Genomic DNA, 57,090 nt, shown 5'->3' on the forward strand with positions numbered 1-57,090 from the left:
CCAGACCGACTGCGACGACATCGCCCTCAGACTGAACACCAGGCCACGCAAGACCCTCGACTGGCAGACTCCGGCCAGGGTCCTCAACCAGAGGCTCGTTGCAGCAGCCGTTTGAGCCCGCCGAGGTGGCCATAGGCCATGGTACCACGGATTCGAACGCATGTTCGAGTCGATCTCGACCACGAACCCACCCGAATCCTTCCCTTGGCCGCGCTTGGGCGGGCGGCGCGCCGGAGCTTGCGGGGGCGCCACCGCACGCGTGCTACCGCGCGCGGCCAACCCAGCCACACACCTGAAACGACGAGACGGTCAGGAGTTCTGCGGGAACCCCAGGTCGACACCACCATGGGTCGCCGGGTCGAGCCAGCGCGCGGTGACCGCCTTCTCGCGGGTGAAGAAGTCGACCCCCGACGGTCCGTAGGCCTTGGCGTCGCCGAAGAGTGACGACTTCCAGCCGCCGAAGGAGTGGTAGGCGACGGGCACCGGGATCGGCACGTTGATGCCGACCATGCCCACCTCGACGTCGGCCTGGAAGCGCCGGGCGGCGCCGCCGTCGTTGGTGAAGATCGCGGTGCCGTTGCCGTACTGGCCGCCGTTGATCAGCTCGAGACCCTCGGCGTAGGAGGCGACGCGGACGATCGAGAGCACCGGCCCGAAGATCTCGTCGGTGTAGACGGTGGAGGTGGTGCCGACGTGGTCGACGAGCGAGGGGCCGAGCCAGAAGCCGTCGGGCGCTCCTCCGGAGGGCGTCACGCCGCGCCCGTCGACGACGACCGTGGCGCCGTCGTCGGCCGCGACGTCGAGGTAGCCGGCCACCTTGTCGCGGTGCTCACGGGTGATGAGCGGGCCCATGTCGGCGTCGCCGCGGCCGTCGCCGGTGACCAGCTTGCCCATGCGGTCGCGCACCTTCTCGACGAGCGCGTCGCCGACCGGGTCGACGGCGAGCACGACCGAGATGGCCATGCAGCGCTCGCCGGCGGAACCGAAGCCGGCGTTGACGGCGGCGTCGGCAACGAGGTCGAGGTCGGCGTCGGGCAGCACGAGCATGTGGTTCTTCGCCCCGCCCAGGGCCTGCACGCGCTTGCCGGCGGCGGTGCCCTTCTCGTAGACGTAGCGGGCGATCGGCGTCGAGCCCACGAACGAGATCGAGGCGACGTCGGGGTGCTCGAGCAGCGCGTCGACGGCCTCCTTGTCGCCGTGCACGACGTTGAAGACGCCGTCGGGCAGGCCGGCCTCGGCGAGCAGGGCCGCCAGCCAGTTGGCGACCGACGGATCCTTCTCCGACGGCTTGAGGACGACGGTGTTGCCGGTCGCGATCGCGATGGGGAAGAACCACATCGGCACCATCGCCGGGAAGTTGAACGGGCTGATGATGCCGACGACGCCCAGCGGCTCCTTGACCGAGTAGACGTCGACGTCGGTGGAGACGTTGAGCGAGTGCGAGCCCTTGGTCAGCTGGGGCATGGCGCAGGCGAACTCGACGACCTCGAGACCGCGGGCGACCTCGCCGGCGGCGTCGGAGAGCACCTTGCCGTGCTCGGAGGTGAGGATGGCCGCGAGCTCGCCCTTGCGGGCGTTGAGCAGCTCACGGAAGGCGAACATCACCGTCTGGCGCTTGGCGATCGACGAGCGGCCCCACTCGGCGTAGGCCGCGCGGGCCGCGGCGACCGCGGTGTCGACGTCGGACGCCGACCCGAGCCGCACGTGCTTGGTGACCTCGCCGAGGGCCGGGTCGTAGACCGGGCTGGTGCGCGAGGAGTCGCCCGCGGCGGGCGAGCCGGCGATCCAGTGGTCGAGGGTGGGGGTCTGGGCGTCCAGCGTCATCAGGCGATCTCCTTGTCGAGCAGGGTGAGCACGTCGTCGTAGATCGCGAGTGCCTCGGCGACCTCGTCGTCGGTGACGACGCACGGGGGGACGACGTGGATGCGGTTGTCGGCGGCCAGGGGCACGAGCCCGCGCGCGACGAGCTCCTTCTTGGCCAGGCCGATGAGGGCCGGGGCGACCGGGGTGCGGGCGTCGTGGTCGCTGACCAGGTCGAGGGCCCAGAAGACGCCGAGTCCGCGCACGTCGCCGACGACGGGGTGCGAATCGGCCAGCGCGCGCAGCCCCGGTCCGATCACGTCGGCGCCGACGCGCCTGGCGTTGGCGACGATGCCCTCGGACTCCATCGCGTCGAGCGCGGCCACGATCGAGGCGGCGGCGAGCGGGTGACCGGAGTAGGTGAGCCCGCCGGGGAAGACGGCCTCGTCGAAGTCGGCGGCGATCTGGTCGCTGATGACGACGCCGCCGATCGGCACGTAGCCGGAGTTGACGCCCTTGGCGAACGTGATGAGGTCGGGACCGCGCCCGACGTCGAAGGCGTCGAGGGCGAACCACTCCCCCGCGCGGCCGAAGCCGGCCATGACCTCGTCGAGGACGAGCACGATGCCGTGGGTGTCGCACAGCTCACGGACGCCGGCGAGGTAGCCCGGCGGCGGGACCAGCACGCCGGCGGTGCCGGGGATGGTCTCGAGCAGCACCGCGGCGATCGACGCCGGGCCCTCGAGCTCGATGACGCGGCGCAGGTGCTGCAGGGCGCGCTCGCTCTCCTGCTCGGGCGAGGTCGACCAGAACTCGGAGCGGTAGGCGAACGGGCCGAAGAAGTGCACGTGGCCGCGGGCGTACTCGTTGGGCACGCGGCGCCAGTCGCCCGTGGCCACGACGGCGGCGCCGGTGTTGCCGTGGTAGCTGCGGTAGGTCGAGAGGACCTTGTCGCGCCCCGTGTGCAGCCGCGCCATGCGGATCGCGTTCTCGTTGGCGTCGGCCCCGCCGTTGGTGAAGAACACCTTGTCCATGCCGTCGGGGGCGCGGTCGGTGATGCGGCGGGCGGCCTCGCCGCGGTGCAGGTTGGCGGTGGACGGCGCGATGGTCGCCAGCCGCGCGGCCTGCTCCTGGATCGCCGCGACGACCGCGGGGTGCTGGTGGCCGATGTTGACGTTGACCAGCTGGCTGGAGAAGTCGAGGTAGGAGGTGCCGGCGTGGTCCCACACCCGGCAGCCCTGGCCGCCGGCCACGACGAGGGGGTCGAGCGCTGCCTGCGCCGACCACGAGTGGAACACGTGGGCCTTGTCGAGACGCTTGGTCTCCGCGTCGAGATCGGTCGTCATCGTCCGTCTCTCTCCTCATCGTCGGTGGTCGTGGCGGTGGTCGTGGTGCGGGGTGTGGTCGTGCGGGGTGACGGGGTCCCGACGAGCCCGTCGGGCTGGTCGGGACCCCGCCGGGGGATCAGCTCCCGCCGGGGTTGAGCGTGACCTCGATGGGCTCGAAGTCCGCGCCCTCGACGTCGACACCCTCGTCGCGCAGCTCGGTGAGCGCCTGCTCGACGTACTCGTTGGTGTAGGCGGTCTCGGGCGGCGGCTGGCTGATGATGGTCGCGCCGGTCTCGTTCTCGGTGCCTTCGGCGATCGCGACGGTCTGGTCCCAGGCCTCCTCGTCGATCATGCCGACGCCGCCGGACGTCGACGGCCAGATCAGCTTGTTGGTCTCGTTGGCCATCCACAGCTGGTGGCTCTGACCGAGCTCGGAGCCGGCCTCGGTGACGATGGTGGCGGCGTCCTCGGGGTTGTCGCGCACGTAGGCCCAGCCCTTGATCGAGGCCTTGATGAACTTCACCGTCTGGTCGGCGTAGGCGTCGTCCTCGAGCTGCTCGGTCTGCGCCCAGATCGCGTCCTGCAGCATCGCGGTGCCGACGTCGTTGTAGTCGATGACGTTGAGCTCGTCGGGCTGGTAGAGCTCGCCCGTCTCGGGGTTCTCGGTCTCGAGCAGCTGGGCGTACTCGTTGTAGGTCATCGCCTGGGCGACGTCGACGTCGCCCTGGAGCAGCGCGTTCATGTCGAACGACTGCTGCACGAGGTTGATGTCGTCGAGCGTGACGCCCTCCTCCTGCATGCCGGCGAAGAGCTCCCACTCGTTGCCGAAGCCCCAGCTGCCGACGTTCTTGCCCTTGAAGTCGGCCGGTGAGGCGATGCCGGCGTCCTTGAACGACACGCCGAGCGTGCCGCTGCGCTCGAAGATCTGGGCGACGTTGGTGATGGCCGCGCCCTGCTCGATCGAGCCGAGCACCTTGGGCACCCAGGAGATCGCGTAGTCGACGTCGCCGGCGGCCAGCACCTCCTGCGGCACGATGTCGACGCCGCCCGCGACGATCTCGACGTCGAGTCCTTCGTCTTCGTAGTACCCCTGGTCGACGGCGGCGTAGTAGCCGGCGAACTGGGCCTGCGGCACCCACTGCAGCTGCAGCTTGACCGGGGTCAGGTCGCCACTGGCGTCGCCGCCGGAGCCGCCGCCTCCGTCGTCGTCGTCCTTCTGGGCGCAGCCGGACATCGCGGTCAGCCCGAGCACGAGGGCGACGACGCCGGCGCCCAGCTTTCTCGTAGTTGCTCTCATGGGTTCTCCTCGGGTGGTGGTGTGGTGCGGTGGTTCCGAGCCGGTGGGCTACGTCGAGGGGTGGTGCCGGGTAACCCACAGCTCGAGCAGCAGGGTGACGACGTAGAAGACGATGCCGAGCGCGATGGCGCCGAGCACGTAGGCGTAGGCGAGCGGGTAGTTGCTGCTCGAGGCCGAGGTCGTGATCGACTTGCCCAGCCCGCCGACTGGGCCGCCGAAGTACTCCGCGACGAGGGCCGAGATCACGGCCAGCGACGAGGCGATGCGCAGCCCGGTGAACACGTAGGGCAGCGCCGTGGGCAACGTGACGGTGCGCGCGACCTGGGTGGGGGTGGCGGCGTAGGCCGTCATCAGGTCGCGGTGCACGGCCTTGACCTGGGCGAGGCCGCGCAGGGTGTTGAGGTAGACCGGCACGCTCACCGACAGCGCCGCCACCAGCACCCGGCCGGTCTCGTTGCCGGCGCCGAACATCGTGTAGAGCACGGGCGCCAGCGCCACGATCGGCACGACGGACGCCGCGGCCACCACCGGCACGGCCATCTGGTCGATGAAGCGGACGGCGTGCGAGACCAGCGCTCCGACGATCGCGACGACGGCGCCGCCGACCAACCCGAGCAGTGCGTTGCGGCCCGTGACCGTGGCGCCGTCGACGATCGAGCCGCGGTTGTCGGTGACCTGGGCCCACACGGCGTCGGGCGCCGGGATGATCAGCGGGGAGACGTCGTAGTGGTCGACGAGCACCTGCCACAGGGCGACGACGGCGACACCGAGCAGCACCGGTGCGAGCACGGTCGAGACCCGGAGCCGGCTGATCGGCAGCCGCGCCCGGGTGTCCTTCGCCGTGGCCTCGGCGACGACGCTCATGCGAGGTCCTCGGCAGGCTCGTGACCGCCGTGCAGCGCGGCGCGCACCGCGGCCACGGTGTGCAGGAAGTCGGCGTGGTCGCGGGTGGCGTCGGTGCGCGCCCGTAGCGTCTCGGGCACCGTCACGACGTCGGTGATGCGGCCCGGCCTCGGCGTCATCACGACCACCCGGTCGGAGAGGAAGACCGCCTCGGGGATCGAGTGCGTGACGAACAGGACGGCGGCGCCGGTCTCGCGGCAGATGCGCACCAGCTCGGCCTGCAGCCGCTCGCGGGTGATCTCGTCGAGCGCGCCGAACGGCTCGTCCATGAGGAGCAGGCGGGGCTGCTCGGCCAGGGCGCGGGCGATCGCGACGCGCTGCTGCATGCCGCCGGAGAGCTGGTCGGGCCGGCTCTTGGCGAAGTCGGTGAGCCCGACGAGGTCGAGCAGCTCGGCCACTCGCGCCTTGCGCTCGGCGGAGCCGGCGCCGTGCAGCTTCAACGGCAGCTCGACGTTGGCCGCGACGGTGCGCCACGGCAGCAGGCCGGCCTGCTGGAAGGCGATGCCGTAGTCCTGGTCGAGCCGCGCCTGCTCGGCCGACTTGTCGAACACCGCGATCGTGCCGCCGCTGGGCTGGTCGAGGTCGGCGACGAGCCGCAGCAGGGTGCTCTTGCCGCACCCGCTGGGACCGATCAGGGAGACGAATTCGCCGGCCGCGACGGTGAGGTCGACCGCCGACAGCGCGACCACCTCGCGCTTGCGCTTGCCGAAGACCCGGTCGACCCCGGTCACGGTGATCGCGGCCGGGGTGCCGAACGGCGCCGGCCCGGCCTGATCGGTGGCCTGCTCCGCGGTCTTCTGGGCGGTCTTCTCGGGGGTCTTGGACAGGTCGGTCACCGGGTGGCCTCCGCGGTTCGGTAGGGGCGCAGCAGCAGGCCGATGAGGCCGACGACGCCGGCGGCGACGAGACCCACGGCGACGGCGCCGAGGATGGGCGCCCAGGGCTTGGCGGGGTCGGAGCTGGCCGACTGGGCGTACTCGATGATCATCCGGCCGATGCCGCCGCGCAGGCCGATGGAGACCTCGGCGACGACGGTGCCGATGACGGCGCTCGCGGCGCCGAGCCGCAGCGCCGGCAGCAGGAACGGCACGCTCGACGGCAGGCGCAGCGTGAACAGCGTGCGCCACCACCCGAGCCCGTAGGCGCGCATGAGGTCGAGGTGGGTGGCCTCGGCGGACTTCAGCCCGCGCAGGGCCCCGACGGCGACCGGGAAGAACGCCAGGTAGGCCGCGATCACGGCGACCGACTGCTCGTTGGTCCAGATGTAGCCGAGGCGGTCGAACTCGCTGCCCCAGCGCTTGACCAGCGGGGCCAGGGCGATGAGCGGCACCGTCTGGCTGAGCACGATCCACGGCAGCAGCGCCGACTCGACGATGCGCACCCGGCTCATCAGCAGCGCCAGCACGAGGCCGACGACGACGCCGATGACGAAGCCCCGCGTGGCGATCGCGAGCGTGAACAGGCTGGCGTCGACGACGGCACCGAGCGTGCTCCCGGCGCCGGGCAGCGACGTGACGGGTTCGCCGAGCCGTTGCACGACCTCCCACGTGTGCGGCATCGCGAGGTCGCTGGCACGGGGCAGCACCAGCAGCCGGTCGCCGACGCGGACGCCGTCGTCGGGGCCGAAGGCCTTGTAGAGGTCCCACACCGCGGCCAGCACCGCCAGGCCGAGCAGGCCGAGCAGCACCGAGCGGGCGCGTTGGAGGGCAGCGAGCACGGACGACTCAGCTCGTGGCCGTCACGTGGTCGCGCAGGCGCGGGATGATCGACTCGCCGTACTGGCGCAGCGTCTCCTCCTTGTGGTCGTGCTGGAGGTAGACCGCGAACTGGTCGACGCCGATGGCCTTGAGCTGCTCGAGCTTGGCGACGTGCTCGTCGGGGGTGCCGAGGATGCAGAACCGCTCGACGATCTCGTCGGGCACGAAGTCGACGTGGTCGTTGTCGGCCTTGCCGTGGGTGTTGTAGTCGTAGTCGGTGCGGCCCTTGATGTAGTCGGTGAGCACCTGCGGCAGGCCGGCGTCCTCGCCGTACTTGGCGACGATGTCGGCGATGTGGTTGCCCACCATGCCGCCGAACCAGCGGGTCTGCTCGAGCATGTGGGCGCGATCGGTGCCGACGTAGGCCGGGGCCGCCACGCAGAACGTGATGGCGTCGGGGTCGCGACCGGCGTCGGACGCCGCCGTGCGGACCTGCTCGATCATCCAGGCCGCGATGTCGACGTCAGCGAGCTGGAGGATGTAGCCGTCGCCGTGCTCGCCGGTGGTCTTGAGGGCCAGCGGGCCGTAGGCGGCGATCCAGACCTCGAGCTCGCTGGTGCGCGCCCACGGGAACTGCAGCGTGGTGCCGTTGACCTCGACCGGACGCCGGTTGGCCAGCTCGCGGATGACGTGCGTGGCCTCGCGGACGTCCTTGAGCGTCGACGGCTTGCCGTTGAGCACCCGGACGGCGGAGTCGCCGCGGCCGATGCCGCACACGGTGCGGTTGCCGTACATCTCGTTGAGCGTGGCGTAGACCGACGCGGTCACGGTCCAGTCGCGGGTGGCCGGGTTGGTGACCATCGGGCCGACGACGACCCGGTTCGTGGCCGCCAGGATCGCCGAGTAGATGACGTAGGGCTCCTGCCAGAGCAGGTGGGAGTCGAAGGTCCACACGTAGTCGAACCCGTGCTCCTCGGCCTGCTTGGCGAGCCCGACCGTGCGCCAGGCGGGTGGGTTGGTCTGCAGCACGACGCCGAAGTCCATGGCAAGCTCCTTGTCAGGTCAGGTACTGCGAGAGGCCGCGCTTGAGGTACTGCCCGTGGCCGGCCCGGCCGTGGAAGGCGTCGTCCTCGATCACCACCGAGCCGCGGGAGACGACGACGTCGACGTGACCGTCGATCTCGTAGCCCTCCCAGGCCGAGTGGTCCATGTTCATGTGGTGCGTGCGGCCCTCGCCGATGCCGATGGAGGTGTGACCGTTCGGGTCGTAGACGACGACGTCGGCGTCGGCCCCGGGGGCGATGACGCCCTTGCGGCCGTGGAGCCCGAACATCCGTGCCGGGGTGGTCGAGGTGATCTCGACCCAGCGTTCGAGGGTGATCTCACCGGTGACCACGCCCTGGTAGAGCAGGTCCATGCGGTGCTCGATCGAGCCGATGCCGTTGGGGATCGCGCGGAAGTCGCCCTTGCCGAGCTCCTTCTGGTCCTTCATGCAGAACGGGCAGTGGTCGGTGGAGACCATCTGGAGGTCATTGGTGCGCAGGCCGTTCCACATGGCGTCCTGGTGACCCTCGGCGCGGCTGCGCAGCGGCGTGGAGCAGACCCACTTGGCGCCCTCGAAGTCACCCCAGGTGGGGTCACCCGTGGCCCCGAGCTGCTCCTCGAGGGAGAGGTAGAGGTACTGCGGGCAGGTCTCGCCGAACACGTTCTGGCCCCGGTCGCGCGCGGCGGCGAGCTGGGCGACGGCCTGCTTGGCGCTGACGTGCACGACGTAGAGCGGCGAGCCGGTGAGGTCGGCCAGCATGATCGCGCGGTGCGTGGCCTCCTCCTCCATCTGCCAGGCGCGGGCGACCCCGTGGAAGTAGGGCGTGGTCTTGCCGGCGTCGTAGAGCTGCTGGGCGAGGACGTCGATCGCGGGGCCGTTCTCGGCGTGCATCATCGTCATCAGGCCGAGGTCGCGGGCCTTCTGCATGGCCTTGAGGATCTGGGCGTCGTCGGACATGAACACGCCGGGGTAGGCCATGAACAGCTTGTACGACGAGATGCCCTCGTCGAGCAGCGTCTCCATCGCCTTGAGCGAGAACTCGTCGACCCCGCCGATGATCTGGTGGAAGCCGTAGTCGATGACGGCGTTGCCGGCGGCCTTCTCGTGCCAGGTCGCGAGGCCGGTCTCGATGCGCTGCCCGGTGGTCTGCACGGCGAAGTCGATGACCGACGTCGTGCCGCCCCAGGCCGCGGCGGTGGTGCCGGACTCGAAGGTGTCGCTGGCCTCGGTGCCGCCGAACGGCAGCTCGAAGTGGGTGTGGGCGTCGATGCCGCCCGGGATGACGTACTTGCCCGTGGCGTCGACGACCTTGTCGACCGACGACGCGAGGTCGTGGCCGAGCAGCGTCGAGCCGGGTGCCAGGACGGCGACGATCGTCTCGCCGTCGACCAGCACGTCGGCCTCGCTGCGACCGGTCGAGCTGACGACGGTGCCGCCCTTGATCAGCAGGGTGCTCATCGACGGCGTCCTCAGGCCCGGGCGATCTGGTCGTAGGAGTCGGGCCGGCGGTCGCGGTAGAACTGCCAGTCGTCGCGCATCTGCTGCACCATCGACAGGTCGAGGTCGCGCACCATGAGCTCCTCGCTGTCGCTCGAGCCGCGCTCGCCGACGAAGTTGCCGCGCGGGTCGATCACCTGGCTGGTGCCGTAGAAGTCGACCGCCTCGTCGCCGTACTCGTTGTCCTCGCGGCCGACCCGGTTGGGCTGCAGCACGAAGTAGCCGTTGGCGACGGCGGCGCAGGGACCCTCGACCTCCCACAGCCGGTTGGAGAGGCCGGGCTTGGTGGCGTTGGGGTTGAAGACGATGTGGGCGCCGTTGAGGCCGAGCTCGCGCCAGCCCTCGGGGAAGTGGCGGTCGTAGCAGATGTAGGTGCCGACCTTGCCGACCGCGGTGTCGAAGACCGGGTAGCCGCCGTTGCCCGGACGGAAGTAGAACTTCTCCCAGAACTTGTCGAGGTGCGGGACGTGGTGCTTGCGGTACCTGCCGAGCACGGTGCCGTCGGCGTCGACCACGACCGCGGTGTTGTAGTAGACGCCGGTCTGCTCCTCCTCGTAGATCGGCAGCACGTGCACCATGCCGAGCTCCTTGGCGAGGGCGGCGAAGCGCTGCACGATCGGGCCGTCGACGGGCTCGGCGTAGCGGTAGTACTTCTGGTCCTGGGTGATGCCGAAGTAGGGCCCGTAGAAGAGCTCCTGGTAGCTGATCACCTGCGCGCCCTGGGCGGCCGCGTCGCGGGAGAACTGCTCGTGCTTGTCGAGCATCGACTCCTTGTCGCCGGTCCACGTGGTCTGGCTGATCGCCGCCTTGACGATGGTCAACGGGTCCTCCTGAAGGGGTGTCGCCGAGCGCCTGAATCGTTATCGTGAGAGGTGAACATTTCGCTGAGATGACGCGCGTGTCAAGGATTTCGTGTGAATCTGGTCACCCTGGACGACAAGACCCCCCGTGGCATCGCCGCGGCGGTGGGGCACGCCGTCCGCACGGGCGAGCTGGCCGCGGGCGACCGGCTGCCCACGGTGCGCGAGGTCGCCGCCGACCTCGGCGTCTCGCCGGCGACGGTCAGCGCGGCCTGGTCGGCGCTGCGGCGGGCCGGGCTCGTCGAGGCCCGCGGTCGCGCCGGCACCTTCGTGCGGCCCGCGCCGGCCCCGCGGCTCAGCCCGCGCGTGGCCGGGCTCCGCGGCCCGGCCGACCACACGGCCCGGCTCGACCTGTCGCGCGGCACGCCCGACCCGGCGCTGCTGCCCGACCTCGGCCCGGCGCTGCGCCGGGTCTCCGAGCGCGCCACGACCCCGGGCTACCAGGCCGAGCCCGTCGTCCCCGAGCTGCGCGCGATCCTCACCGACACCTGGCCCTCGGCGGTCGAGTCGATCACCGTCGTCGACGGCGCCACCGACGGCGTCGCCCGCGTGCTCGAGCAGGTGGTCTCCTACGGCGACCGCGTCGTGCTCGAGAACCCCGGCTTCCCGCCGTTCTTCGACCTCGTCGAGGCACTCGGCGCCGAGGTCGTGCCGGTCGAGCTCGATGGCGTCGGCGTCCGGCCCGAGTCGCTGCGACGCGCCCTCGCGACGCGACCGGCCGCCGTCCTGCTGCAGCCGCGCGCACACAACCCCACCGGCGTCTCGACGACGCCGACCCGGGCGGCGTCGCTGGCCCGGGTGCTGCGCGGGGCGACCACGACCCCCTGGGTGGTCGAGGACGACGCCTCGGGGGCGATCAGCACGGCGCCCGACGTCACGCTCGCCCGCTGGCTGCCCGACCGGGTGGTGCACGTGCGCTCGTTCTCGAAGTCGCACGGACCCGACCTGCGCATCGCCGCCGTCGGCGGGCCCACCGACCTCGTCGACGGCGTCGTCGCCCGCCGCATGCTCGGTCCGGCCTGGACCTCGCGGATGATCCAGCACATCCTGCTCGACCTGCTCACGACCTCGCGCTCGATGGACGAGATCGCCGAGGCCCGGCGTCAGTACTTCGCGAGACAGCGTGTCCTGGTCGAGCGGCTGGCCGACCACGGCGTCGAGGTCGACGCACCCGACGGCATCAACCTCTGGCTCCCCGTGCGCGACGAGGCGGCCGCCGTCCTGCACCTCGCCGCGGCCGGCATCCGCGTCGCCGGCGGACGCCCGTTCCTCGCCACGGGCTCCCCCGGCTCGTTCGTGCGCGTCACGTCAGGGCTCGTGCAGCCCGACGACGCCGACGACGTCGCGCGGGCGCTGGCCGAGGCGGCTCGATCAGCGTGACTCGCGGTGCTCGGCGATCCGCTCGACGTAGCGCGTCGCGTTGAGGTGGATGCCGGTGAGCTCGTCGTCGGTGGTCTCGCGGCGCACGCGGGCGGGCAGCCCGAGCACGAGCGAGCGCGGCGGCACGTCGAGGCCCTCCGAGACGACCGCGCCGGCGCCGACGATCGAGCCGGTGCCGATGCGGGCGCCGTTCATGACGATCGCGCCCATGCCGACCAGGACGTCGTCCTCGATCGTGGCGCCGTGCAGCACGGCCCGGTGACCGACCGAGACGCCCGATCCGACGACGAGCGGGAAGCCGGGGTCGGCGTGCAGGACGACGCCGTCCTGGAGGTTGGTACGGGCACCGATCTCGATGCGCTCGGTGTCGGCCCGCGCGACGACGCCGTACCAGAGCCCGGAGTCGGGGCCGACCGTCACGTCGCCGAGTACCCAGACGTCGGGCGCCACCCACGCGCCGGGGTCGACGCGTGGGTGGCGGTCTCCGAGCGGACGGATCCGGTCGGCGGTCCGGTCAGCGGACATGCGCGCCCGTCTTGGGGGCGGGGGCCGGCGCGGCGGCGGACGACGTCTCGACGCCGTCGAGCGAGCGCCACTTCGAGACCGACCACGCGATGAGGGCCGACATCGCGCAGAGGCCGGCGATCAGGTAGAGACCGAGGTCGTCGGAGCCGGTGAGGTCCTTGACCCAGCCGTAGATGTACGGGCCGGCGAAGCCGCCGAGGTTGCCGATGCTGTTGACGAGCGCGAGGCCGGCGGCGGCCGCGGTGCCGGCGAGGAACTTGGTCGACATCCCGAACGACAGCGGGATGCCGGAGCACAGGCCCATGGCGGCGATCGCGACGCCGAGGAGGATCAGGTAGGGCGAGTCGGCGAGGATCGCGACCAGGATGCCGGTGACGCCGAGGATCGCCGAACCGGCGACGTGCAGCGGCACCTCGTCCTTCTGGCGCGAGTGCCAGGCCCAGAAGAGGGTGAACACGACCGCGCAGCCGTAGGGGATCGCGGTGAGCAGGCCGACCTGGAAGATCGAGTAGTCGACGTCGAAGCGCTGCTGGAAGCCGTCGATGATCGTCGGCAGGAAGAAGCTGATCGCGTAGAGGCCGTAGACGAGGCCGAAGTAGCCGAGGCCGAGCAGCCAGACCTTCGGCGTCCGCAGGGCGCCCTTGACGCCGTGGTGCGACTCGGCCGGGCCGTCCTCGGCGAGGTCGGCCTCGAGCACGGCGCGCTCGTCGTCGGTGAGCCAGCGGGCGTCGCTCGGGCGGTCGGGCAGCAGCATGAAGCACGCGACACCGAGCAGGACGGCGGGCACGCCGGTCACCAGGATCATGAAGCGCCAGCCTTCGAGGCCGAAGACGCCGTGACCGGTCTGCACGAGCCACGACGCGAGCGGCGAGCCGATGGTCGACGAGAGCGGGATGCCGACGAGGAAGAACGCGAAGGCCTGCGCACGGTCGCGCTGGGCGAACCAGTAGGTCAGGTAGAGCAGGATGCCCGGGGTGAACCCGGCCTCGGCGATGCCGAGCAGGAACCGCAGCACGTAGAGCATCGTGGCGTTCTGCACGAACGCGGTGAGCGAGGCGACGATGCCCCAGCTGACGAGGATGCGGGCGATCCACTTGCGGGCGCCGAACTTGTGCAGCGCCAGGTTGCTGGGCACCTCGAGCAGCACGTAGCCGATGAAGAACACGCCCGAGGCGAAGCCGAACATCGTCGCGGTCAGGCCGAGCGCGTCGTTCATGCCGTTGGGGCCGGCGATGCCGATGTTGCTGCGGTCGAGGTAGTTGACGAAGTAGCAGAGCAGCAGGAACGGCATCAGCCGCAGCAGCACCTTGCGGCGGACGACGGGACGCAGCGCGTCGGCGTCGGCCGGCAGGTCGGGACGGGTCGTGGACATCATGGGCCTCTCTATGGTCGGGCACGGCGGTGCGGCCGACCACGGGTGGTCGGTGCTCGGTGGTGCAGGTCATGCGGTGGTGCGGTGGTGCGGGTGGTGCAGGTGGAGCCGGCGCGGGCTAGCCCGCGCGGAAGACGTCGGCGATGCCCGAGTCGTCGCCGTCGTCGAGCCCGAGCTCGTGGGCCCGCACCCAGGCGGCGCGGGCGGCGGTGAGGATGGGCGCGTGGGCACCGGTGGCGGCGACGGCGTCGGCGACGAGACCGCTGTCCTTGACGAAGATCGAGAGCCGCGTCTCGGTCGGGCGCTGGTCGGCCGGCAGCGCCATGCGCGGGCCGCGGTCGGCCAGCATCCACGACGCCGCGGCGCCGGTGGGCAGGATGCGGTTGACGACGTCGAGGTCGAGGCCCAGCCGCTCGGCGAACGCGATCGCCTCGCCGGCCGCGGCCAGGTGCACGCTGACGAGCATCTGGTTGAGGACCTTGAACGCCTGACCGTCGCCGGGCGCCTCGCCGACCACGTGGACGACGCCCACGGGCTCGAGGGCCGGCCGGGCCCGCTCGACGTCGTCCGGGGCGCCGCTCACGAGGAGGGTGAGGGTGCCGGCGACGGCACCGGCGACCCCGCCGGTGACGGGGCAGTCGACGACGGCGATGCCGTGGGTCGCGGCTCGGGTCGACGCGGTGCGCAGCACGTCCGGGCCGACGGTGCTCGCCGCGACGAGCACGGCGCCGTCGAGCCCGCCGTCGCGGACGACGTCGGCGTCGAGCAGCGCGAGCAGCTGGTCGCCGGTGGCGACCATCGCGACGACGACGTCGACCCCGGCGAGCAGGTCGAGGTCGGTGCCGGCCGGGATGCCGAGGTCGGCCATCGCCGCGACCCGGTCGGCCGAGACGTCGACGGCGCGCACGGCGAGACCCGCGTCGCGCATCCGGGCCGCCATCGGCCCGCCCATCGCGCCGACCCCGATCACGCCGACGGCGAGCGGGGAGCCGCCGCGGGTCGGGGCGGGTGCCGGGTCGGTGGTCGAGGTGGTGGACGTCACGAGACGTGAGTCTCCGACGCGTGTGACTCGGGTCACGACCGCCGAGCGTCGGGATCTCCGTGCCCGGATTCCTCGCTTTGTAGGAACGCCCCGGTCAGGACACGAGGTCGAGCACGTGCAGGCCGAGGTGGAGCAGCAGCCGGGTGCGACCGTCGGCGAGGTCGACGCCGGCGATCTCCTCGATGCGCTCGAGGCGGTAGTAGAGCGACGTGCGGTGCAGGTGCAGGGCCTCGGCGGTGGCGGGGCTCGAGCCCGCGTGATCGAGGTAGGCGCGCAGCGTCTCGACGAGGCGGCCCTGCGGGTCGCGTGCCTGCAGTCGCCGCAGCTCGTCGGGCACGAGCGCGAGCGTGAGCTCGGACTCCGGCACCCGCAGCAGGACGTCGAGCGGGCCGAGCTCGTCGGCCAGGGCCAGCCCGTCGAGACCGGGGGCCCGTCGGGCGGCCCGGAGGGCGACGAGCGCCTCGTCGTAGGCGCGGTGGGCCTCGTCGAGGCCCGGTCGCACGCGGCCCACCCCGGCGACCGTGCGCACCTGCTCGCCGAGCACGCGACCGACCGCGTCGCGCAGCTCGGTGGCCTGGTCGCGCAGCCGCTCGGGCGTGGGGGCGCGGTCCCAGGTCTGCAGCAGCACGCCGCGTGAGCCGAGCACCGCACCGGCCGCGAAGCCCGCGCGCGACCGGGCGACGCTGGCGGTGGCGATGCGCAGCGCGAGCGTGGACTCGGTGGCCTCGAGCGCGCCGTCGCGGTCGTCGAGCTCGAGCCCGGTCACGGTGACGGAGGCGGCGTGGCGCAACGTGCCGAGCCGGTCGAGGGCGCGGACCCCGGCCTCGCGGCGGCCCGGGTCGACGCCGAGCAGGTCGGCGACGGCGCTCTCCTGCTCCCGACGGCGGTCGTCCTGGCCGAGCTGCTCGCCGAGGAGGAGCGCCCCGATCTCGTGCCCGGCCCGCACCACCTCCTCGGTCTCCTCCTCGGAGACCGAGCCGTCGGCGTCGATGATCAGCAGGAGGCCGAGCAGCTGGCCCTGCCAGCGGATCGGGTGGCACAGCCGCTGCACCATGCCGAGGTCGGGCCGGGCCGGGATGACGCCCGGCCGGGTCCAGCGCGCCACGCCCTGGGCGAGGATGTGCCCGATCGCCGAGCCGCCGACGTCGCGCTGCAGCACCGCCCGGACGCGCTGGTCGTCGGCGTCGCCGAAGTGGCGGCTCGCGGCAAGCAGGTTGACCTCGGGGTCGTCGAGCACCACCGAGCGCCCCAGCCGCTCGGCCAGGGTGTCGACGAGGTGCTGCACCTGACGCTCGGCCATGAGCCCATCATCCCGCTTTCCTACAAAGCGAGGAAGACCGGGAGCCAGTTCCCACCATGACGCGGTCGAACGCGCGAGACGCCGGTCACAGACTGGCGAGGTGACCAGTGACACGACGAGCCCCTTCCTGACCGGCTGGGCGCACACCGCCTTCGGCAAGGCCGCGCCCGAGACCACCGTCGAGCACCTCATGGCCGAGGTGTCGACCGCCGCGATCGCCGACGCCGGCCTGGAGGCGGGCGACGTCGACGCCGTCTTCGTGGGCGTGTTCAACGCCGGCCTGTCACGCCAGTCGTTCGAGGCCGCCCTGGTCGGTGCCGGTCAGCCCGCGCTCGCGCTCACGCCCGCCTCGCGCCACGAGAACGCCTGCGCGACCGGCAGCGCCGCGCTCTACGCGGCGATGGACCACGTGCAGTCGGGCCGCGCCCGCACGGCGCTCGTCGTCGGCGCCGAGAAGATGACCGGCGTCGGCAACGACGTCGTCAACGACGCGCTGCTCGGGGCGTCGTACCGACCGACCGAGGAGGACGCGGGCAGCTTCGCGGCGATCTTCGGCCGGCTCGCCGACCTCTACGCCGACCGCTACGGCGACCCGCGCGAGGCGCTGTCGCTCATCGCGGCCAAGAACCACCGCAACGGCGTCGCGAACCCGTGGGCGCAGATGCGCCGCGACCTCGGCGTCGAGTTCTGCTCGGTCCCGTCGGAGAAGAACCCGCTCACGGCCGGGCGCCTGCTGCGCACCGACTGCTCCCTCGTCTCCGACGGCGCCGCCGCCGTCGTCGTCACCACCGAGGACGTCGCCCGCGCGGCCCGCCGGCGCGTGCGCGTCGCCGGCCGGGCGCAGGCCAACGACGTGTTCGAGGTCGCCGGCCGCCAGGACCCGATCGGCTTCGACGGCGCCCGCCGCGCCTTCGCCGGCGCACTGGCCGACGCCGGCACGACGCTCGACGGGCTCGACCTGATCGAGACCCACGACTGCTTCACCCTGGCCGAGCTCATCCAGTACGAGGCGTTCGGCCTCGCCGAGCCCGGCAAGGGCGGTCTCGTCGTCGCCGAGGGCGTCACCCAGCGCGACGGACGTCTGCCGGTCAACGTGTCCGGTGGACTGAAGTCGAAGGGTCACCCGATCGGCGCCACCGGCGTCTCGCAGGCCGTGATGGCCGCGCTGCAGCTGACCGGCGAGGCGGGCGACATGCAGCTCGACCGCGCCTCGCGGGCCGCGGTGTTCAACATGGGCGGCGCCGCCGTCGCCAACTACGCGACCGTGCTGGAGGTGGCCTGAGCCATGGGGACGCCGTCCACCCGCGCGATGAACCTTGCGCACTTCCTCACCCAGACCGCCCGCCGCCTGCCCGACCACGACGCCGTCGTGTGGGGCGAGGTCCGCTGGAGCTGGCGCGAGCTCGACCACCGCGTCTCGCTGCTCGCCGCCGAGCTGCGTCGTCGCGGCATCGGCGCGGGCGACTGCGTGATGCTGCACAGCCCCAACCACCCCGAGTTCGTGCAGGCGATGTTCGCCGCGTGGCGCGTGGGCGCGGCGCTCGCGCCCACCAACTTCCGCCTGACGTCGGGCGACGTCGCCGTCATCGCCGGCGTCTGCAAGCCGCGCCTGCTGCTCGTGCACCCGCGGCTGGCCGACCACGTGCCGGCGATCACCGAGGCCGCCGGCCTCGACTGCGGCGTCATGTGGGTCGACGGCACGCGCGAGGAGCACGGGGACGACGCCGTCGTCGCCCTGCCCGACGACGGCGAGCTGCTCGGCGACCAGGACGTCGTCGTGGGCCAGCACGCCTGGTACTTCTTCACCTCCGGCACCAGCGGCACGCCGAAGGCCGCGATCCTCACGCACGAGCAGATGGGGTTCGTGACGCTCAACCACGCGGCCGACCTGATGCCCGGGCTCACCGAGGAGGACGCCTCGATCGCCGTCGCGCCGCTCTCGCACGGCGCCGGCATCCACCTGCTGCCCAACGTGGCCGCCGGGGCGCGCACCGTGCTGCCGACCTCACCCGGGCTCGACCCGGCCGAGGTCTGGTCGCTGGTCGAGAAGGAGCGGGTGAGCAACGCGTTCACGGTGCCGACGATCCTCAAGATGCTCGCCGAGCACCCCTCGGCCGCCGACCACGACCTGTCGTCGCTGCAGCACGTCATCTACGCCGGAGCGCCGATGTACGCCGCCGACCAGGAGCACGCGCGCTCGGTGCTCGGCGAGGTGCTCGTGCAGTACTACGGCCTCGGCGAGGTCACCGGCAACATCACCGTGCTGCCCCCGCGCCTGCACGGCCGACCGAGGCCCGACGGCGTCGAGTTCGGCACCTGCGGCTACCCGCGCACCGGCATGCAGGTGAGCATCCAGTCCGACGACGGCACCGAGCTCGGCAGGGGCGAGCAGGGCGAGATCTGCGTCGCCGGACCGGCCGTCTGCCACGGCTACCTCGACAACCCCGAGGCCAACGCGGCTGCGTTCCGCGACGGCTGGTTCCGCACCGGCGACCTCGGCATGCTCGACGCCGAGGGCTTCCTCTACGTCACCGGCCGCGCCTCCGACATGTTCATCTCCGGCGGCTCGAACGTCTACCCGCGCGACATCGAGGAGAAGCTGCTCCTGCACCCCGACGTCGCCGAGGTCGCCGTGCTCGGCATGCCCGACCCCACCTGGGGCGAGGTCGGCGTCGCCGTCTGCGTGCCGTCGTCCGGCTCGGACCTCGACGCCGACGAGCTGCGCGGCTTCCTCGACGGCAAGCTCGCGCGCTACAAGGTGCCGCGGCACTTCGCGATCTGGGACGAACTGCCCAAGTCGGGCTACGGCAAGATCGTCAAGCGGCACCTGCGCACGCGGCTCGAGGAGACCGGCTGGCCGCCGGTCGAGCCGGCGCCCGTGCCGGCCTGATCGACCGCGACTCCCCCGAACCGCCCGGTGCACCCGCACCGGGCGGTTCGTGCGTCAGCGGGGGGCCTGTGCGCGGATGCCGGCCATCAGCGTGTCGAGACCGAGCTCGAGCCACTGGTCGGAGGCCGCGCAGTCGGTGAGCGACTCGGCGGAGTCGACGATGTTCGGGTAGCGCTTGGGCGACAGCGCCTGGAGCGCGGCCCATCGCCCTCGGACGGCGGCGTCGCGCTCGTCGTCGCTGACCCCGACCTCGAGGCCGGGCTCGTCGGCGACGATGCAGGCCATGGTGATCAGGGCGTAGACGCCGACCTGCGCAGCCCGATCGACCGAGAACCCGCCGCGGCGCAGGAGGCCCAGGATGCGCTCGGAGACGTCGCGGCCGGGGTCGTTGCCCAGGATGCGGCTCTTGACGACGAGCGCGACGGCCGGGTGCCGGGCGAGTGCCGCCAGCAGCGCGTCGAACACCTGGCGCAGCTGCTCGGCCCAGTCGCCGTCGGGGTCGTCGGCCGGGAGCGTCACTTCGGCGAACAGGTGCTCGGCGAGGCCGTCGAGCAGCGCGTCCTTGTCCTTGAAGTGCCAGTACAGCGCCATCGGCGTGACGCCGAGACCGGTGGCCAGGCGCCGGATGGTGAGCGCCTCGATGCCTTCGGCGTCGGCGAGGGCGAGCGCGGCCCGGGCGACGGCGGCGCGGCTGAGCCGCTCCTTCGCGGGCGTCCTGGTGGCGGTCTTGGCGGCGGTCCTGGTCGGCACGTTGACAACTATACGCCGTACATGCGACCTTGACGACGTCAATGTACGCCGTACAGGTTCGGCGTACAGGAATGCTCGAGAAGGAGAAGGACGATGCGGAGAAGTCCGTGGGCCACGCTGGTCGTGCTGGCCCTGGCCCAGTTCATGGTGGTGCTCGACGTGACGATCGTGAACGTCGCGCTGCCCGAGATGCAGGTCGACCTGGGCTTCGGCCCCGACGACCTGCAGTGGGTGATCAGCGCCTACACGCTCGCGTTCGGCGGGTTCCTGCTGCTCGGCGGCCGCCTCGGCGACCTGCTCGGACGCCGCGCCGTGTTCGGCAGCGGCCTGGTGCTGTTCACGGCCGCCTCGCTCGCCGGCGGCCTCGCGACGTCGCAGTGGTTCCTCATCGCCGCGCGCGGCGTGCAGGGCTTCGGTGGTGCGCTCATGTCGGCGGCGGCGCTGTCGATCCTCACCGTCACCTACGCGGCCGGGCGCGAGCGCAACATCGCCCTCGGCATCTGGGGTGGGCTCGCCGGCCTCGGTGGCACGCTCGGTGTCGTCGCGGGCGGCGTGCTGGTCGACGCGGCCGGCTGGGAGTGGGTCTTCTTCGTCAACGTGCCGATCGGCGTCGCCCTGCTCGCGCTGACGCCGTCGACGGTCGCCGACAGCCGGGTGCAGACCACCGGGCCACGCTCGTTCGACGTCGGCGGCTCCGCACTGGGCACCGGCGCGGTGCTGGCGATCATCTACGGCGTCATCCGCTCCGAGCCGCTCGGCTGGGGGTCCGGCGAGGTGATCGGCTCGCTCGTCGCCGGTGCCGTGCTGCTCGTCGCGTTCGTCGTCGTGGAGTCGCGCTCGGCCGCGCCCCTCGTGCCCCTACGCCTGTTCCGGTCGCGTTCGCTCAGCCGGTCGACGCTCGTGCTCGCCCTCAACGGCGGCGCGTTCCTGGCGATGTTCTTCCTGAGCGCGATCTTCCTGCAGCAGGGCAAGGGCCTCTCGGCACTCGAGACCGGGCTGCAGTTCCTGCCGATGGGCGTCGCCGCGATCGCCGGCGCGATGCTCGCCAGCCAGCTCCTGCCGTTGCTCGGCACCCGGCCCATCCAGGTGGTCTCCGCCCTGCTCGCGGTCGGCGGACTGCTGCTGCTCACCCAGGCCTCGGCCGACGGCTCCTACGCCACCGAGCTGCTCCCCGGCTTCGTGCTCTACGGCGCCGGCATCATGGGCGTCGGCGTGCCGGCGCAGATCAGCGCGCTGTCCGACGTCGGCCACGCCGACGCCGGAGCCGCCTCGGGCATCATCAACACCGGCTACCAGGTGGGCGGCGCGCTCGGCCTCGCCGTCATCTCCAGCCTGGCCACCGCGGCGACCACCTCGTCGCTCGCCGACGGTGCCGCACCGATCGACGCCCTCGTCGAGGGCTACCAGCGCGGCCTGCTGCTGACCGCGGCGCTCGGCGCCGCCGTCCTGGTGCTGGCCGCGATGTCGCGCCAGCTGCGGCCGACCGCCGAGGACGTCGCCGAGCTGGCCGTCGCGGCCTGACGGTCACGTCTGCCCCGCCCACCACGCATACCGGCCCCGGACCAACAGGTCCGGGGCCGGTGCGGTGCGCGGGGAGGTCAGGCCGGGAACGACCCGCCGGACGACGCGAGGTCACGCAGCCACGGCGTGGGCTCGAAGCGCTCGCCGTAGAGCTTGGCGAGCTCGTCGGCGCGCAGCACGAACGCCTGCAGGCCGATCTCGCCGGTGACCGGGTGCTCGTAGCCGGTCATGAACTGCGCGGCGCCACCGGTCATCGGCGGGAAGCCGATGCCCATGATCGAGCCGATGTTGGCCGCGGCGGCCGAGGTGATGACGCCCTCCTCGAAGCACTTCGCGGTCTCGAGGGCCTCGGCGAACAGCATCCGGTCGCGCATGTCCTCGATCGGGATCTGCTTCTCCGAGGTCGGGAACAGCTCGGTCAGGCCCGGCCAGATGGTCGTGCGCTTGCCGTCGGCGTAGTCGTAGAAGCCCGCGCCCCGCAGGCGGCCGGGGCGGCCGGCCTCGAGCATCTTCGCCACGACGGCGATGCCCGGGTGCTCGACGTACGGCGTGCCGTCGCGCTCGGCGGCGTCCTTGGTCGCCTTGGCGATCTTGGCCATCAGCTCCATGTTGAGCTCGTCGGTCAGCTGCAGGACCGCGGCCGGGTAGCCGGCCGACGTCGTGGCGCGCTCGACGCTCCACGGCGCCGCGCCCTCGGCGAGCATCGCGAGGCCCTCGTTGACCATGAAGCCGATGACGCGCGAGGTGTAGAACCCGCGGCTGTCGTTGACGACGATCGGCGTCTTCCTGATCTGCTGGACGACGTCGTAGGCCTTGGCGAGCGCCTCGTCGGAGGTCTTCTCGCCCTTGATGATCTCGACCAGCGGCATCTTGTCGACCGGGCTGAAGAAGTGCAGACCGATGAAGTCGGTCGGCCGGTCGACGCCCTCGGCGAGCTCGGTGATCGGCAGCGTGCTGGTGTTCGAGCACAGCAGGGCGTCGGCGTCCACGTGCTTGGCGGCCTCGGCGAAGACCTGGTGCTTGAGCGAGGGGTCCTCGAAGACGGCCTCGATGACCAGGTCGCAGCCGGCCAGGTCGGCGTAGTCGTCGGTCGGGGTGATCCTCGCGAGGAGCTCGTCGGACTTGTCCTGGGTCAGCCGGCCGCGGCTGACGGCCTTCTCGTTGAGCCCGGCGGAGTAGGACTTGCCCTTGTCGGCCGCTTCCTGCGAGACGTCCTTGAGCACGACCTCCATGCCGGCGCGGGCACAGGAGTAGGCGATGCCGGCGCCCATCATGCCGGCGCCGAGGATGCCGACCTTGGTGGCCTTCCACGGCTCGATGCCCGACGGCCGCAGCTTGCCGGCGTTGATGGCCTGCAGGTCGAAGAAGAACGCCTGGATCATGTCCTTCGAGCCCTGGTTGACGACCAGGTTCGTCAGGTAGCGGCTCTCGATGCGCGAGGCGGTGTCGAAGTCACGGCTGGCGCCCTCGACCGCGGCGCTGAGGATGGCGCGGGCTGCCGGGTAGACGGCGCCCTTGGTCTGCTTGCGCAGCAGCGCCGGGAAGGCGGGCAGGAATCCGGCCAGCGCGGGCGACTTCGGCGAGCCACCGGGCATCTTGTAGCCGGGGGCGTCCCACGGGTTCTGGGTGGCCTCGGGGTTGGCCTTGATCCAGGCCTTGGCAGCCGGCACGAGCTCGTCGTGCGTGGCGACGAGCTCGTCGACCAGGCCCTTGTCCTTGGCCTGGGCGGCCTTGAACTGCTTGCCCTCGAGCAGGTAGGTCATCAGGCCGTCCTGCAGGCCGAACATCCGCACGATGCGGGTCACGCCGCCACCGCCGGGCAGCAGGCCGAGGCTGACCTCGGGCAGGCCGACGACCACCTTCGGGTCGTCGACGGCGATGCGGCGCTGGGCGGCGAGGGCGATCTCGAGGCCGCCGCCGAGCGCGGCGCCGTTGATGGCGGCGACGACCGGCTTGGGCAGCTTCTCGAGCCGGCGCAGCGCGGCCTTGACGCTCTCGGCGAGGGCGAAGACGTCGGCGGCGTCGTCGGGCGTGGCCTTGACCATCTCGCGCAGGTCGCCGCCGGCGAAGAAGGTCTTCTTCGCACTGGCGATGACGACGCCGGAGATGCTGTCGGCGTCGGCGGCCAGCTCGGACTCGAGGCGGTCGACGACCGCCTTCATCGAGTCGACGTAGAGCTGGTTCATCGTGTTCGCCGACTGGTTCGGGTCGTCGAGGGTGAGGGTGACGATGCCGTCGGCGTCCTTGTCGTAGCGGACGGCGGACTGGGTCTCGGTGCTCATGGGTTCCTTCGGTGTCCTGTCCGGTCTCAGACGATCTCGACGATGGTCGCGATGCCCATGCCGCCGCCGACGCAGAGCGTGGCGAGGCCGCGCTTCTGGTCGCGCCGCACGAGCTCGTCGATGAGCGTGCCGAGGATCATCGCGCCGGTGGCGCCGAGCGGGTGGCCCATGGCGATGGCGCCGCCGTTGACGTTCGTGATCTCGTGGCTGATGCCCATGTCGCGCATGAAGCGCATGGCGACGGCGGCGAAGGCCTCGTTGATCTCGAAGAGGTCGATGTCCGCGACCTCGAGGCCGGCCTTGGCGAGCGCCTTGCGGGCGGCCGGGGCGGGACCGGTGAGCATGATCGTCGGGTCGGCGCCACTGACGGCCATCGACACGATCCGGGCGCGCGGCGTCAGGCCGAGCTCGGAGCCGATCTCCTCGGTGCCGACGGCGACGAGGGCGGCGCCGTCGACGATGCCGGATGAGTTGCCGGCGTGGTGGACGTGGTCGATCTTCTCGATCCAGTGGTACTTCTCGAGCGCCACGTCGTCGAAGCCGGCGTCGGCGCCGATCTGCGCGAAGCTCGGGCGGAGGCCCGCCAGGCCCTCGGGGCTGGTGTCGGGGCGCACCGTCTCGTCGTGGTCGAGGACGACGAGGCCGTTGAGGTCGCGGACCGGCACGACGGAGTCGGCGAAGTAGCCGTTGGCCCACGCCTTGGCGGCGCGGTGGTGCGACTCGGCGGCGTAGGTGTCGACGTCGTCGCGGCTCCAGCCCTCGATCGTAGCGATGAGGTCGGCACCGATGCCCTGCGGCACGAAACCGGTCTTGAGGGCCGTGGCGGGGTCCTGCGCCCAGGCGCCGCCGTCGGAGCCCATGGGCACGTTGGACATCGACTCGACACCGCCGGCGAGGATGAGGTCCTCCATGCCACCGCGGATGCGGCCGGCGGCCTGGTTGACAGCCTCGAGGCCGGAGGCGCAGAAGCGGTTGAGCTGCACGCCGGCGACGGTCTCGGGGTAGCCCGCGGCGAGCGCGGCGGTCTTGGCGATGTCGCCACCCTGCTCGCCGAGGGGCGAGACGACGCCGAGCACGACGTCGTCGACGCGGGCCGGGTCGAGGGAGGGGTTGCGGGTCTTGACCTCGTCGAGGAGGCCGACGATCAGGTCGATCGGCTTCACCTCGTGGAGGGAGCCGGCCGCCTTGCCCTTGCCGCGCGGGGTGCGCAGGTGGTCGTACACGAATGCTTCTGCCATGACCGTCCTCACTGAGGGTTACTGGTGGGTTGCGTGTCCGCTGTGATTGTGACACCAATGCTGTCACAATGGTCAAGAGCCGGAGCCGCAGTGAGAGGCGTCACATGGAGCAGAGGACGGGCCGAGGGGCCGACGACGAGCTGATGACCCTCGACCAGCTGTGCTCGCGCGCCGACATCTCGGTGCGCAACCTGCGCTTCTACACGACCCGGGGCCTCGTGCCGCCGCCCATCCGTCGCGGCCGCTCGGGCTTCTACACCGCCGAGCACCTCGCCCGCCTCGAGCTCGTGCAGGAGCTGCAGGCCCACGGCTTCACGCTGGCCGCCATCGAGCGCTACGTCTCCGCCCTGCCCGACGACGCCGAGCCCGAGGACATCGCGCTCGCCCGCACCATGCTCGCTCCCTGGCAGGCCGACCTCCCGGTCGACATGGACCGCAGCGAGCTCGAGCAGCGCGCCGGGCGCGAGCTCTCGAGCGAGGACGTCGCCACGCTCGTCGCGCTGGGCGTCGTCCGACGGCGCGGGCAGCGGTTCCTGGTCGCCCGCACCCAGCTCGGCATCGGGGTCCAGCTGCTCGACCTCGGCTTCCCGCGCGACGTCGCCGAGGCCGCTCGCGCCGTCTACCACGACCACGGCCGCCAGATGGCCGAGGAGCTGCACCAGGTGATCGCCGAGCAGCTCGCGCCGCGCTACGGCGCCGACGAGTCCGAGCTGTTCCAGGAGGTCATGGAGCGTCTCAAGCCGCTCTCGGTGGGCGGCCTCGTGACCGCCTACGAGAAGGCGGTCGCCGACGCCGCCCGCACCGCACGCAGCGAGTGACGCCCTTCTCCCACTACGGTTGAGGTCCCGCGATGTCGCGTCCACCCGGACGCCGGCTCTCGGCGCGGGGACCCATCCGGCCAGGAGGAGACGTGCGCATCACGCCCACCCGCGGGCCGCGCCGACGACGGTTGCGCGACTCGGCGGCATCCCGCCGACGACGTCAGGTCGCCGGCATCGCCCTGCTGCTCCTCGGGGCGAGCGTGCTCGCCTTCGGCATCGTGGCCGGCCGGGCCGACCCGCCGTCCCCGGTGCCGGTCGAGCCCGACGGCCGCACCGCGGTGCCGACGACGTCGTTCTACCAGTCACCGTGGGTCCTCTACGGCCGCGTCGACGACCCCCGTCGCCCTCCCTCGATCGAGGAGGTCGGCTGCCGCGCGGTCGGCGGCCTGCAGCTGCCGACCCAGCCCGACGACCCGTCGACCTACGGCTCCCGGGTCGTCGACGACGTCCCGATCTCCGCCGTCGCGCTGCTCGGCCGCTCGGGCCAGGACGCCGCCCTGGCCTGCAGCGCCGCGGGAACCTACGGGCCCCTGTGGCTGATGCCGGCCTCGGAGGCACGCCCCTTCACGGCCACCGGCATCGCCATCGTCGGTGCGCTGCTGCTCGTGGCGGCGGCGCTCACCCACCCGTCGACCACCGAGCCGCCGCGGCGGTGGTGGCAGGCGTGGGTGCGCCGACGCACCGGCCGCAGCCGGCTCGCCGACCTGGACGCCGACCGCTAGCCGGCGCTCCGTCGGCGCAGCAGCACGACGCCCGCGCCGACCGCGAGCAGCACCAGCACCCCGACACCGAGACCGACGGCGAGGCCCGAGCCTCCGTCGTCGTCGGCAGCCGGCTCGCGCGCGGCGTCCGGCGCCGAGGAATTTTCGTCGGACGGCGCGACCGACGGTTCGTCGGCCGGCTCGGCCGCGACGAGACCACCCTCGACGGTCCAGGTGGCGCCGTCGGCGTAGACGGGCGGGTCAGCGGGCTCGCCGACGACCTCGACGGTGAGCGTGAACGGCACGACCACGGTGGCGTCGGCGCGCTGCATGCTCACCCCGACGTAGTACGAGCCGGCCATCGTGAGGTCGGCACCACCGTTGAACTGGTCGCTGCGCACACCGGTCGACGTCAGGCTCACCGGCGGTGTGGCCGTGCCGAGCGTGGCGTCGCCGGGATAGTCGAGGAAGGTCGCACCCCGCGGGTAGCCGAGCTGGGCGCCCATCGGGTCGTAGACGGCGAGGTGGGCGTTGGGCAGACGTGGCCCGAGCTCGTCGGCCGCCGCACCCGACGGCGCCTCGAGGTCGACCGAGACCTTGAGCGCCTGACCGAACGTGAGCGGCACGCGGTACATCAGCGCCTCACCGGGCACGACGTCGCTGCGCCAGGTGCCGGGCCCGATCTCGGGGGCGTTGCCGAACGACGCTCCGCCCACCACCGGCTGCGCGGCGCCCGGCGCGCGCGGGGTGGAGAGGTCGGGCGCGACGGCGCCGACGTCGAGGCCGGGGTCGTCGACCGGCGGCTCCTCCGAGACGCTGAGCCCGAGCGGCACCTCCTCCGTGGCGCCGCGGGCGCGCTCGACCGAGATCACGTAGTCGCCCGGGGCGTCGCACCCGTCGGAGCTCATCGGCCGCGACTCCGGGCCGGCGGTGACACGGGCGCTGATCACCTCGCGGACGTCGAGCGAGCGGCCCACCGAGGCGAAGTCGCACCGTCCGTCGGGGCCCTCGACCTCCATGGTCAGTCCGTCGCTCAACGTGCTCTGGCCCTGCGTGAGGGCGGCGACGCGCAGGGTGCTGCCCTCCGTCGTCCGCGTGAACACGTAGTGCTTGACCTCGCCCGGCGACCCGATGGTGTCGGTGTAGTCGCCCACCTCGACCGGCGCGGGTGCGTCGGCAGGACCGCCGACGACGGGCGTGCCGGTGAGCACGAACGGCCGGACGGCGCGCGTCGCGACCCGCTCGAGCTGCTCCTCGATCTCGCCGGCGTCGTCGGCGTCGTAGTAGGTGCCGTTGCCGCGGTCGGCGATGCACTCGAGCTGGTCGCGCGCCGCGCCGGAGACCGAGAGCCCGACGACGTCGATCTGCAGGTCGATGCCCTGCTCGACCAGCTCGGCCGCCACCTCGCACGGGTCGGGCTCGCAGGTGGACTCCCCGTCGGAGACCAGCACGATCGAGCGGGCCCCCTCGCCGCCGAGGTCCTTCGCGGCCTGGCGCAGCGCGAACGGGATCGGGGTCTCGCCGTAGGGCTCGTAGTCGCCGACGGCGGCCTCGAGCGCCGGGCGGTTGTCGGTGCCGGGCGGCACGACGACCTGGCTGTCCTCGCACGAGCCGGGGTCGTCGCGCGAGAAGACCTTCGCCCCGAAGACGCGGAGCCCGACACTCGCCTCGTCCGGCAGCGAGCCGACGACGCCCTGGAGCGCCTGGCGCGCGGCGGCGATCTTCGTCTGCCCTCCGCCGGCCGGCTCGGCCATCGAGCCCGACGAGTCGAGCAGCAGCATCATCCGGCCGTAGTCCTCGGGCGCGGCCGCGACGGGCTCGGCCCGCGCCGGGGCGGGCGCGGCGACGAGGGCCGCCAGCAGGGCCGCGAGGACGACGGGGCGATGGATGGGCATGCGAGCAGGTCCTGTCTGTCGAGGTGACGGAGACCTGCGGTGCGGGGCCCCGAGCTGGCTCCACGTGCAGCGTAGTGGCGGGCCCTGGGTCCCGGCTTGGGCCCCAGGGCCCGCCCTGGCGAGCCCGTCGCTGCCTAGCGTCGCGAGGGTGCTCACCTCTCGGAACCGTGGCGAACGAGGCTTCGCGACGACGTCGTACGTGGGGGCGATCCTGGTCGCCAGCCTGCTCGCCGTCGCCGTCACCTCGCAGTACGCACCGGCAGCACAGCGGCTGGCCCGGGCGTTCGTCTGCGCCATCGAGTCGGTGGTGGCCCAGGGCACGGGCGGCACCGCCTACTGCCGCGACGACGAGGGCGACGGCCCGAACGACGGCGGCGGACCGACCCCGACCGACCCCGACCAGCCACCGATCGACCCCGACAACCCGGACAACCCGGAGTGCAAGGACGCGATCCCGACGTCCGGCGAGCTCGACGTCGACGCGCCGACGCTGGTGCAGGTCGGCTGCAAGGTGCTGTACGTGCCCGAGGGCTGCGAGGAGGAGTGGGAGGCCTACGTCGACGCGACGATCGGCGACGACCGCGCCGATGCCGCCGGCCCGCTCGCCGAGTGCGTGCGCGAGCGGTACGAGACGATGGAACCGCCCTGCATCACCAGCCAGACCTCCGAGGTCAGCAAGTCCGAGCTGCAGATCCTGTTCATCAAGATCAGCAACAGCGACGGCTTCGTGGTCGAGAAGCTGGGTGACGGCCGCGTGCGCGCCCACCTGCTCAAGGGCGCCGAGGTCGGCGGCGGCGTCTCCGGCACGCTGTCGAACATCAGCTTCGACCTCGCCGGCGTCACCGGCTACGAGAACGACAAGACCTACGAGTTCGAGAACATGGAGTCGGCGCAGGCCTGGCTCGACTGGTACAAGAAGGTCCGCCTGAACTCCGAGCTGATCGGCCCGTGGGGGCCACCGGTCATCCCGTGCCCCAACTGTCCGCCCAGCCAGAACGCCCAGAACGAGCGGATGAAGGCTGCCCAGCGCCTGCAGGAGCTGAAGAAGAACGAGCCTCCGCACCACATCCTCTCCGAGGCCACCACCAAGACCTCGAAGATCACGCTCAAGGGCGGCTACAGCTTCCCGATCACGAAGGGAGGCGACAACGGCGGGGCGCAGGGCGCCGCGACGCCGTCCATCGAGGGCAACTACACCGGCGAGACGCAGGTCGAGCAGCGGGTCGGCACCGACGGCAGCCGCGTCGTCACAGCCAAGTCGAGCGACGCCGGCGGCTTCCTCCTCGGCCTCAAGCTCGGCGGCAAGGGCCTCGGCAAGAAGGACGACAAGGGCAAACAGGAGGGCGGTGGCGCCGGCGGCGGCTTCCAGTTCGGCGCCGACTGGCAGGGCAGCACCGCGACCACCGTCGCCTGGAACCCCGAGGGCGAGCTCTCGAAGGTCATCTTCACCATGGACGACCAGGTGATGAAGACGCTCGCCAAGGCCGGTATCGACGTCTCCGTCATGCTCCCCCGGGGTTTCGGTGCCTCGTTCACCTACTCGCAGGAGCAGAAGGAGGGCAAGTCGAACGTCACCGAGATGATCCTCGACTTCGAGCAGCACCCGGAGCTTCGCGAGACACTGGGTCCGGTGATCGACGAGCTGTTCCCGCGCAACGACGAGGGCGAGCTCGAGGGCGGCAACATCGACATCGGCTTCGACGACACCGGCGCCCAGGAGACCCTGCAGGACGCCGTCGACGAGAACTCCAACGTGCGTCGCCTCGAGTACGACATCGACGAGGAGACCACGTCGTTCGGTACCAGCATCGACCTCATGGGCATCGACCTGTTCAAGGCCTCGTTCACCGAGGTCGAGACGGTGAAGGAGCTGAACGGTTCCGAGCTGGAGATCACCGACGTCAACGGCGACACCCAGGTCGTCACCCCGGCCCCGAAGTGCAAGGACGAGGCCTTCGTCGCCCCGGACGGGTACTGGCAGACCGGCTGGAGCGACCCGCCGACGCCGTCCCCGGTGCCGTAGGGCGTGCCTCGCCGATCGAGCGGACCTCCGCTGATCGAGCCGGGCGAGGCGGCTCGACCACCGGCGGACGGCTCAGCCGCCGGCGGCGAGCAGCACCACGACGCCGGCCGCGAGCACCATCGACGGACCGAAGGGGAAGGTGGCCTTGCGGCCCTCGCCGCTGCGCCAGGCGACCACGAGCCCGACGACGAGGCCGACGACGAACGAGCCCAGGAAAGCGACGGCCGCCGCACCAGCCGAGATCCAGCCGGTGAGCAGGCCGAGGGTGACGGCGAGCTTGGCGTCGCCCAGGCCGAGGCCGTCGGGGTTCGCGACGACGAAGACCAGGTGCACGAAGCCGTTGGCCAGGCCGCAGGCGAGCGCCGTCCACCACGGCTCCCACCCGGCGCCGGTGCTCCCGGAGCACCACGCGAGCAGGGCCGCCGTCACCGGGACGGCGGGCAGGGTCCACCGGTCGGGCAGGCGACGGACGTCGACGTCGATGGCCGCGAGACCGACCATCCACACCAGTGCCGCCCCGAACGTGACCAGCAGCGCGACGTGGTCGCCGACGCGCCAGCCGAGCAGGGCACCGGCGACGACGAGCACCACCGGCACCCAGGACGTCGTCCGGCCCGGCCGGTCGCGCTCGTCGTCGTAGCGGTAACGCTCGAGCCGCAGCCAGCGGTCGAGCGCGAGACCCGCCGCCCCGCACGCGGCGGCGGCACCGGCGATCGCGACGGCGTCGCTCATGCGGGGTCACCGATCGCGAGCACCGACCCGGCCCGCACTCCCCACGCGGACATCGAGCCGGCCGCCGCCTCGATGGTCGCGCTCGCGCGCAGCCGGAACCGGGTCATGCCGGTCCACGGGCGCAGGGTGGCGACGCGCAGCACGGTGCCGTCGCGGTCGACGACGGCGACGTCGATCGGGTAGCGCATGCCGACCATGTGCACCGACGGGCACCGGGTGATCCACAGCGCGCCGTCGACGCCCGTGGTGCCCAGCAGGCCGCGCCGTCGCGATCGCGCGGTCTCGGCGACCACCAGCGGCGCCACCGGGCGGCCGTCGCACAGCAGCACCCGCGCGCCCGGCCCGAACCGGCGCCCGCGGCTCACGGCAGGCGTCGCGGACGTCGCGGACGTCGCGGGGTGCCGGTAGCCTCCGCGGCACCGGTCGACGTCTCGGAAGGACCCATGCAGACCCGTCTCGTGGTGCGGCTCGTGCTCACCCTGACCCTCGGTGCCGTCGTGGCCTGGATGGCGGCCGTGCTGGTCACGCTACCCGCGGCGAGCCCGTCGGCGACGGTCGTGCTGCGCACCCTGCTGTGCCTGCTGGTGCTGACGTTGCTCACCCGGATCGTCATGCGCGGAGCGTACGACGACGACGCCGCCGGACGGGGCGTCCTCCCCCACCTGGCCCTCGCGGGCGTGCTCGCCTACGCCGCCTTCCCGGCCACCTGGGTCGGCCGCGCGCTCGTCGGCCAGCTCGTCGTCGACCCGGGCCCGGCCACCGTGGCGATCGACCTGGTGCTCTGGGTGGGGGTCGTGCTCGTGGCCGGGCTGACCACCGACCTCCGCGAGCGTCGTCCGGAGCGGGCGCCGTACAGCCTCGAGGCGGGCGAATAGGGCCCTCGGGCCTACGGACCGGCCCGGCCTCCGGGGTTGGGTGGGTACGACAGGTTCCCGGAGTCTGCAGCGGGGCTCGGCCTGCACGAGAGGCACGACATGGACGACGACGTCTCGCGGGGCCGCCCGGGCCGCGAGTCGGGTGCGGCGACGCTCGAGACGGTCGGCATGGCCCTCGTCGCGGCCACGCTCGCGACCGGCGTCGTCGTCGCCACGGTGCCCGCGGCCGACGCGATGAGCCGGACGCTCTCGACCCGGGTGTGCCAGGTCGTCACGCTCGGCCAGGGCGGGTGCACCACCCCGGCGCCGTCCCGCTCCGCCCGCTCCGTCGACGAGGCGTGCGTCGCCTCCCCCGGCGGCAACGAGCGGGTCGACGCGGCCGAGGCCACCACCTTCTCCACCGCCGAGGGACGCCGGGTGGCCGTGCAGCGCTCGACCACCGGCCAGCACCGGGTCCGGGTCGGCGACGACCGGACGGACCGGGTCGACCTCGGCGGCGGCCTCACGCTGTCTCCGACGACGGGCACGGTCGAGGTGCCGGGCGGCGAGGTCTACCTGGTCGACGGGTCCGACCTGCCCGACCTCGTCGACACGCTCGTGCAGGACCACGTGAAGGACGTCGTCGCGGGCGGCTCCGGGCCCATGCGGTGGCTCACCGACGGCGCCTCGCGGCTCGTCGACGGCGAGCTGCCCGAGCCCGACGAGGTCGTCGCCGAGGGCGACGTGTCGCTCAACGCCAGCGACGAGGCGACCGGACCGATCCCCCGCGGCGACGACGGCACGCAGGCCCGCGTGCTGGCCACCCGCACCGCCGCCGACGGCTCGGCCACGATCTTCCTCTCCGCGCTCCTCGACGGCGACGCACTCGGTCTCGACGCCGACGAGGTGCCCGTCATGACCTCGCTCGACCTCGACCCCGAGGGCAACGTGGTCCGGCTCGCCGCGACCGCGTCGTCCGGCGAGGCTGACGGCGACGGCGTCACGGTGCACCAGCTGAGCCTGCCGACCGACACCGACGCCGGGCGCGCCGTCGCGGCCCGGTTCCTCTCCGCGCAGGGTCGTCCTCTGCCGACGGGCTGGACGCCGCCCGACCCGGACGACGCCACCACGCTCGCCGCCGACCCCCTGGCCGAGCTCGTGCTCGCCGCGCGCGAGGGCGGCGCCGTGACCGAGCAGACCTACGGCCGCCCCACCCGGCCGGACACCGTGCCCGACGAGATCGGGCTCGACGAGAGCGGCGCTGTCGACGTCGTGCGGGTGCCCGTCGACGACGCCCGCCGGTGGAGCGGCGGCGGGTGGGCGGACTGGTCGCCGTGCGACTGAGGGCCGGCGTGGTCGCCGCCACGGTCGCCGCCGCGCTGGGCCTCGGCGGCTGTGGCAGCGCCACCGACACGACGCCGTCCGACGACGCCGACGACCCCTACCGGCCCACCGGGACGCCGTCCGCCACCGTCGCGATGGGCGAGGGCCCGGCCGCCTACTCCGAGGTCGAGGGGAGCGGTTTCACCATCAGCGCCCCCGGCGAGTTCCAGCAACAGCGCACCACGAGCCGCAACGGCGAGCCGATGCTCGTGCTCGAGACGCCGTCACGCGTGACCGCGGTGCCGCAGCGGGTCGTCGTCATCCGCGACACCGCACCACGAGCGCCGGCCACGCAGCAGTCGTTCGCCCTCGAGACGCTCAAGTCGTCGTCCGGCACCAGTCGCGAGGTGCACCGCACCTCGGTGCCCGGGCTGGTCGACGAGCTGCCGCCGGCCATCCTGGTCTCCTGGCGCGAGCGGCGGGCGGGCGCCGGGGCGTCGACCGTCGAGGTCACCTACTGGCAGCTGTTCCAGCAGGTCGGCGACGACCTCATCCTCAACGTCGTGGCGCTCGCCCCGACGGCCGAGTTCGAGACCTCCGAGGTGAGCCGCATCCTGCGCACCTTCGTGCCCGACACGGACGGCTGACCGCGCGGGCTCGTCGGAGGCGCTCCACCCGGTCGGGCCTGGACCGGCTTCGTAGGCTGGACCCGAGGTGATCCCATGACCGACGACCAGCCCCGGCCCACGTCGCAGCGCGACTCCCGCACCGGCCGCTCGGCCGCCGCAGCCCGCATCCAGCAGCAGAACCGCTGGGTCGAGGAGCAGCTCCGGGTCGCGATGGAGCGCGGCGACTTCGACGACCTTCCCGGCGCCGGCAAGCCGATCGAGGGGCTCGGCGAGAGCCACGACCCCGACTGGTGGCTGAAGAAGCTCGTCGAGCGCGAGCGGATCGCCGTCCTGCCGCTCACGGTGCAGCTGCGCAAGGAGGACGCCGAGCTCGACGACCGCCTCGACCGGATCGCCTACGAGGCCGAGGTGCGGCGCGTGCTCACCGACTTCAACGAGCGCGTCGTCGCGGCCCGCTACCGCTCCCCCGAGGGCCCGCCGCTGATCACCATGCCGCGCGACGTCGACGCCACCGTGGCGGCGTGGGCCGAGCGGCGCGCGGCCCGCCGGGCCGAGCGCGCCGCCGCCGCACCCCCGCCGGAGCCACCACGACGGTGGTGGCGGCGCAAGCGCTCGTGACGTCGTCCGGGGAGAGATCGGTCATAGAGCCGGCGCGTTAACGACTGCTAACTTGCGCGGCATGCCCGCCTCGCAGAGCGCCAAGGACTTCTTCCGACCTCTCGCGGTCGGGGCCCCCGAGCCGCTGACCTCGATCCCGTTCCGCCCCAGCCGGGCGATCCACTTCTTCGACCCGAGCAACCCGAAGATGGCGGCGAAGGTCCCCGACATGGTCGGCACCGTCGACGTGCTGCTCGGCAACCTCGAGGACGCCGTCAAGGCCGACAACAAGGAGGCCGCCCGGGCGGGGCTCGTGCAGATCGCGAAGGACACCGCCGACCTCGGGCACGGCGGGCCGACCCAGCTCTGGACCCGGATCAACAGCCTCGACAGCCCGTGGGCGCTCGACGACCTGACCACGCTCGTCACCGAGATCGGCGACAAGCTCGACGTGATCATGGTGCCGAAGGTGCAGGGCGCCGAGGACATCCACTACGTCGACCGGCTGCTCGCCCAGCTCGAGGCCAAGGCCGGGCTGACCCGTCCGATCCTCGTGCACGCGATCCTCGAGACCGCGCGCGGCATGGCCAACGTCGAGGAGATCTGCGGCGCCTCGCCCCGCATGCAGGGCCTCTCGCTCGGCCCGGCCGACCTCGCGGCCGACCGCCGCATGAAGACCACCCGCGTGGGCGGCGGCCACCCCGGCTACCTGGTGCGCCAGGACCCGAACCCCGACCAGCCCGACGCCGTCCGCCCGACCTACCAGCAGGACCTGTGGCACTACACGATCGCCCGCATGGTCGACGCGTGCGCGATGCACGGCATCTACCCCTACTACGGCCCGTTCGGCGACATCACCGACGTGACCGCCTGCGAGGACCAGTTCCGCAACGCGTTCCTGCTCGGCTGCGTCGGCACGTGGAGCCTGCACCCCAAGCAGATCGCCATCGCCAACCGGGTCTTCTCGCCCTCGGTCGAGGACGTCGCGCACGCCCGTCGCGTGGTCGCGGCCATGGGCGACGGCACCGGCGCGGTGATGCTCGACGGCAAGATGGAGGACGACGCCTCGCTCAAGCAGTGCCTGGTGATGGTCTCCCTCGCCGAGCAGCTCTCGCAGATCGACCCCGAGCTCAAGGCCGCCTACGACGCGATCTCCGTGGAGGACTGACATGAGCGACTTCACCCCGCTGCGCTCGGTGCTCTACATGCCGAGCTCGAACGCCAAGGCGCTCGAGAAGGCCAAGACGCTGCCGGTCGACGGCGTCATCCTCGACCTCGAGGACGCCGTCGCGCCCGACGCCAAGCCCGCCGCGCGCGAGGCCGCCGCGGCCGCCGTCGCCTCGGGCGAGTACGGACGCCGCACGATGACGATCCGCGCCAACGGCATCGGCACCGAGTGGCACGACGCCGACATCGCCGCCGCCTCCGCCGCCGGACCCGACGCGATCGTCGTCCCGAAGGTGAACAGCGCCGACGAGGTGCACCGGCTGGTCGAGGCCATGGAGAAGGCCGGCGCGCCCGACCACACCAAGCTCTGGGCGATGATCGAGACGCCGGTGGCGATCCTCGACGCCCTGTCGATCGCCCGCGCCTCCGAGCGCCTGACCGTGCTGGTCATGGGCACCAACGACCTCGTCAAGGAGCTCTACGCCGAGCACGTGCCGGGCCGCGCGCCGATCCTGCCGTCGCTGCACACCGCGCTGCTCGCGGCCCGCGCCGCCGGCATCTCGATCGTCGACGGCGTCTACAACGACGTGAAGGACACCGACGGCTTCCTCGCCGAGTGCGAGCAGGGGCGGCAGATGGGCTTCGACGGCAAGACCCTCATCCACCCCGGCCAGGTCGAGGGCGCCAACCGCGCCTTCGCGCCGTCGGCGGCGGCGGTCGACGACGCCCGTGGGCTCATCGAGGCCTTCGAGGCCGGCCAGGGCTCGGGCGTCGTCACCTACCACGGCCGCATGGTCGAGAACCTGCACGTCGAGTCGGCCCGGCGCACCCTGTCGATCGCCGAGGCGATCGCGGCGCTCGAGGGCTGAGCGGACGCCGGGCTCCGGCCGGCCGGCGGCGTCGGTCGCCGGGCGCGGGTCGTGTGCCTGTGAACGGTCTCCTCGCCGTGGTGAGGCTCACGACCCCTTCGCCCGCCCGACCCGCCCGACCCGCCCGGTCCGCCCGATCACCGCGCGAGCCGTCACCCCCAGAGCTCGCGCACCTCGTCGACGTGGGCCCGCGCCTGCGCCAGACCGGCCCGCGCCGAGGGCGGTCGCGCGGCCGGGTCGAGCACGTTCTTGCCGATCGCGGCGAGCGCGCCCTCGTCGGGCGTGATCACCAGGTGCCGGACGCCGAGCGCCTCCAGCTGCTGGCGGGCGCTGCGGATCGGGCCGATGGAGCGGTCGCCCGGCGAGAGCACGACGACCGGGTCGAAGCCGGCGGCGAGGTCGGCGTTGGCACCCGAGCGGGCGCCGCCGTCGATGAAGACCCGGTCGCCGATCGGGATCGGCGGGTAGACGCACGGCACCGCACACGACGCGTTGACGGCATCCTCGAGCGACACGTCGGGCTCGTCGCCGTGGGGACCGAACGCGGCGAGCTCGCCGGTGCGCGCGTCGACGGCGGTGACGACGAGGTCGCGCTCGTTCCAGGTGAGGCCGTGGATGCGCTGGTCGACCTGCTCGTAGCGCTCGGCGACGGCGGGCACCTTGCCGCGCCGGGCCAGCGCGATCGACTGTGCGCCGACGCCGCGGCCGAACCGCTCGACGTCGCCGCGCGCCGTGAGCAGCGAGGCCCCGAACCGCAGCAGCACCGTCGGGGCGATGGCGGCCAGCGGTGCCGTGTCGCCGAGCTCGGCCGGCGAGAGGAGCTGTCGGCGGTAGAGCTCGGGCAGCCCGATGTCGGAGGTGATCTGCGCGCCGACGATGGATCCGGCCGAGGTGCCGACGACCCGGTCGGCCGTCGTGAGGTCGACGCCCGCCTCGGCGAGGCCGTGCAGGAGACCGGTCTCCCACGCGATGCCGGTGATGCCGCCACCACCGAGGACCAGTGCTCGCTTCGTCGCTCCGCTCACGGTGCTCAGTGTGCCCGGCCGCCCGGTGCCTGGCCGCCGGCGGCCTCACCCCACACGGGCTTGTCGGGCGAGGCTGCCGCAGTAGCGTCGACGACATGAGTCGTATCGCCGTCGTCGGCGGCCACGGTCGCGTGGCCCTCCAGCTCCACCCGCAGCTCGTCTCGGCCGGGCACACGCCGGTCGCCCTCGTGCGCACCGAGGACTACCGCGACGAGCTCGAGGGGCTCGGCGCCGAGGTGCGCCTGCTCGACATCGAGGCCGGCGACGTCGAGCAGTTCGTCGCCGCGTTCGAGGGCTGCGACGCCGTCGTGTTCAGCGCCGGCGGTGGCGCCGACGGCAACATCGAGCGCAAGAGGACCGTCGACCTCGGCGGCACCCTCCACTCCCTCGAGGCCGCCCAGCGGCTCGGTATCCGGCGCTACGTGCAGGTCTCGGCCTGGGGCGTCGACGAGCCGCTGCCCGACGACGTCAGCCCGGTCTGGCGGGCCTACGTCGACGCCAAGCGCGACTCCGACGCCGCCGTCCGCGACTCCGGGCTCGACTGGACGATCATCCGCCCGGGCCGCCTCGTCGACGAGCCCGCCGACGGTCGCGTCAAGCTCGGCACCGACGCCGACGTCCCCCACGACGACCCCGGCCGCTCGGCCGACCCCGACAACACCAACGGCGACGTCACCCGCGGCGACGTGGCGGCCGTCGTCGCCGCCGTCCTCGACGCCCCGCACACGATCGGCGTCCAGGCCGTGCTCGTCGGGGGCGACGTCCCGCTCGCCGACGCCGTCGCCGCACTCGCGCGCTGACCGGCTACGACGTCGATCACCACGAGCAAGCCCACTCGACCATTGCCCGCCGCGGCGCGCGGGCGCGCCGGACGCCGTTTCGCGTCGCCCGATGCGAGCTCCAGCGAGCAGGGGCGTCGCGAAACGGTGGCTGGCGCGTTCGCTCAGGCGCCGCGGCCGCGCGAGCTCCGCTCGCGCCATTCAAATGGGCCGGAGCTCGTCGGCGTAGCTGACCGAGAACCGGCGCATCACGCCGGAGTCGCTGATGGCGTACTGACCCATGCGCCACAGCGGCGGCGAGTAGGCGTGGATGGAGACCGAGCCGTCGATCGCGCCGGCCATGCGGTGGATGTGGTCGGGGCCGAAGGCGAGGGTGTCGCCGCTGGTGAAGGTCGAGACGACCGCGTCGCCACCCAGTCGGGGGCGGGCCTCGGTGACGGCGCCGCGGGTCACCGCGACGGCGCCGGACGACGTGTCGTGGTCGTGCCAGCCGGTGTCGTCCTGGAGGTCCCAGCACAACAGCCAGACGTCGATGTCGGCGTCGCGGTAGAGGGACACGTAGTGCCGGCCGTCGGCGTCGACGGCTCGCTCGTGGTGCACGTGGTGCTCCCACAGCTCGGGCCGGGCAGCGAGCTCGCGCACCCAGGCGCGCAGCTCCTCGGCGTCGAGCTGGCGGCCCGGCAGGGCAGGCAGCTCCTCCACGCTCAGGACGCACGCCGTCGGGGAAGGTACGGCTACGGCGGTCATCGGACTCCTCCGTTCAGCAGGTGATGGGGGTTGGAGACGAACAGGGCGTGGCTGAAGGCCTCGCCGAGACCGGGGTCGTGGGGCTCGGCGTAGGGCCGGTCAGAACCGTGCACGATCGGGTCGACCCCCACGACGCGCACGACGGCGTCGACGGCGCGGTGGCCGTACGACGAGGTGTCGTAGAAGACGAAGCGGTCGACGGCGCCGAAAGTGCCGCCGCGGGCGGCGAGCCGCTCGTGGTGCAGCGGCGCGAGGCCGGCGAGCGCGACGAAGCAGATGCGCAGCGTCGGCAGCAGCGCGCGGCCGGCGACGTGCCAGGCGAACCAGGCCGCGGTCTGCTGGGCGGTGTACGACGTCAGGGCCGGCCACCAGCCGGGCACGGCGACGTCGGACGCCGGGGCCGGGCCGGGGTGCACGAGCACCGGCAGGTCGGCGTCCTGGACGACGTCGAGCACCGGCGCGAGCCGATCGAGCGCCGCGGGGTCGAGCAGGGCGGTGGCCGGCACCTGCAGCCCGACGACGGCGTCGTGCGCCAGGGTCGCCCGCAGCGGGTCGAGGTCGGGCTCGACGAGGTTGACCGACGCCCACACCCCGTGCGCGGGGCCGACCTCGGCCGCGAGGCCGTGCCAGGCGTCGAGCAGCGGGGCGGCCTCGTCGGGGGGCAGCGACTCGATGCCGAGGGGGCTCGACAGCGACAGCAGGGCCCGGTCGATGCCGTCGGCGGCATCGGCCCTCGCACGGTCGGCGAGCACGTGGACGGCGGGGTCGATCACGAACTCCGGCTCGCCGTCGAGGAGCAGCCGGTCGCCGACGACGCGCGGGCCGCGCGACCGACGCCGCAGCTCCTCGAGGAGCGCGTCGGGCCACGCGTGCTGGTGCACGTCGAGACGGGACATGTCGACCACTATAACTCTACTGACTTAGTTCTGTTAACGCGGGCCGTACCGTGTCGCACATGCCGTCCACCCTCGCCTGCCTCGGCCTCGACGTCGACTCCGTCGAGGCGCTCAACACCCACCTGGAGTCGATGCCCTCCTCGCTCGCCGGGCGCACCGCCGGTGTCGAGTCGGTGCGCTACACCGACCTCAGCGGGGCCCGGGTCGTCGTCGTCCGCGACGAGAACGGCGAGACTCTCGACCTGGTGCCCTCCTACGACGCCCGTCCGGGCGCCCTGCTCGGCGACCTGGGCCCCTTCGGCCCCGTGGTGCAAGCCGACGTGCTCGGCGACGACAACGAGGTGGTCACCCGACTCGCCACCGACCTCGAGCAGCACCGTCACCTGCGGTCGACGATCGGCGGTCCGCTGCGCGCCTCGCTCGTGGCGCTCGGCGTCGAGATGGCGGTGCACGACGACGAGGCCGCCTTCGCGGCCTCCGACGCCAGCCGGCTCGACGGCGGCGACCAGCGCTTCGGGGCCGAGTCGTTCCTGTCCTACGGGCTCTTCGGCAGCCAGGACGCCGCCGAGCCGACGGCCCACCTGGCGGGCGTCGTCCTCGAGGCCACGACGCAGACCAACAAGGCCACCGGGCAGGACTTCCACGTCGCACGGGTGCGCACCGTCGGATTCGAGGCGACAGTGTGTCTCGCGGCCTCGTCGACCGCCGTCGCGCCGCGGCCGGGCAACGTCGTCGCCGGGGCCTGCTGGGTGGTCGCCGACGTACCGACGCTGTGGACCGTCGAGCCGCCCCGCAAGAGACGGCGCCGCTGATGCCCTAGAGCGTCGACCCGCCGCGCCCGAACCGCTCGTCGAGCCACAGTTTCGCGCTGCCGGCGACCCCGGCGACGTCGTGCACCAGCTTGCCGAGAGCATCCTGCGAGGCCTCGAACGCACTCGAGTAGGACTGGGCGGCGTCCTTGGCGGCGTCGGTGACGCCGGCGTGGGCGTCGTCTGTGCGGCGCGAGTAGGCGCCGCCGAGGATGGTGGCGTACTCACCGGAGTCGACCCAGGCTCGCAGCTCGGCGGCCCGGACGACGGCGAACGGGTGGGTGGTGCGCTCGACGAGCATCAGCTTCAGCACCGAGTCGCGCAGGTCACCGCTGTCGAGGTACTCGCGGCCCTGGGCCATGAAGGTCGTGAGGTCGAGCTCGCCGACCAGGCCGCCGCTCGCCATCTGCATGTGGGTGCGGATGGCCGCCGAGGGGTCCTGCGTGGTGAGCAGGCCGGCCCGGTCGGCCGACAGCTCGGACTTGCGCTGCCACTCGTAGAGGGCCGCGATGATGGCCCGGATGCCGAGCCCGCCGAGCGGGACCGAGCCGAGCACGCCGGTCATGTTGATCAGCCGCATCAGCAGGGTGCGGTAGACGGCGTGGCCGCTGAGCGCGTGGCCGAGCTCGTGGCCGACGACGAAGCGCAGCTCGTCCTCCTGGAGCAGGTCGACCAGGCCCGAGTTGAGCACGATGATCGGCTTGTCGAGGCCGATGGTGAACGCGTTGAGAGTCGGGTCGGCGCGCACGAACATCTCCGGGACGTCGTCGGTGTCGAGCACGCGGGCGGCGTCGCGCAGCAGGTAGTGCAGCGACGGGAACTGCCGCTCGTCGACCCGCACGGCGGTGCCGAGGAACAGCAGGCGCGTGGTGCGCTCGTTGACCATGCCCGAGATCGCCTTGAGCACGGTGTCGAAGCCCTTGAGCCGGCGCAGGGCGACCAGCGCGCCGCGGTCGGCCGGGTGCTCCCAGGCCCGCGAGCTGATGTCGGTGAGCGGCATGCGCGGCTTCTCCGGGATCACGCGGTCACCGTACGTCACGCCCCGTAGACCTCGACCTCCGTCGCCTTGACCACGAAGAAGCCGCGCGCCCCCGGCACCAGCTCGAGCTCGGCGGCCGCCTGCGGCGTCACGTCGGCACCGAGGTCGCCGGCCCGCACCCGCACCAGGTCGCCGAGCGGCTCGACCTGCTCGATGACGACCGGGACCACGTTGCGCGGGCTGCCGTGCGGGGCCTCGGGGTAGACCGCGACCGCGGTGGGCCGGAAGACCGCGATCGCCGGCGCGCCGTCAGCCGGGGCCTCGCCGACGCCCTGTCCCGCGACGGCGCCGCCGTCGTCGAGCGTGACGGCGCCGTCGCGCCACCGGCCGACGACCAGGTTGAGCCCGGCGAGGCGGGCCGCGAACGCGCTGCGGGGACGGGTGAGCACGTCGCGGCTGGCGCCGGCCTCGACGACGCGGCCGCCGTCGAGCACGAGCACGCGATCGGCCAGCAGCAGCGCGTCGAGCACGTCGTGGGTGACGACGACACAGGTGCGTTCGGCGAGCACCCGTCGCAGCGTCTGTCGCAGCGCCGGCGCGACGGCGATGTCGAGCGCGGCCATGGGCTCGTCGAGCAGGAGCAGGTCGGGGTCGGCGGCGAGAGCGCGCGCGACGGCGGCCCGCTGGGCCTGACCACCCGAGACCTGCCGCGGACGGCGGTCGCCGAGCTCGCCGATGCCGACCTCGTCGAGCAGCTCCTGGGCGCGCCGTCGCGCCGCGGCCCGCCCGACGCCGGCGCTGCGCGGCCCGAACGCGACGTTGTCGAGGGCGCTGAGGTGCGGGAACAGCAACGGCTCCTGCGCCAGCAGGGCGACCCGGCGCCGGTGCGGTGCGACGTCGACCCGTCGTCCGGGCCGGCCCACCGACGTGAGCGTGCGCCCGGCCAGCTCGACCCGGCCCCGGTCGGGGCGCAGCAGCCCTGCCACCACGTTCAGCACGGTCGACTTGCCGGCCCCGTTGGGCCCGAGCAGCGCGACGGTCTCGCCGGCGGCGACGTCGAGGCTCACCTCGACGTCGCGCTCGGCGACCGTGAAGGAGACGGACAGGCTCACAGGGCCCCGCTCCGCTGCCGGGTCAGCCCGATCACCAGGACGGCGACCACGACGAGCACGAGCGAGAGCGCGATGGCGGCGTCGGGGTCGTCGAAGCGCTGCAGGTAGATCTCGAGCGGCAGGGTGCGGGTGACGCCCTCCCGGCTGCCGGCAAAGGTGATCGTGGCTCCGAACTCGCCGAGCGAGCGGGCGAAGGCGAGCACCGCGCCGGAGATCAGACCGGGCACGGCCAGGGGCAGGGTGACCCGCAGCAGCACCGTCGTGGGGCGTGCGCCGAGCGATGCGGCGACCACCTCGTAGCGCTCGCCCGCCACCCGAAGCGCGCCCTCGAGGCTCACGACGAGGAACGGCATCGACACGAACACCTGCGCCATCACGACAGCCAGGGTGGAGAAGGCGACCTCCTCGCCGACCACCTCGAAGGTCTCGCCGATCAGGCCGCGCTTGCCGAAGGTGTAGAGCAGTGCGAGGCCGCCGACCACGGGCGGCAGGACCATCGGCAGCAGCACCAGGGATCGCAGGACGGCCTGTCCGGGGAACCTGGTTCGGGCCAGGACGAGCGCCATCGGCACCCCGAGCAGCACGCACACCAGCGCGCTCACCGCCGAGGTGCGCAGGCTCAGCGCGAGCGCCGACAGCGACGACTCGGAGGTGATTAGGCCCCAGAAGTCCGACCACTCCACCTGCGCGACCAACGCCGCCAGGGGCACCACGACGAACAGCGTGCCGACGACCGCCGGCACGACGACCCAGCGCGGCAGCCCGACCGGTCGAGGGCCGGGTCGCGACGTCACCCTCGCGACCCTACGGGGCGCCGAACCCCGCGGCGCTCAGCACCTGCTGACCGTCGGGGCCCAGCACCAGGTCGACCCACTCCTGGGCGAGGTCGCCGGCGTCGCCGTCCTTCACGGTGGCGATCGGGTAGGTGTTGACGGCGTCGGCGGACTCGGGGAACTCGATGCCCTCGACGGTGTCGCCCGCGGCGATCACGTCGGTGACGTAGACGAGGCCGGCGTCGCCCTGGCCCGAGGTGATCTTGCCGAGCACGTCGGTGACCGACTGCTCCTCGCTCGCCGGGTCGAGGGTGATGCTGGCAGCCTCGGCCACGGTCTGCGTGGCCGCGCCGCACGGCACCTCGGGGGCGCAGATGACGAGGTCGAGGTCGCCGGCGAGGTCCTGCAGCGAGGTGACGCCGGCCGGGTTGCCCGGCGGTACGGCGATCTCGAGGGTGTTGGTGGCGAAGTCCTGGGGGTCCTGGCCCTGGAGGTCCTCCGCGGTGAGCTTGTCCATGTTCTTGGTGTCGGCCGAGGCGAACACGTCGGCGTCGGCGCCGTTGATGATCTGCTCCACGAGGTCGGAGGAGCCGCCGAACTCCAGCACGACGTCGACGCCCTCGTGGTCGGCTTCGAACCGCTCGGCCAGCTCCTCGAAGGTCGAGGTGAGCGAGGCCGCGGCATAGACGGTGAGGGTGGTGCCGTCGCCGCTGGAGCCGTCGCCGTCGTCGTCACCTCCGCACGCGACGAGGCCAGGGGCGAGCAGGACGAGGGCGGGGATCATCAGGAGACGGCGCACGGTGCGGCCTTCCACATCGGAGGAGGCGGGGGTGCAGACATCATGCCCTAGGAACTTCCTAGGCGTGCACCTCTACCGCTCCACGATCACGGTGGTCGCCTTGACCACGGCCGTGGCCGGCGAGCCGGGCTCGAGGCCGAGCTCGTCGGCCGCCTCACGACTCATCAGCGACACGATGCGGTAGTCGCCGCAGGCGAGCTCGACCTGCGCCATCACCGCGTCCTTCTTCACCGAGACCACGATGCCCGCCATGCGGTTGCGCGCGCTGCTCGACCGCGTGGACGGCGCGTGCTGGCGCAGCAGCTCGGCCAGCCGGTCGGCCCGCAGCACCCGCTGGCCGCGCTGCCGCTCGAACTCCACGCGCCCGTCGGCCTCCCAGCGCCGCAGCGTGTCGACGCTGACGCCGAGCGCCGACGCGACCTCGCCGATGCGCAGGTAGTCGGCCACCTCAGGCCTCCCGCATCGGCACGCGCACGCCGCGCTCGGCGGCGACGTCGGCCGCGCGCTCGTAGCCGGCGTCGACGTGGCGGATGACGCCCATGCCGGGGTCGTTGGTCAGCACCCGCTCGAGCTTCTCGGCGGCCAGTGCCGTGCCGTCGGCGACGCACACCTGGCCGGCGTGCAGCGAGCGGCCGATGCCGACGCCGCCGCCGTGGTGGAACGAGACCCAGGTGGCGCCGGAGGCGGTGTTGACGAGCGCGTTGAGCAGCGCCCAGTCGGCGATGGCGTCGGAGCCGTCGAGCATGCTCTCGGTCTCGCGGTAGGGGGAGGCGACCGAGCCGCAGTCGAGGTGGTCGCGCCCGATGACGACCGGCGCCGTGAGCTCGCCGCTGGCGACCATCTCGTTGAACCGCAACCCGGCCAGGTGGCGCTCGCCGTAGCCGAGCCAGCAGATGCGGGCCGGCAGCCCCTGGAAGGCGACCCGCTCGCCGGCCATCGTGATCCACCGGTGCAGGCGCTCGTCGTCGGGGAACAGCTCGAGGATCGCCCGGTCGGTGGCCGCGATGTCGGCCGGGTCGCCGCTGAGCGCCGCCCAGCGGAACGGGCCGCGGCCCTCGCAGAACAGCGGGCGGATGTAGGCCGGCACGAACCCGGGGAACTCGAAGGCCCGGTCGTAGCCGCCCTTGCGGGCCTCGTCGCGGATCGAGTTGCCGTAGTCGAAGACCTCGGCGCCGGCGTCCTGGAACTCGACCATGGCCCGCACGTGCGCGGCCATGGAGGCCTGGGCGTCCTTGGTGAAGCCGTCGGGGTCGCGGTCGGCGGCGTCCTTCCAGTCGGCGACCGAGACCCCGACCGGGAGGTAGCTGAGCGGGTCGTGCGCCGAGGTCTGGTCGGTGACGACGTCGATGGGCGCCTTCAGCTCGAGCAGCCGCGGGAACACCTCCGCGGCGTTGCCGAGCAGCCCGATCGAGAGCGGACGCCGGGCGTCGCGCGCCGCGACCGCGCGCCGCAGGGCGTCGTCGAGGTCGTCGGCCTGCTCGTCGAGGTAGCGGTGCTCGATGCGGCGGGTGATGCGCTCCTGGTCGACGTCGACGCAGATCGCGACACCGTCGTTCATCGTGACCGCGAGCGGCTGCGCGCCACCCATGCCGCCCAGGCCCGCGGTGAGCGTGATCGTGCCGGCCAGCGTGCCGCCGAACCGCTTGTCGGCGACCGCGGCGAAGGTCTCGAAGGTGCCCTGGAGGATGCCCTGGGTGCCGATGTAGATCCACGACCCGGCGGTCATCTGGCCGTACATCGTGAGGCCGAGGTCCTCCAGTCGGCGGAACTCCTCCCAGTTCGCCCAGTCGCCCACCAGGTTGGAGTTGGCGATGAGCACCCGCGGCGACCACGGGTGCGTCTTCATGACGCCGACCGGTCGCCCCGACTGCACCAGCATGGTCTCGTCGTCGGCGAGCGTGGTGAGCGTGCGCACCAGCGCGTCGTACGACGGCCAGTCGCGCGCGGCCTTGCCGGTGCCGCCGTAGACCACGAGGTCCTCCGGGCGCTCGGCGTTGTCGGGGTCGAGGTTGTTCATCAACATCCGCAACGGCGCCTCGGTCTGCCACGAGCGGGCGGTGAGGTCGGTGCCGCGGGCGGCGCGGATGGGCAGTCGGTCGTTCATGAGAGCTCTCCGATCGTGTCCTCGACAGCCTTCACGACGGCACCCGAGGCCACCAGCCCCACGGCCGCCTCGATCTCGGGGGCGAGGTGTCGGTCGGGACCCGGCGCCGAGACGCCGTGCTCGCGCAGGAGCGCGACGACGGACGCCGTGGCCGGCGCCGGCGTGAGCGGCGCCCGCAGCTCGAGGCCCCGCGCCGCCGTCATCAGCTCGATGGCGACGACGCGGGTGAGTCCGTCGACCGCACGGCGCAGCTTGCGAGCGGCCGACCAGCCCATCGAGACGTGGTCCTCCTGCATGGCGCTGGAGGGGATCGAGTCGACCGAGGCCGGCACGGCGAGCCGCTTGAGGTCGGAGACGATGCCGGCCGCGGTGTACTGGGCGATCATCAGGCCGCTGTCGACGCCGGGGTCGTCGGCCAGGAACGGCGGGAGCCCGTGGTTGCGGGCCTTGTCGAGGAACCGGTCGGTGCGCCGCTCGCTCATCGAGGCGACGTCGGCGGCGGCGATGGCCAGGAAGTCGAGCACGTAGCCGACGGGCGCGCCGTGGAAGTTGCCGTTGCTCTCCACCCGGCCCTGTCCGTCGACACCGCCGTCGAGGTCGACCACCACCGGGTTGTCGACGGCCGAGGCCAGCTCGCGCCCGGCGACGAGCGCCGCGTGGTCGACGGTGTCGCGCGCCGCCCCGTGCACCTGGGGGGCGCAGCGCAGCGAGTAGGCGTCCTGCACGCGGTTGCAGTCGGGTCCGCGGTGCGAGGCCACGACGCCGGAGTCGGCGAGCAGCCGCACCAGGTTGGCCGCCGACGACGCCTGGCCCGGGTGGGGGCGCAGGGCCTGGAGGTCGGCGGCGAACACCCGGTCGGTGCCGAGCAGCGCCTCGACCGACATGGCCGCGGCGACGTCGGCGGTGCGGAGCAGGACCTGGAGGTCGGCCAGGGCGAGCACCAGCATGCCGAGCATGCCGTCGGTGCCGTTGATGAGGGCGAGCCCCTCCTTCGCGCCGAGCTCGACGGGGGCGAGCCCGGCGGCCGCCAGGGCCTCGCCGGCGTCGCGGAGCACGCCGTCGGCGTCGCGCACCGGACCCTCGCCGATCAGCGCCAGCGCGCAGTGCGAGAGCGGCGCGAGGTCGCCCGAGCAGCCCAGCGAGCCGTACTCGTGCACGACCGGGGTGATGCCGTGGCTGAGCAGCGCCGCGAGCAGCTCGGCGGTCTCGCGGCGGACGCCGGTGCGCCCGGTCGCGAGGGTCGACAGACGCAGCAGCATCAGGGCCCGCACCACCTCGCGCTCGACCTCCGGCCCCGACCCCGCGGCGTGCGAGCGCACCAGCGAGCGCTGCAGACGCGCACGGAGGTCGGGCTCGATGTGCCTGGTGGCCAGCGCGCCGAACCCGGTCGAGACGCCGTAGGTCGGCGTCGCGGCCGAGGCGAGACGCTCGACGACGGCGCGGGCGCGGTCGACGGCCGCGAGCGCGTCGTCGGCGAGGACGACGGGAGCACCGTGGCGGGCCACGGCGACGAGGTCGGACGGGACGACGGCGCCGATGCCGACGATCACGGGCTGAGGGGTCATGGCGTTATCAAACGCTCACCCGTCGGGATGACGTGTACCGGGTGCGGCGTCCGGTGTGGGCGAAACCGCACGACCGGGCGGGATCACGCCTAGCATCCCGAGCACCGGCCCGACAAATTGACGACTAGACCACCTCATGCTCGCTCGACGCCCCGGGTACGGCCGCGTCACTGCAGTCTTCGGTCTCGGGGCCGACCCCTCCCCTCCCCCCTCCTAGGAGCCCCCTCAGATGCGTCGCGTACTCCCCATCGCCGTCGCTGCCGCCGTCCTGTGCGCCAGTCAGATGCCAGCCACCTCCACCGCCGCGCCCGTGGGCGCCGGGGTCGCCGTCCAGGCGGCGCCGGCCAAGAAGGCGCCCCTCGTCCGGACCAAGTTCGCGCTCTCCGCGATCGCCGCCGGCACCAACGTCTCCGGCGGCATGGTGCCGGTCAACTCCGCCCCGACCTCGGCCCAGTCGATCGGGTGCAACAACAAGGCCAACCGCGACAAGACCAACGTGATCGCCGCCCTGACCCTGCCCGGCCTCGGCCGCCTGGAGGGCGTCTCGACGCGGGTGTGGACCGAGAAGCGCGGCAACCTGGTCGCCAGCAACGCCGAGCACAAGATCGCCCGGCTCGTGCTGGCGCAGAATGCCATCGGCAGCCTCGAGATCGAGGGCCTGACCTCGCTCAGCCGTGCGTTCAACAACAACGGGCGCTACGGCACCAGCTCGACGACCAGGATCGCGAAGATCGTGCTCAAGCTGGCCGACCGACCGGCCGTGACGCTGCCGATCCCGACCCCGGGCCGCCCGCTGCTCGTGCCCGGTCTCGTGCGGATCGCCATCGGCGAGAAGATCTCCAGGGTCACCAAGGCCGGGGCCGAGCAGCGCGCCACCGCGCTCGACATCCAGGTCATCCCGCTGAAGACCCGCGCCCGCGTCGCCCCCACGCGGGCGCGCATCGACGGCAACATCAAGCAGGGCATCTTCCGCGGCTATGCCGCCGGTGTCGAGGCACGCGGCCTCGCCGACAACCTGAGCATCGGCCGCCAGGCCCTCACGCTCATGCCCTGCCAGGGCACCCTCGGCAAGCCCGTCATCCGCAGCATCGCCGGCGTCGACCTCAGCACGCTCGGCAACGTCGAGGGCGTCTCGTCCGGCCTCATCACCACCAACCGGCCCGCGGTGGCCAAGGCGACCACCGCCGGTCGCGTCGCCGACGTGTCGCTGCTCGACGGCAAGGTGCGGGTCAAGGGCATCGTCGGCGTCGCCACCGTCACCCGCGACCGGGGCACGACCACCCGCAGCAGCGCGGGCAGCACGATCGCCGAGATCACCATCAACGGCCAGGTCGTCCGCATCCCCAAGATCGGCAAGCTCGAGATCCCCGGCCTCGTCAAGCTCGAGGACGGGCTCGAGTTCAAGCGGGCCGACGGTCTCCGCGTCGTCGGTCTGCGCATCACGGTGCTCGACGGCACCGGTGCCGTGATCGACCTCGGCATCGCCGACGCCGGCATCGGTCAGGGCGTGAAGGCGCCGCCGAAGAAGAAGACGAAGAAGTAGCGCTCGCCCCACCGCCGGCTCCGGCCGGTCAGCATCGCCCGGTCCGACAGGACCGGGCGATGCGCGTTTTCCACCGCACGGTGCCGAGACGTCCTAGGGTGACGTCGATCACCCTCCTCGTGCTCCGGGAGACGACATGCTCGACGCCTCGACCGATCCCCGCCCGCTCCACCGGCTGCTCACCGCGGCGTTGCTGGGTCTCGCCCTTGTCGCCACGGCCCTGGCGTTGCCGTCGTCGGGCGGCGAGCGCGCCGGCACCACGCTGCGCGACGACTACGAGGCCCGCAAGGCCGCGCTCGGCGTGCCGCACACCGACCCGCCGGGCACGCCGGCACACACCCACGACCCGCGGTTCAAGAACCTCCTCGCCCGCGGCGGCGAGAAGGGCACCGACGCGACCGACCCGACCACGGCCGCGCAGGCCCGGGCCGCCGCGGCGTACGTGGCGGCCGAGCGGCGTCGTCCCGACCCCCGGCTCACGACCGTGCCGGTGCGTGCGGCCCGCCGCGAGGTCCCGCAGAACCGCTACGTGATGGCCGGCGGCTGCTACACGCTCGGCGCCTCGCCCGGCCGCTTCGTGCGGGCGACGCCCCAGGGCGTGGCCGCCGTGGCCGGGCGACCCCGCACCGGCACGCGCTTCCGGTTCCAGGCCACGCAGCTGGGCACCTACCTGCTGTTCTTCCAGGGCCGCCAGTTCCTGGCCGGCAGCGACGGGCTCGGGGCCGACCGCCTGCCGAGCACCGCGGCCGAGTTCACGGTGCGCCAGGTCGGCGGCCGGTTCACGTTCCGCCTGCCCGACGGCCGCTACCTGCAGGCCAGTGGGGCGCGCATGGGCCTCGGGGCGAGGCCGACCGCGTTCGCCCTGCGCAACGTCGACACCTGCCTGGCCTACCCCGAGGCCCAGGTCGACGTCTCCGGCCGGCCGCACGCCGGCGTCACGTCGTTCCAGGAGGTCCGGGGCTTCGTCGACGCCCACACCCACGGCATGGCCTTCGAGTTCCTCGGCGGACGCGCCCACTGCGGCCGTCCCTGGCACAAGTACGGCGTGGCCTACGCGCTCGTCGACTGCGCCGACCACAGCGTCACCGGCGGCAACGGCGCAGTGCTCGAGGCCTTCCTGTCCGGCAAGCCGTCGCACGACCCCGTCGGCTGGCCGACCTTCAAGGACTGGCCGGCGCCCGACTCGCTCACCCACGAGGGCACCTACTACCGGTGGATGGAACGCGCCTGGCGCGGTGGCGAGCGGTTGTTCGTCAACCTGCTCGTCGAGAACAACAAGCTGTGCGAGGTCTACCCGCTCAAGAAGAACAGCTGCGACGACATGGACTCCATCCGCCTCCAGGCCCGCCGCATGCGCGAGTTCCAGAACTACGTCGACGCCCAGTTCGGCGGCCCCGGCAAGGGCTTCTACCGCATCGTCACGACCCCCTTCGAGGCCCGGCGCGTCATCAACGCCGGCAAGCTCGCGGTCGTCATGGGCATCGAGACGAGCGTGCCCTTCGGGTGCACGTTCAAGGCCGTGGCCGGCACCGACGTCCCCGCGTGCACGCAGGCCGACATCACCCGCCAGATCGGTCAGATGCACGCGATGGGGGTGCGGCAGATGGAGCTGGTCAACAAGTTCGACAACGCCCTCGGCGGCGTCGCGGGCGACGAGGGCGCGACCGGCGTCGTCGTCAACGCGGCCAACTTCCTCGAGACCGGCACCTTCTGGAACATGAAGACCTGTGCTCCGGCCACCACCGAGGCGCACGACAAGAACCAGTACGCCCTGCCCGGGGGCGCCCCGGCTCAGGACGCGATCTTCGGCGCCATCGGCCGCCTCTTCGGCGGCGTGCTCCCGGCGCTTCCGATCTACCCACCGCCGGCGCACTGCAACGCCCGCGGGCTCACCGGGCTCGGAGCCCACACGATCCGCGAGCTGGTCAGGCGCGACATGCTCTTCGACCCCGACCACCTCAGCGTGAAGTCGCGCCAGGCGGCGATGGACGTGATCGAGGCGCTCGACCACCCCGGCGTGCTGTCGAGCCACTCGTGGTCCACCCCCGACGCCTACCCGCGCATCTACCGCGCCGGCGGGTTCATCACCCCCTACGCCGGCGACTCGACCGGCTTCGTCGACAAGTGGCGCTCGCACGTGCGCTGGGCCGACCCGCGCTACTACTGGGGCATCGGCTTCGGCGCCGACATCAACGGCCTCGGCGCCCAGGGCAACCCGCGGGGCGCCGGCGTGCGCAACCAGGTGACCTACCCGTTCAAGGGCATCAACGGCATCACCGTCCAACGGCAGCGGGCCGGCCGACGCGTCTACGACATCAACCGCGACGGCGTCGCTCAGTACGGCCTCTACCCCGACTGGATCCAGGACCTCACGAAGGTGGCCGGCGCCGCCCGCCGTGGCGACGGCGCCGCCATCTTCGACGACATGACCCGCGGCCCCGAGGCCTACCTGCAGATGTGGGAGCGGGCCACCGGCATCCGGCCCGACTCGTGCCGCAACCCGGGCTTGCGCAAGCCGGTGGACGTCGTCCGCAAGGTCGTGAAGCGGGGCATGACCACGACCGCGGTCATGCGCGCCGTCGGTCAGCCGTTCCGGCGCCTCGGCACGAGCTACGGCGTGTGCGCGAAGGCGCCCGGCCGGCCGAAGGTGATGGTGACGATCGAGTTCTCCCGCCGGGGCACGGTCGTCGGCGTCCGCTCGCGGTGAGGGCGGCGTCCTACCGGGCGCAAGTTACCTACCGGTAGGATCCATCTCACCCCAGGATGCGCTGCACAGCCCGAGAGCGACCAATAAGGTCGAACGGTCCTGGATCCCGACGTCCGGGCACCCGATCGACTGGAGTCCTGAGCACATGCAGATCGTCGCCATCGTCATCGCGCTCGCGCTGACCGCCGTCGCCGTCGTCCTGACGACGCAGGCCGTTCGCCACATGCTGGCCGTCATGAAGCAGGGTCACCCGGCGCCCGGCCGCTCCGACCAGCCCGGACGCCGCACCGCGACGATGCTGGTCGAGACGTTCGGCCACACCCGCATGCTGCAGTGGCACTGGGTCGGCATCATGCACTGGTTCGTCTACCTGGCCTTCATCGTGCTGAGCACGGCCGTGCTCACCGGCTACTTCCAGCTCTTCGACCCCGAGTTCGCCCTGCCGATCATCGGCCACTTCTTCCTCTTCGAGTGGCTCAGCGAGGGCATCGGCCTGCTCGGCACCGTCGGCATCGTCTTCCTCATCGTCTACCGCCAGCTGAACCACCCGCGGCGCAAGGGCCGCGACAGCCGCTTCTACGGCTCGAACTTCTGGCAGGCCTACTTCGTCGAGGCGATGGCGCTGCTCGAGGGCTCGGCGATCCTCTTCATCCGCGGCGCGGAGTACAACCTCGGCCAGATCGCGAGCGACCACCCCGAGGACTTCGACCGCTTCCACTTCCCGATCAGCTCGTTCTTCGGCAACCTCTACCCCGAGGGCGTCGAGGGCAACGAGCAGACGCTCGAGAACATCATCATCGGCATCGCCCTGTTCAAGATCGTGCTGGCGATGGTCTGGCTGATCGTCATCGCCCGCAACGTGACCATGGGCGTCGCCTGGCACCGCTTCACCGCCTGGCCGAACATCTGGTTCAAGCGCGAGAGCTCGGGCCGCACCGCCCTCGGCGCCGTCAAGCCGCTCACCAACGCCGGCAAGCCCGTCACGCTCGACGACATCGACGACCTCGACGACGACGCCACGCTCGGCGTCGGCCAGGTCGAGGACTTCTCCTGGAAGGGCATCCTCGACTTCACCACCTGCACCGAGTGCGGTCGGTGCCAGTCGCAGTGCCCGGCGTGGAACACCGAGAAGCCGCTGTCGCCCAAGCTGCTCATCACCAGCCTGCGCGACCACGCCTACGCCAAGGCCGGCTCGCCGTCGGTCGACGACGGCCCGGCCGGCGAGGCGCCGGCGTCCCGCGCCCTCATCGGGGGCGGCGGTCGCGTCGAGGAGATGAACGGCACCCCGGTCAACGACTGGTTCTACAACCCCGAGGGCGCCGACTTCGTCATCGACGAGGACGTCCTGTGGTCGTGCACGTCGTGCGGTGCGTGCGTGCAGCAGTGCCCGGTCGACATCGAGCACGTCGACCACATCGTCGACATGCGCCGCTACCAGGTGCTGGTCGAGTCGAACTTCCCGGCCGAGCTCAACGGACTGTTCAAGGGCCTGGAGAACAAGGGCAACCCGTGGAACATGTCCTCCTCGGCCCGGCTCGACTGGGCCAAGGGCCTCGACTTCGAGGTCAAGGTCGTCGGCGACACCATCGAGTCGCTCGACGAGGTCGACTGGCTGTTCTGGGTCGGCTGCGCCGGCGCCTACGAGGACCGCGCCAAGAAGACCACCCGCGCCGTCGCCGAGCTGCTCGACATCGCGGGCATCTCGTTCGGCGTGCTCGGCAACGGCGAGACCTGCACCGGCGACCCCGCGCGGCGCGCGGGCAACGAGTTCGTCTTCCAGGGTCTGGCCCAGCAGAACGTCGAGGTGCTCACCGAGGCCAAGGCCAAGAAGGTCGTCTCGACCTGCGCCCACTGCTTCAACACGCTCAAGAACGAGTACTCCCAGTTCGGCATCGAGCTCGAGGTCGTGCACCACACGCAGCTGCTCAACCGGCTCGTGCGCGAGGGGAAGCTGACCCCGGTCAAGGACGGCGCCGGCGCCCACCAGCGCTCGATCACCTACCACGACCCGTGCTACATCGGCCGCCACAACGGCGTCTACACGCCGCCGCGCGAGCTGCTCCAGATCCTGCCCGGCGCGACCTACGTCGAGATGGAGCGCAACTCCGAGCGGTCCTTCTGCTGCGGCGCCGGCGGCGCCCGCATGTGGATGGAGGAGAACATCGGTGAGCGGATCAACATCAACCGCACCACCGAGGCCGTCGAGACCGGTGCCGACCAGATCGCCGTCGGCTGCCCGTTCTGCCGGGTGATGCTCTCCGACGGGCTGACGATGAAGCAGTCGAAGGGCGAGGCGCGCGAGGAGGTCGAGATCCTCGACGTCGCGCAGATGCTCCTCGCCTCGGTGAAGGGCGAGCAGGCCACCAAGCTCCTGCCCGGCGCCGGCGCCGAGAACCAGGCCGCCGAGGCCGCGGCGGCCAAGGCCGCCCGGCCGGTCGAGACCAAGGCCGAGCCCGAGGCCGGCGACGAGACCATCACCGCCGACACCGTCGTCGACACCGCCGACGCCGGACCGGCGGCCAAGGCCTCCGGCGGGTCGTCGATGTTCGACGACCCGGGCAGCATGTTCGACGAGCCCGCGGCGAAGCCCGCCCCCGCGGCGAAGGCCGCCGAGGAGAAGCCGGCCTCCGGCGGGTCGCTGTTCGACGATGCCTCGAGCATGTTCGACGAGCCGGCGCCCGCCGAGAAGGCGCCCACCGACGAGCCGTCCGAGTCGAAGCCGGCCGCGACGTCGGGTGGTTCGCTGTTCGACCTCGGTGGCGACGACGAGCCCGAGGCGAAGGCTCCTCCTGCCGAGGAGCCCGCCGCCGAGGAGCCTCAGGCTGCGGAGCCTGCGGCGAAGCCGGCCTCCGACCTGGGCTCGGGTGGCTCGCTGTTCGACCTCGGTGGCGACGAGCCGGCTGCAGAGACGGCGTCCGAGCCGGAGCCCGAGCCCGAGCCTGAGCCGGACCCTGAGCCGGAGCCCGCCCCGAAGCCGACCGCCGACCTGGGGTCGGGCGGATCGCTGTTCGACATCGCTGCACCCGAGGCGCCCGCGGCCGAGCCCGACCCCGAGCCGACGGCTGCGGCCGAGGTGGTCGAGCCGGAGCCCGAGACTCCCGCCGCCGCGCCCGCGGCGGAGATCCCCACCGGCGGGTCGCTGTTCGACATCGCGGCGCCCGAGCCGGTCGCAGCGGCGTCCGCGCCTCAGGCGACCGAGTCTGTGGAGCCGGAGCCGGAGCCGGAGCCGGAGCCGGAGCCCGAGTCCGTTGCGGAGCCTGCGCCGGCACCCGCCGTCGAGGTCCCGTCGATCCCCGAGGGCGGCTCGCTCTTCGACATCCAGGCCCCCGAGCCCGCCGCACCGGCGTCCGCGCCCCAGGCGGTCGAGCCCGAGCCGCAGCCGGCCGTCGAGCCCACGGAGCCCGCGGAGCCCGCAGCGACCGAGGTGCCCGAGGGACAGCCGGGAACGCTGAGCGGCGGCGCTGCCGTCAGCGAGGCGGCCACGACCATCTCGTCCGACGACACCGAGGGCCACACCGAGCCCGTTGCGACGTCCGAGACCGAGGAGTCGGAGGCCGCAGGGGAGCCCGAGGAGCCGGCGGCGGCGAAGGAGCCGGAGACCCACCCCAAGCCCATGAGCAGCGGACCTGCCCACCAGCCCCGCACCGACGTCGAGATCGGCGAGGGCTCGCTCTTCGACCTCTGACCGGTCCCGGGGCAGGGGTCGTGTGCCCGTCGACGGTCTCTGGACCGTCCTCGAGTACACGACCCTCCCCCGGCCGAGGTCGGCTGCAGGGTCGTGTGCCTGAGCCCGGCGTCCAGACCGGTGAGAGGCACACGACCCCGCTACCCGCCGACGCCCGGCACCACGCCCGGCACCACGCACAGCCGTCACGCAGCCGAGTCGGGCAGCTGCCCGGGCACGCCGAGCGCGATCAGGTCGACCGCGACCTGCCGGGGCTCGTGTCGCAGCTCCCGGCTCGAGCACTGCACCACCACGCGGTCGTGGGCGGTGATGCGTCGGAGACGACGGAGGTCGTCGTCCCAGGTCGCCGCCTCCTGGTGCGCCGGACCGGCGACCTCGAGCACCACGACCCGCCCCTCGGAGGTGACCCACTCGCAGTCGGTCCACCGTCGCTTGCCCGAACGGTCGACACGCGGGCGCTGGCGAACCGGCCGGGGCATCCGGGCCAGCAGGCACATGCGGGCGACGTCGAGCTCGGCCGCGGAGTGCGCCCCGAGGGCGATGTCGCCGAGCGCCGACCGGAACACCTTGGCGCGGCGCAGCGGGTGCAGCTGGTCGATCCACTCGGTGAGCCGCTCGGCGGTGGTCAGGCGTTGCTGCACCGCCGCCGCCAGCACGCCGACCCCCACCCTCGGCGGCGCCGAGTAGGCGGCCCACAGCAGGATCGCCGGCTCCAGTAAGGCCGAGGGGATGCCTGGCTTCGTGCTCGTCAGCAGCCTGAACGGACGCCGCGACCGGAAGAACCGCACGCCGGGCACGTGCTCGAAGCTCAGCTCGTCGTCGACGAGCACGGTGACGTCGTCCCGCTCCCAGCTCGCGAGGCCGTGCCGCGAGGCAGCCGTGAGCCCGCCGAGGATGCTGCGCGGCCCGGCGTGCAGCACACCGACCCAGCGTCGCTGCTCGGTCGTCAGGACGCCGGTGACCGTGCTGACGACCCGCGGCGTGCGTACGACCCAGCGCCGCGCTGCGACGTGGGCGTCGACGGCGTCCCAGTCGATCCCGATCGCCGTGAGCTGGCGACGAGCCACGATCCCGGCCTGGTCGCCGACCAGACGTCGCAGCGCGCCGTCGCGCCGGGTGCGCTGGGCGTCGTCGAGCGATCGCGGCTCGTGACGCTCGGCGGGACCACTGCTGGGCATGCCGCACATCGTGCGCGTTCGCGAGCCGTCACGCCGGCGTCATCCACAGGC

Annotated in this window: 48 protein-coding genes and 1 pseudogene; 19 read left to right on the forward strand and 30 right to left on the reverse strand. The window is 72.6% G+C overall.

Features of this window, described 5'->3' with window-relative positions; genetic code table 11:
* Positions 1 to 115 (forward strand): annotated as a pseudogene (locus ABFT23_RS22565) (IS30 family transposase); the annotation flags it as partial.
* A gap of 194 nt (positions 116 to 309) precedes the next feature.
* Here the strand turns inward: ABFT23_RS22565 and ABFT23_RS00005 are convergent.
* From ABFT23_RS00005 to ABFT23_RS00045, 9 genes are all read right to left on the reverse strand, one after another.
* Complete coding sequence (locus tag ABFT23_RS00005) at positions 310 to 1,824, reverse strand: CoA-acylating methylmalonate-semialdehyde dehydrogenase (RefSeq protein ID WP_347891640.1); 1,515 nt, start codon at positions 1,822 to 1,824, stop codon at positions 310 to 312.
* Positions 1,824 to 3,146 carry an aspartate aminotransferase family protein gene (locus tag ABFT23_RS00010; protein WP_347891641.1) on the reverse strand — a complete coding sequence of 441 codons (1,323 nt, stop codon included), beginning with the start codon at positions 3,144 to 3,146 and terminating at the stop codon, positions 1,824 to 1,826. The genes ABFT23_RS00005 and ABFT23_RS00010 overlap by 1 nt, the downstream gene beginning before the upstream one ends.
* Before the next feature lie 118 nt (positions 3,147 to 3,264).
* Positions 3,265 to 4,425 carry an ABC transporter substrate-binding protein gene (locus ABFT23_RS00015; protein WP_347891642.1) on the reverse strand — a complete coding sequence of 387 codons (1,161 nt, stop codon included), beginning with the start codon at positions 4,423 to 4,425 and terminating at the stop codon, positions 3,265 to 3,267.
* 48 nt (positions 4,426 to 4,473) lie between these two features.
* Positions 4,474 to 5,289, reverse strand: a complete 816-nt coding sequence (locus tag ABFT23_RS00020) for an ABC transporter permease (protein WP_347891644.1) — start codon at positions 5,287 to 5,289, stop codon at positions 4,474 to 4,476.
* Positions 5,286 to 6,164 (reverse strand): ABC transporter ATP-binding protein, encoded by an 879-nt coding sequence (locus ABFT23_RS00025; RefSeq protein ID WP_347891645.1) that lies wholly within the window; start codon positions 6,162 to 6,164, stop codon positions 5,286 to 5,288. Before ABFT23_RS00025 ends, ABFT23_RS00020 begins: the two co-directional genes overlap by 4 nt.
* Complete coding sequence (locus ABFT23_RS00030) at positions 6,161 to 7,045, reverse strand: ABC transporter permease (RefSeq protein ID WP_347891646.1); 885 nt, start codon at positions 7,043 to 7,045, stop codon at positions 6,161 to 6,163. The genes ABFT23_RS00025 and ABFT23_RS00030 overlap by 4 nt, the downstream gene beginning before the upstream one ends.
* 7 nt (positions 7,046 to 7,052) lie before the next feature.
* The gene (locus ABFT23_RS00035) at positions 7,053 to 8,069 is read right to left on the reverse strand and encodes a TIGR03842 family LLM class F420-dependent oxidoreductase (RefSeq protein ID WP_347891647.1); all 1,017 of its coding nucleotides are present in this window, start codon (positions 8,067 to 8,069) and stop codon (positions 7,053 to 7,055) included.
* A 13-nt stretch (positions 8,070 to 8,082) separates the two neighbouring features.
* Positions 8,083 to 9,528 (reverse strand): dihydropyrimidinase, encoded by a 1,446-nt coding sequence (gene hydA, locus ABFT23_RS00040; RefSeq protein ID WP_347891648.1) that lies wholly within the window; start codon positions 9,526 to 9,528, stop codon positions 8,083 to 8,085.
* Between the two features lie 11 nt (positions 9,529 to 9,539).
* Positions 9,540 to 10,388 carry a nitrilase-related carbon-nitrogen hydrolase gene (locus ABFT23_RS00045; RefSeq protein ID WP_347891649.1) on the reverse strand — a complete coding sequence of 283 codons (849 nt, stop codon included), beginning with the start codon at positions 10,386 to 10,388 and terminating at the stop codon, positions 9,540 to 9,542.
* A 93-nt stretch (positions 10,389 to 10,481) separates the two neighbouring features.
* Between ABFT23_RS00045 and ABFT23_RS00050 the strand changes: the two genes are divergently transcribed.
* Positions 10,482 to 11,807 (forward strand): aminotransferase-like domain-containing protein, encoded by a 1,326-nt coding sequence (locus ABFT23_RS00050; protein ID WP_347891650.1) that lies wholly within the window; start codon positions 10,482 to 10,484, stop codon positions 11,805 to 11,807.
* Here the strand turns inward: ABFT23_RS00050 and ABFT23_RS00055 are convergent.
* From ABFT23_RS00055 to ABFT23_RS00070, 4 genes are all read right to left on the reverse strand, one after another.
* Positions 11,799 to 12,332 carry a gamma carbonic anhydrase family protein gene (locus ABFT23_RS00055; RefSeq protein ID WP_347891651.1) on the reverse strand — a complete coding sequence of 178 codons (534 nt, stop codon included), beginning with the start codon at positions 12,330 to 12,332 and terminating at the stop codon, positions 11,799 to 11,801. The two genes, ABFT23_RS00050 and ABFT23_RS00055, sit on opposite strands and share 9 nt — an antisense overlap.
* Positions 12,322 to 13,704 carry an MFS transporter gene (locus ABFT23_RS00060; RefSeq protein ID WP_347891652.1) on the reverse strand — a complete coding sequence of 461 codons (1,383 nt, stop codon included), beginning with the start codon at positions 13,702 to 13,704 and terminating at the stop codon, positions 12,322 to 12,324. The genes ABFT23_RS00055 and ABFT23_RS00060 overlap by 11 nt, the downstream gene beginning before the upstream one ends.
* A 118-nt stretch (positions 13,705 to 13,822) precedes the next feature.
* On the reverse strand, positions 13,823 to 14,746 hold the full coding sequence (locus tag ABFT23_RS00065; RefSeq protein ID WP_347891653.1) for an NAD(P)-dependent oxidoreductase: 924 nt from the start codon (positions 14,744 to 14,746) through the stop codon (positions 13,823 to 13,825).
* Positions 14,747 to 14,840: 94 nt separating this feature from the next.
* Positions 14,841 to 16,046 carry a PucR family transcriptional regulator gene (locus ABFT23_RS00070; protein WP_347891655.1) on the reverse strand — a complete coding sequence of 402 codons (1,206 nt, stop codon included), beginning with the start codon at positions 16,044 to 16,046 and terminating at the stop codon, positions 14,841 to 14,843.
* Between the two features lie 100 nt (positions 16,047 to 16,146).
* Between ABFT23_RS00070 and ABFT23_RS00075 the strand changes: the two genes are divergently transcribed.
* Complete coding sequence (locus ABFT23_RS00075) at positions 16,147 to 17,328, forward strand: thiolase domain-containing protein (RefSeq protein WP_347891656.1); 1,182 nt, start codon at positions 16,147 to 16,149, stop codon at positions 17,326 to 17,328.
* 3 nt (positions 17,329 to 17,331) lie between these two features.
* A complete protein-coding gene (locus tag ABFT23_RS00080) occupies positions 17,332 to 18,936 on the forward strand; it encodes an acyl-CoA synthetase (protein ID WP_347891658.1) in 1,605 nt (534 codons plus the stop codon).
* 54 nt (positions 18,937 to 18,990) lie between these two features.
* Here ABFT23_RS00080 and ABFT23_RS00085 read toward each other — a convergent pair whose 3' ends face one another.
* Entirely contained in the window at positions 18,991 to 19,686 is a 696-nt protein-coding gene (locus ABFT23_RS00085; protein ID WP_347891660.1) for a TetR/AcrR family transcriptional regulator C-terminal domain-containing protein, read from the reverse strand.
* A 93-nt stretch (positions 19,687 to 19,779) separates the two neighbouring features.
* On the opposite strand from ABFT23_RS00085, the gene ABFT23_RS00090 reads away from it, so the two are divergent.
* The gene (locus ABFT23_RS00090; protein WP_347891661.1) at positions 19,780 to 21,207 is read left to right on the forward strand and encodes an MFS transporter; all 1,428 of its coding nucleotides are present in this window, start codon (positions 19,780 to 19,782) and stop codon (positions 21,205 to 21,207) included.
* A gap of 77 nt (positions 21,208 to 21,284) precedes the next feature.
* On the opposite strand, the gene ABFT23_RS00095 is transcribed toward ABFT23_RS00090, so the two are convergent.
* Together ABFT23_RS00095 and ABFT23_RS00100 are read right to left on the reverse strand one after the other, a co-directional pair.
* On the reverse strand, positions 21,285 to 23,489 hold the full coding sequence (locus tag ABFT23_RS00095) for a 3-hydroxyacyl-CoA dehydrogenase NAD-binding domain-containing protein (RefSeq protein WP_347891662.1): 2,205 nt from the start codon (positions 23,487 to 23,489) through the stop codon (positions 21,285 to 21,287).
* 26 nt (positions 23,490 to 23,515) lie between these two features.
* On the reverse strand, positions 23,516 to 24,727 hold the full coding sequence (locus ABFT23_RS00100; RefSeq protein ID WP_347891663.1) for an acetyl-CoA C-acetyltransferase: 1,212 nt from the start codon (positions 24,725 to 24,727) through the stop codon (positions 23,516 to 23,518).
* 104 nt (positions 24,728 to 24,831) lie between these two features.
* Here ABFT23_RS00100 and ABFT23_RS00105 point away from each other — a divergent pair, with 104 nt between their 5' ends.
* Complete coding sequence (locus tag ABFT23_RS00105) at positions 24,832 to 25,545, forward strand: MerR family transcriptional regulator (RefSeq protein ID WP_347891665.1); 714 nt, start codon at positions 24,832 to 24,834, stop codon at positions 25,543 to 25,545.
* 92 nt (positions 25,546 to 25,637) lie between these two features.
* Positions 25,638 to 26,270, forward strand: a complete 633-nt coding sequence (locus tag ABFT23_RS00110) for a hypothetical protein (RefSeq protein WP_347891666.1) — start codon at positions 25,638 to 25,640, stop codon at positions 26,268 to 26,270.
* Here the strand turns inward: ABFT23_RS00110 and ABFT23_RS00115 are convergent.
* A complete protein-coding gene (locus tag ABFT23_RS00115) occupies positions 26,267 to 28,144 on the reverse strand; it encodes a vWA domain-containing protein (RefSeq protein ID WP_347891668.1) in 1,878 nt (625 codons plus the stop codon). The genes ABFT23_RS00110 and ABFT23_RS00115 overlap by 4 nt on opposite strands.
* 148 nt (positions 28,145 to 28,292) lie before the next feature.
* Here ABFT23_RS00115 and ABFT23_RS00120 point away from each other — a divergent pair, with 148 nt between their 5' ends.
* Positions 28,293 to 30,167: a hypothetical protein gene (locus tag ABFT23_RS00120; protein WP_347891669.1), complete on the forward strand. Its 1,875-nt coding sequence runs from the start codon at positions 28,293 to 28,295 to the stop codon at positions 30,165 to 30,167.
* A gap of 72 nt (positions 30,168 to 30,239) precedes the next feature.
* Here ABFT23_RS00120 and ABFT23_RS00125 read toward each other — a convergent pair whose 3' ends face one another.
* Complete coding sequence (locus ABFT23_RS00125; RefSeq protein ID WP_347891670.1) at positions 30,240 to 30,899, reverse strand: A24 family peptidase; 660 nt, start codon at positions 30,897 to 30,899, stop codon at positions 30,240 to 30,242.
* Positions 30,896 to 31,264 carry a DUF192 domain-containing protein gene (locus tag ABFT23_RS00130; RefSeq protein ID WP_347891672.1) on the reverse strand — a complete coding sequence of 123 codons (369 nt, stop codon included), beginning with the start codon at positions 31,262 to 31,264 and terminating at the stop codon, positions 30,896 to 30,898. The genes ABFT23_RS00125 and ABFT23_RS00130 overlap by 4 nt, the downstream gene beginning before the upstream one ends.
* Positions 31,265 to 31,342: 78 nt before the next feature.
* Here ABFT23_RS00130 and ABFT23_RS00135 point away from each other — a divergent pair, with 78 nt between their 5' ends.
* From ABFT23_RS00135 to ABFT23_RS00160, 6 genes are all read left to right on the forward strand, one after another.
* Positions 31,343 to 31,774, forward strand: coding sequence for a hypothetical protein (locus ABFT23_RS00135; RefSeq protein WP_347891673.1), 432 nt, complete (start codon positions 31,343 to 31,345; stop codon positions 31,772 to 31,774).
* A gap of 99 nt (positions 31,775 to 31,873) precedes the next feature.
* A complete protein-coding gene (locus ABFT23_RS00140) occupies positions 31,874 to 33,097 on the forward strand; it encodes a hypothetical protein (RefSeq protein ID WP_347891675.1) in 1,224 nt (407 codons plus the stop codon).
* The gene (locus ABFT23_RS00145; protein WP_347891676.1) at positions 33,088 to 33,723 is read left to right on the forward strand and encodes a hypothetical protein; all 636 of its coding nucleotides are present in this window, start codon (positions 33,088 to 33,090) and stop codon (positions 33,721 to 33,723) included. Before ABFT23_RS00140 ends, ABFT23_RS00145 begins: the two co-directional genes overlap by 10 nt.
* A 75-nt stretch (positions 33,724 to 33,798) precedes the next feature.
* Complete coding sequence (locus ABFT23_RS00150; RefSeq protein WP_347891678.1) at positions 33,799 to 34,323, forward strand: DnaJ family domain-containing protein; 525 nt, start codon at positions 33,799 to 33,801, stop codon at positions 34,321 to 34,323.
* Between the two features lie 61 nt (positions 34,324 to 34,384).
* On the forward strand, positions 34,385 to 35,470 hold the full coding sequence (locus ABFT23_RS00155; RefSeq protein ID WP_347891679.1) for an HpcH/HpaI aldolase/citrate lyase family protein: 1,086 nt from the start codon (positions 34,385 to 34,387) through the stop codon (positions 35,468 to 35,470).
* A 1-nt stretch (position 35,471) separates the two neighbouring features.
* Positions 35,472 to 36,338, forward strand: a complete 867-nt coding sequence (locus ABFT23_RS00160; RefSeq protein ID WP_347891681.1) for an HpcH/HpaI aldolase/citrate lyase family protein — start codon at positions 35,472 to 35,474, stop codon at positions 36,336 to 36,338.
* Between the two features lie 152 nt (positions 36,339 to 36,490).
* On the opposite strand, the gene ABFT23_RS00165 is transcribed toward ABFT23_RS00160, so the two are convergent.
* Positions 36,491 to 37,363 carry a patatin-like phospholipase family protein gene (locus tag ABFT23_RS00165; RefSeq protein WP_347891683.1) on the reverse strand — a complete coding sequence of 291 codons (873 nt, stop codon included), beginning with the start codon at positions 37,361 to 37,363 and terminating at the stop codon, positions 36,491 to 36,493.
* A 95-nt stretch (positions 37,364 to 37,458) separates the two neighbouring features.
* Here ABFT23_RS00165 and ABFT23_RS00170 point away from each other — a divergent pair, with 95 nt between their 5' ends.
* On the forward strand, positions 37,459 to 38,163 hold the full coding sequence (locus ABFT23_RS00170) for an SDR family oxidoreductase (RefSeq protein WP_347891684.1): 705 nt from the start codon (positions 37,459 to 37,461) through the stop codon (positions 38,161 to 38,163).
* A gap of 180 nt (positions 38,164 to 38,343) precedes the next feature.
* Here the strand turns inward: ABFT23_RS00170 and ABFT23_RS00175 are convergent, their stop codons facing one another.
* Complete coding sequence (locus ABFT23_RS00175) at positions 38,344 to 38,844, reverse strand: cysteine dioxygenase (protein ID WP_347891686.1); 501 nt, start codon at positions 38,842 to 38,844, stop codon at positions 38,344 to 38,346.
* A 41-nt stretch (positions 38,845 to 38,885) separates the two neighbouring features.
* Entirely contained in the window at positions 38,886 to 39,785 is a 900-nt protein-coding gene (locus ABFT23_RS00180) for an amidohydrolase family protein (RefSeq protein WP_347891688.1), read from the reverse strand.
* A 59-nt stretch (positions 39,786 to 39,844) separates the two neighbouring features.
* Here ABFT23_RS00180 and ABFT23_RS00185 point away from each other — a divergent pair, with 59 nt between their 5' ends.
* Positions 39,845 to 40,597, forward strand: a complete 753-nt coding sequence (locus ABFT23_RS00185) for a hypothetical protein (protein WP_347891689.1) — start codon at positions 39,845 to 39,847, stop codon at positions 40,595 to 40,597.
* Positions 40,598 to 40,601: 4 nt separating this feature from the next.
* Here the strand turns inward: ABFT23_RS00185 and ABFT23_RS00190 are convergent, their stop codons facing one another.
* From ABFT23_RS00190 to hutH, 7 genes are all read right to left on the reverse strand, one after another.
* On the reverse strand, positions 40,602 to 41,615 hold the full coding sequence (locus tag ABFT23_RS00190; protein ID WP_347891690.1) for a M48 family metallopeptidase: 1,014 nt from the start codon (positions 41,613 to 41,615) through the stop codon (positions 40,602 to 40,604).
* 14 nt (positions 41,616 to 41,629) lie between these two features.
* Positions 41,630 to 42,685 carry a sulfate/molybdate ABC transporter ATP-binding protein gene (locus ABFT23_RS00195; RefSeq protein ID WP_347891692.1) on the reverse strand — a complete coding sequence of 352 codons (1,056 nt, stop codon included), beginning with the start codon at positions 42,683 to 42,685 and terminating at the stop codon, positions 41,630 to 41,632.
* Positions 42,682 to 43,479, reverse strand: a complete 798-nt coding sequence (locus ABFT23_RS00200) for an ABC transporter permease (protein WP_347891694.1) — start codon at positions 43,477 to 43,479, stop codon at positions 42,682 to 42,684. Before ABFT23_RS00200 ends, ABFT23_RS00195 begins: the two co-directional genes overlap by 4 nt.
* Positions 43,480 to 43,489: 10 nt before the next feature.
* The gene (modA, locus tag ABFT23_RS00205) at positions 43,490 to 44,257 is read right to left on the reverse strand and encodes a molybdate ABC transporter substrate-binding protein (RefSeq protein WP_347891696.1); all 768 of its coding nucleotides are present in this window, start codon (positions 44,255 to 44,257) and stop codon (positions 43,490 to 43,492) included.
* Between the two features lie 72 nt (positions 44,258 to 44,329).
* Positions 44,330 to 44,704 (reverse strand): TOBE domain-containing protein, encoded by a 375-nt coding sequence (locus tag ABFT23_RS00210; RefSeq protein ID WP_347891698.1) that lies wholly within the window; start codon positions 44,702 to 44,704, stop codon positions 44,330 to 44,332.
* A gap of 1 nt (position 44,705) precedes the next feature.
* On the reverse strand, positions 44,706 to 46,361 hold the full coding sequence (gene hutU, locus ABFT23_RS00215) for a urocanate hydratase (RefSeq protein WP_347891699.1): 1,656 nt from the start codon (positions 46,359 to 46,361) through the stop codon (positions 44,706 to 44,708).
* Positions 46,358 to 47,926, reverse strand: coding sequence for a histidine ammonia-lyase (gene hutH, locus ABFT23_RS00220; protein ID WP_347891700.1), 1,569 nt, complete (start codon positions 47,924 to 47,926; stop codon positions 46,358 to 46,360). Before hutH ends, hutU begins: the two co-directional genes overlap by 4 nt.
* Before the next feature lie 229 nt (positions 47,927 to 48,155).
* Here hutH and ABFT23_RS00225 point away from each other — a divergent pair, with 229 nt between their 5' ends.
* From ABFT23_RS00225 to ABFT23_RS00235, 3 genes are all read left to right on the forward strand, one after another.
* A complete protein-coding gene (locus ABFT23_RS00225; RefSeq protein WP_347891702.1) occupies positions 48,156 to 49,469 on the forward strand; it encodes a choice-of-anchor P family protein in 1,314 nt (437 codons plus the stop codon).
* Positions 49,470 to 49,605: 136 nt separating this feature from the next.
* On the forward strand, positions 49,606 to 52,176 hold the full coding sequence (locus ABFT23_RS00230; protein ID WP_347891704.1) for a hypothetical protein: 2,571 nt from the start codon (positions 49,606 to 49,608) through the stop codon (positions 52,174 to 52,176).
* A gap of 145 nt (positions 52,177 to 52,321) precedes the next feature.
* Entirely contained in the window at positions 52,322 to 55,861 is a 3,540-nt protein-coding gene (locus ABFT23_RS00235) for a heterodisulfide reductase-related iron-sulfur binding cluster (RefSeq protein ID WP_347891706.1), read from the forward strand.
* Positions 55,862 to 56,046: 185 nt separating this feature from the next.
* On the opposite strand, the gene ABFT23_RS00240 is transcribed toward ABFT23_RS00235, so the two are convergent.
* Positions 56,047 to 57,039, reverse strand: a complete 993-nt coding sequence (locus ABFT23_RS00240) for a hypothetical protein (RefSeq protein ID WP_347891708.1) — start codon at positions 57,037 to 57,039, stop codon at positions 56,047 to 56,049.
* Between the last annotated feature and the right edge of the window lie 51 nt (positions 57,040 to 57,090).

It is taken from the genome of Nocardioides secundeburneus (assembly GCF_039939255.1).
Classification (GTDB): Bacteria; Actinomycetota; Actinomycetes; order Propionibacteriales; family Nocardioidaceae; genus Nocardioides.

Excerpts from the sequence above, each read along its gene's own strand:
- ABFT23_RS00005 (WP_347891640.1), bottom strand. The coding sequence starts at position 1,824 with ATGACGCTGGACGCCCAGACCCCCACCCTCGACCACTGGATCGCCGGC.
- ABFT23_RS00010 (WP_347891641.1), bottom strand. The coding sequence starts at position 3,146 with ATGACGACCGATCTCGACGCGGAGACCAAGCGTCTCGACAAGGCCCAC.
- ABFT23_RS00015 (WP_347891642.1), bottom strand. The coding sequence starts at position 4,425 with ATGAGAGCAACTACGAGAAAGCTGGGCGCCGGCGTCGTCGCCCTCGTG.
- ABFT23_RS00020 (WP_347891644.1), bottom strand. The coding sequence starts at position 5,289 with ATGAGCGTCGTCGCCGAGGCCACGGCGAAGGACACCCGGGCGCGGCTG.
- ABFT23_RS00035 (WP_347891647.1), bottom strand. The coding sequence starts at position 8,069 with ATGGACTTCGGCGTCGTGCTGCAGACCAACCCACCCGCCTGGCGCACG.
- hydA (WP_347891648.1), bottom strand. The coding sequence starts at position 9,528 with ATGAGCACCCTGCTGATCAAGGGCGGCACCGTCGTCAGCTCGACCGGT.
- ABFT23_RS00055 (WP_347891651.1), bottom strand. The coding sequence starts at position 12,332 with ATGTCCGCTGACCGGACCGCCGACCGGATCCGTCCGCTCGGAGACCGC.
- ABFT23_RS00060 (WP_347891652.1), bottom strand. The coding sequence starts at position 13,704 with ATGTCCACGACCCGTCCCGACCTGCCGGCCGACGCCGACGCGCTGCGT.
- ABFT23_RS00070 (WP_347891655.1), bottom strand. The coding sequence starts at position 16,046 with ATGGCCGAGCGTCAGGTGCAGCACCTCGTCGACACCCTGGCCGAGCGG.
- ABFT23_RS00080 (WP_347891658.1), top strand. The coding sequence starts at position 17,332 with ATGGGGACGCCGTCCACCCGCGCGATGAACCTTGCGCACTTCCTCACC.
- ABFT23_RS00090 (WP_347891661.1), top strand. The coding sequence starts at position 19,780 with ATGCGGAGAAGTCCGTGGGCCACGCTGGTCGTGCTGGCCCTGGCCCAG.
- ABFT23_RS00095 (WP_347891662.1), bottom strand. The coding sequence starts at position 23,489 with ATGAGCACCGAGACCCAGTCCGCCGTCCGCTACGACAAGGACGCCGAC.
- ABFT23_RS00100 (WP_347891663.1), bottom strand. The coding sequence starts at position 24,727 with ATGGCAGAAGCATTCGTGTACGACCACCTGCGCACCCCGCGCGGCAAG.
- ABFT23_RS00105 (WP_347891665.1), top strand. The coding sequence starts at position 24,832 with ATGGAGCAGAGGACGGGCCGAGGGGCCGACGACGAGCTGATGACCCTC.
- ABFT23_RS00115 (WP_347891668.1), bottom strand. The coding sequence starts at position 28,144 with ATGCCCATCCATCGCCCCGTCGTCCTCGCGGCCCTGCTGGCGGCCCTC.
- ABFT23_RS00125 (WP_347891670.1), bottom strand. The coding sequence starts at position 30,899 with ATGAGCGACGCCGTCGCGATCGCCGGTGCCGCCGCCGCGTGCGGGGCG.
- ABFT23_RS00135 (WP_347891673.1), top strand. The coding sequence starts at position 31,343 with ATGCAGACCCGTCTCGTGGTGCGGCTCGTGCTCACCCTGACCCTCGGT.
- ABFT23_RS00140 (WP_347891675.1), top strand. The coding sequence starts at position 31,874 with ATGGACGACGACGTCTCGCGGGGCCGCCCGGGCCGCGAGTCGGGTGCG.
- ABFT23_RS00150 (WP_347891678.1), top strand. The coding sequence starts at position 33,799 with ATGACCGACGACCAGCCCCGGCCCACGTCGCAGCGCGACTCCCGCACC.
- ABFT23_RS00155 (WP_347891679.1), top strand. The coding sequence starts at position 34,385 with ATGCCCGCCTCGCAGAGCGCCAAGGACTTCTTCCGACCTCTCGCGGTC.
- ABFT23_RS00160 (WP_347891681.1), top strand. The coding sequence starts at position 35,472 with ATGAGCGACTTCACCCCGCTGCGCTCGGTGCTCTACATGCCGAGCTCG.
- ABFT23_RS00170 (WP_347891684.1), top strand. The coding sequence starts at position 37,459 with ATGAGTCGTATCGCCGTCGTCGGCGGCCACGGTCGCGTGGCCCTCCAG.
- ABFT23_RS00180 (WP_347891688.1), bottom strand. The coding sequence starts at position 39,785 with ATGTCCCGTCTCGACGTGCACCAGCACGCGTGGCCCGACGCGCTCCTC.
- ABFT23_RS00185 (WP_347891689.1), top strand. The coding sequence starts at position 39,845 with ATGCCGTCCACCCTCGCCTGCCTCGGCCTCGACGTCGACTCCGTCGAG.
- hutU (WP_347891699.1), bottom strand. The coding sequence starts at position 46,361 with ATGAACGACCGACTGCCCATCCGCGCCGCCCGCGGCACCGACCTCACC.
- hutH (WP_347891700.1), bottom strand. The coding sequence starts at position 47,926 with ATGACCCCTCAGCCCGTGATCGTCGGCATCGGCGCCGTCGTCCCGTCC.
- ABFT23_RS00225 (WP_347891702.1), top strand. The coding sequence starts at position 48,156 with ATGCGTCGCGTACTCCCCATCGCCGTCGCTGCCGCCGTCCTGTGCGCC.
- ABFT23_RS00230 (WP_347891704.1), top strand. The coding sequence starts at position 49,606 with ATGCTCGACGCCTCGACCGATCCCCGCCCGCTCCACCGGCTGCTCACC.
- ABFT23_RS00235 (WP_347891706.1), top strand. The coding sequence starts at position 52,322 with ATGCAGATCGTCGCCATCGTCATCGCGCTCGCGCTGACCGCCGTCGCC.
- ABFT23_RS00240 (WP_347891708.1), bottom strand. The coding sequence starts at position 57,039 with ATGCCCAGCAGTGGTCCCGCCGAGCGTCACGAGCCGCGATCGCTCGAC.